Genomic DNA, 56,780 nt, shown 5'->3' with positions numbered 1-56,780 from the left:
CGAGGCGACCGGCGGCGCGGCCGAAACGGCGATCGCCTGCGGTCCGGGCCGCTCCGCGCTGCCGGTCCCGGCTTCGGCGGCCAGGGTCTGGCGGCGCGCCGTGATCTCTGCGATTGCGCTCTGGAGGAGGTCGAGCCGGGTCGACAGAAGCGTTCCGGTCTCGGCCGGAGGGGCCACGGGGGAGCGGACGGACGCTTCCGTCCGGGCGGTCGCTGCAGGCCGGGCGGTCGGCTCCGGCGCGGCGGCCGGGATCCGGATTTCGGGGCCTCCGGCAGGGGGCGCCGCTGCCGCCGAAAGCGCGACCGTCGTCTCGCCGCTGCGGTGTGCGGCCGTCTCCGGGGATGACGCTGCGGCACGGAGAGTGCGCAGGCGTGCGTCGAGGTTCTCGAGGGTCTTCAACAGCCCGGTCGTGCGGTCGCCGCCATCCAGGCTGCCGCGTCCGCCGGACGGCGCGAGTTCGGCGCGCGCGGGCGGATCGGCGGTGACGACCGGCACCTCGGCGGGGCGGTTGACGGCCGGCCGCATCGGCTCCTCGGGTTTCGGGGCGCCGATCAGCCTGGCGAGGGCGCGGGCGAGCGCTTCGGGATCGTCCATCGGCCGGCCCGCTGCGGCGGCCGGCGTCGCGGCCTGCGCGGCGACCGGCATCGGGCTCGGGGCGGCCTGGGCGGGGAGTGCGGGGAGTGCGGGCGAGGCGCTTGTTGCGGTCGGGGCCGACATGCGGGGGGGCGCAGACGGCGTGGCGCTCAGCCGCTGCAGTCGCTCGGTCAGTTCGGCGAGTTTGCGTTCGACTTCCACCGCCATCGGATTGGCGGGGGCCGCCGGTCCGATCCCTCCGGCGGGCGCCGCCGTGGACGGATCCTGGCGCCGGTCCAGAATGACCGAGTTCAGCCATTCGCCGACCGACAGCCCCGCGCGCCGGGCTTCACCCAGCGCACGTTCCCTGGCCTCGTCGTCGATCCCGCGGACACTCCACGTCATGTGCGACCTCATCGAGGGCGGGGCGCCGAAATTCCGATCGGGCGATTCGGCGCCCGCCGCCGTCACCGGAGGCAGAGTCAGGCGGTCATGGTAAATAACGGGTTAACCGCTGCGGGACGCATGAAGAGTCGGGAAACCTCCGTTAACGAATCCCCACAGTGATCGGCCCCGGAATTGCGTGCCGTGCGGGCGCGGATGTCCTGACCGAGGGCGGAAACGGTTGCGGCTCCCCCGGTGCGGTCCTGTCAGCAATGCCCTGATGGGATGGCGGCGATGCAGCAAACCCGGCATCGATCGGTCCCGCCGCTATTGACCTGACGTGAGGTAGAGAATATCACGTCACCTGATATAAAAAATAATGATGATCCGGGGTGGGGGAACTTCTCTCGATTCTCTTTCGAGATAGGAGCTGTTCCCATGGGTACGAATGCACGGACGGCTGAAAAGCCGGGGTCCGACGACGTGGAGCGCCTGTCGGGCGGTCCCGTCGAAGCGCGGCAGGCTTGGTTTACGATAGGGGATCTGGCGCGTGAATTCGATGTGACCTTGCGCACCTTGCGCTTCTATGAAGACAAGGGGCTGCTGAACCCACGGCGCGAGGGTCTCAATCGCATCTACAATCGGCGGGATCGGGCTAGGCTGAAACTTGTCCTCATGGGCAAGCGGGTCGGCTTTTCGCTGACCGAGATCAAGGAAGTCCTCGATCTCTATGACCTGAAAGACAATCAGCTCACGCAATTGCGTGTCGCCCTGAAGAAGTTCAACGAACAGATCGGCGTGCTTGAGGCCCAGAAGCGGGATTGCGAGCTGGCGCTTGACGAACTGAAGACGACGGTCGGCCAGGTCGCCGACATGATCAAGATGCGCGAGAAGACCAGGAACTGACCGATCCGGCCGGGGCGGCCTGTCGGGTCGACCCCACAGTCTATCGGAAGGCCCTGGCAGAGGCGGATCGGTACGATCCGTACGGCTGTGGCGACGACGGAACGGCATCGAAACGGGGCGATGCGGTCCGCTCGCCGCGGCGCTGCGGGTGGCATGCCCGCCGCCGCGGGTGGCATGCCCGGCGCCGCGCTTGGCAGCCTTGCCGGGCAGACACGGACCGGGTCGGGCGCGCCGGCGGGATCGGCGCGGCTCGCGCATGTCCGAGCAGGTCCGTTGGCCCCCGCATGGCGAACCGGCGACGCCATCCAAGGCGATCCTTCCGTGCGGACCTGATCAAACCAGGCTCGGTTCGCCCCAATTGCCGCGGACGAGGAGGCTGCGCCGCGGGCGATCAGGCGCGCCGGCTCCCAGGCGACCAGGCCCGACGGCCCCGAGGAGCCCCCACCGGCGAGGCAGCCTCACGCGAGGCGGACGGGCCATCGGGCGCGCGGTCTCCACCTCCGAAAGGCAATCGGTGCCGAAGCGATCCGGCCCGGTGTTTCTCGTCCCAGACGAAGGCGGCTCGGAAACGCAAACGGGCCCCTGGAGGGGCCCGCCGGATCGGCGCCAAGAGCGGTCGAACTGCACCCGGACCGGGCGCACCGGCCTACTGCTGTTGCTGCGCCTTGCGCTGGGCGGCGCGCAGCTGATCCTCGATCGACTGGCGCTTGGCGTTCACTTCCGCCGCGATCGCTTCTTGGCGCTTCTTGAAGGTTTCCTGGTCGATCGGCTTGCCCTCGTTGGCCGCCTTGTAGGTCGCCAGCGGGAAGTTGAAGGCAACCGCGTTGGCGGCCTGACCCTGAGCGTTGACCACGATGGCCTTGCCCTTCTTGAGGGCCGCCACGAAGGGATCGCTCGCCACCAGCTGGACCACGCAGCCGTCGGGCGCGCACCAGCCGAACTTGCCTTCTTCGGCCTTGCCGTCGTCGACCTGGACCTTGAGGCCCGGCTGCAGCAGAAGACCGGTCGGAACGATCAGGCGAACGATCTTGCGCGCCTCTCCGGTCATTTCCATCAGCGAGAAGGACGCCAGGAACTGGCCGCTGGTGGTGCGCAGATCGTATCCGGTCTGACACAGCTCCTTCTTGGCCTTCTCGTCCGTCCGGCAGATCTTGATCCAGCCGTCGGTCGCGATCCCGTCGCCGCTCTTGGCACCCTGTGCCACGGCGGAGCCGACGGCCATACCGAGGAGCGTCATGACCGCAGTCATCGTCGTGACGACCACCTGCTTCACGACGCTTTTCAGGACATTCATCATGGTTCTCATCGACCCCCGGGGCTGATCGGTGCCCGTCATAGCCCATCCGGACGGATTGGTTCAATGGGGTACGGCATTCGTATCCCACCGCTTCCTGACCATCCATTGCGGCGAGAAAGCGGCCGGGCCGTTCCGCCATGCGGCTTTGTCTCCCGGCGATGCCGACGCGCCACGCTCACCGGCTGCATTCCGCCAGGAAACGGTCCATCCGCGCCAGGCTCGCCTCGGTCTGGGCGGACGGAAAGGCCTGGAAGACGTGGCAGCCGCCCGGAAAGACGGCCAATTCGGCCGCGTTTCCGGCCGCGCTCCAGCGCGCCGCCATGAACAGGCTGTCGTCGAGCAGCGCATCGCGGGTGCCGACCGAGAACAGCGCCGGCGGCAGGCCGGCCAGGTCGGCCTGCAGGGGCGAGATGTCCGGGTCGGCCGGATCGCCGCCGCGCAGCAGGAAATGGCGCACGAACATGGTGATGTCGCGGGTCGACAGGACCAGCTTCTCGAGCCCGAACCGGCGCGCGCTCGGCGTCAGCGCCAGATCGAAGCAGCCCGCGACCAGGTTGGCGGCATGGAACGGGGTCAGGCCGTGCCGGTCGCGCAGGCGCAGGAGGGTTACGACGGCGAGATGCGCGCCGGCCGATTCGCCGCCGATCGCCAGCCGCCCGGTCTCGAACCGTGTCCGGCCGGGGCCGAGCAGCCAGAGTGCGGCAGCCTCGCAATCGTCGGGGCCGGCCGGATAGGGATGCTCGGGCGCGAGCCGGTATTCGACCGACACCGCGGTCAGCCCGGTCGTGTCGGCGATCCGTTCGAGCCGTGGGTCCTGCTGGTCGGCGGCGCCGAGTGTCCAGCCGCCGCCATGGATGTGCAGGTAGACGCCGCGGGCCGGACCCTCCGCGGGCGCGATCGTCCGCAGCGTGATCGGGCCGCGCGGGCCGTCGATATCGAGCGCCTCGGCGCGCGCCGACTTCGGCGCCGGCGGAAACGGGCCGAGGCCGCGGGCGCGCCGGTCGCGCACCACATGGGCCGGCACGCTCCAGACATCCGGCAGGGCCTCAATCTTCGCCGTGATCTCGGCATTGAGCCGGCGGGTCTCCTCCGGGATGGCGTCGGGACGGAAGAGAGCGGGATCGGGCAGTCCGGTCATCGGCGCGTCGCGGCTCCGGGGGATCGTTCGGGAGCGCCGACACTATCCGCCCCGCCGGCCGGCCGGAAGGGCGCCCTTCGTTGACCCTGCGCCGCACCCATGGAAGGTTCGCGCCCAGCGAGGCTTCGATGCACCACACGACCGCGTCCATTCTGCTGCTCCAGGCGACCGTCGTGCTGGTCGTGCCCTTCCTGTTCTGGTGGGTGCTCGGGTTGCGCCGGTTCCTGCCGCTGGTCGTCGTCCAGATCCTGACCGGGGTCCTGCTCGGACCTTCGGTTCTCGGCATGGCGGCGCCGGATGTCTTCGCCTTCCTGTTCTCCAAGGACCTGCTCGGCGGGGTCAACGCCATCGCCACGCTCGCCGTCACCCTGTTCGCCTTCAAGGCCGGCACCGAGGCCGATCACGACCTCGTCGGCCCGGCCGCCCGGACGATCTTCGCCGTCGGGGCCGGCGGCCTCATCGCCACCTGGGCGATCGGTGCGGCGGCCGGGTGGGCGCTGGCCGGCCGCTTTCCGTCGATGGCGGGCGGCCAGGGGGCGGCCCTGTTCGCGATCGCCTTCGGGCTGTGCAACGCGGTCCCGGCCCTGCCGGTGCTGGCCGTCCTGCTGCGCGAACTCGACATCCTGCAGGTGCGGGTCGGCGCGGTGGCGCTGGCGGCGGCCGGGGTCGGCGACGCCATTCTGTGGGCCGGCATGGCCGTGCTGCTGCCGTTTGCGGCCGGCGAGGGCGGTCTCCTGCGCGAAGGCGCCATGGCGCTCGGCAGCGGGCTGGTCGCCTGCCTCGGCGTGCGCTTCGTCGCGGGGCCGCTGATCCTGGCCATGATGGCGCGCCGGGCGCCGGAACGGGTGGTGATGAGTGCCGTCGCCATCGTGATCTTCGCCGCGTCCTCGCTGACGCTGCTGTTCGGCCTGCACAACGTGGTCGGCGCCTTCGTGGCCGGCCTGTTCCTGCCCGAGCGCATACGCCAGTTGGCCGCCGACAGGCTCGACGTGCCGACCGCCCTGATCCTGATGCCGTTCTTCTTCCTGGCGACCGGCCTGAAGACCTCGTTCAGCCTCGCCGATCCGGCGATCTGGACCATCTTCGTGGTCGCACTGGCCGTCTGCGTCCTGGCCAAGCTCGCCGCCACCATGCTGACCGCCCGGCTCGCCGGCGAGACCTGGGCGATGGGTGCCGGGCTCGGCGTGCTGCTGCAGACCAAGGGGCTGATGGAACTCGTCATCGTGACGGTGTTCTTCGAGCGCGGTCTGGTCGGGCCGGCGACCTATTCGGCGCTGGTGATCGTGGCGCTGGTCTCCACCACGCTGACCATGCCGCTGTTCGATCTTCTGGAGCGGCTTTACGGCGCGCGCCTGCTCGGCGGGCGTCGGGCCGGTACCACCGTCGTCACACGGCCTCGAGCCTGAGCAGCGTCGAGCCGAGTTCGATCACGTCGCCGATCGACAGTTCGCGCTCGCCGGTGACCAGCACGCTGTTGACATGGACCGGGTTCAGCTTGCCGCCGTCATAGATGCGGAAGTTGAGGCTGCGATCGTCGCAGACGATGATGGCATGGTCGATGCGCGAAATGGTGTCGTCGCCGAAATCGAGCGCGACCCGGTTCTTGCGGTCGCGGCCGATCGAATTGGTGCCCGGATAGATCGGCTTGGCATTGCCGAGGCCGTGGCCATCGATCACGACGAGGCGGGCCATCGGGTTGTTGGAGCGCCGCATCACCAGTTGCGTCTCGACCGCATCGAGATCGCCCTCAAGCCGTAGCGCCTCCTCCTCGCCCGGGCGCGTGCCGACGACGCGGGTGCGGTCCTCTTCGGGGTCGTTGAACCTGGACATGGCAAAGTCCTCGAATGAACGATGCGGCCGATCGGGCCGCCGGAATGGATGAGGCCGCACGGTCCGGCCGGAGGCTCGATCAGGCCGCCGTGCGGGCCCCCTCGCGCCGGAACCGGAAGGTGACGCCGCCGATGGTGACCAGGTCGCCGTCGGCCAGTTCGGCATGCTCGCGATAGACGCCGTTGACCAGCAGCGGGTTGGGCTCCGAGCGTCCGGCGGTCTGGTTGTGGATCTCGAACAGGCCCTGCGCGTTCATCTGCAGGACGGCGTGATGGCGCGAGACGGTCACGTCCTTGACGCGGATGTCGTCGTCGGAATGCCGGCCGATCGTCACGCGCGGCTGGTCGATCGCGACCACGCCCGGGTCGTCCTCGAATTCCAGCACCGCGAGCGCGACCTTCGGGGGCGCCTGCTTGGTGATGATCGGCTGCGGGGCCGAGGGTACGGCGCCGGCCGCGGCGCGCGCCAGGGCGGCCGCCTCGCGCTCCCGCTTAACCGTCGCGGCGATGCCGATGCCGACCGCGACGACGATGAGCACGAGGACCGCCAGTTGCACGCCGGCCGTCGCGATCCAATCGAGCATGGGGCCAGAACTCCTGGGCTTCGCAGTCGTCCGTATCTTGTCGGAGCGCGCGGCACTATTCAATGGCGACGGACGCCTCATCGATGACGGCGCGCCGGCTGGGGTGGCCGGTGCCGGCGTCGAGGCCCCAAAACGGAGGAGAAGGGCAGGATGCGGGCAGCATCATGGCAGAACGGCATCGCTCGGAGCGATCTTGCCGGTCCTGAGGCGGTCGGGAGACAGGCGCTCGCCCGCCTCGCCGTGCCGACCCGCGGGCGCGATGCCGTCGACCTGACGGCGGCGGTCTCGGAGTGGCTGGCCTCGATCGGGGCGGCCGACGGTCTCGTCACGCTGTTCCTTCGCCACACCTCCGCGTCGCTGACCGTCCAGGAGAACACCGATCCGGACGTGCTGGCCGATCTTGCCGGCCTGCTCGACCGTTTCGCGCCGGCGGACCGCGACTATCGGCACGCCATGGAGGGCGCGGACGACATGCCGGCTCATGCCAAGGCGGTGCTGACCGGGGTGTCGCTGGCCGTGCCGGTGATCGGCGGCCGCGCCGATCTGGGCACCTGGCAGGCGATCTATCTTCTCGAGCACCGAACCCGGCCGCACCGGCGCGAGGTGACGATGCACTATCTCGGCCGGTGACGGGGCATGGCCGGACGGCGCGGGGCCGCGATTGAACCGACCGGTACGCCGGCGCGTAGACGGGCGGAGGAGACAGTTCCGATGCCGCTGCCCGCGACCCTGATCCGCCTTGCCGCCCTCGCTGCCGCCGCGGTCTTTGCCGGCGTGATCGTGTGGGCGAGCCGCCGCGCCGATCTCTTCGCCTCCTTCGCGACGGTGGCGGCCGATCCCTGGGGGCTGGTCGCGCTGATCGACCTCTATCTCGGCTTCGTCGTCACGACCGGTCTGGTCGCCGCCTTCGAGCGGCGCGTCGGCGTGGTGCTGGCTTTCGTGGTGGCGCTGTTTGTGCTCGGCAATCTCGCCACGCTGGGTTGGGTCGCCTGGCGGGCGCCGTCGATCGCCCGGCGGCTGGCGGCGTCCGCCGCGCCGCCCACCCGATAGACCCTTCCGGCTGGCGGCGCCCGCCGCGCTGCCCACCGTGCGATGGCGTCGCCCCGTTGGACGGCTCCCCGTCAGGCCGGCCGGGTCTTGAACCGTTCCGTCGCCGCGATCAGTTCATGCGTGATGCCCGGCTCGGTGACGGCGTGCCCTCCGTCCGGCACGATGCGGAAATCCGCTTCCGGCCAGGCCCGGGCGAGATCGTGGGCGATGAACACCGGCGTGCACATGTCGTAGCGCCCGTGCACAATGACGCCGGGGATGTGACGGATGCGCCCGACATTGTCGATCAGCTGCGAGTCGCTGTCGAAGAAGCCGCGGTTGACGAAGTAGTGGCATTCGATGCGGGCGAAGGCCTCGGCATAATGGTCCTCGCCGAAGGCCGCCTCGCGGGCGGGATCGAGCAGCAGCGACAGGGCGGAGCCCTCCCAGCGCGCCCAGGTCCTGGCCGCCGCGACCCGAACGGCGGGGTCCTCCGAGGTCAGCCGCCGATGGTAGGCGGCGATCATGTCGCCACGCTCGGCCTCGGGGATGTGGTCGCGATAGGGCTCGAACGTCTCCGGAAAGATGGCATTGGCGCCCTGCTGGTAGAACCAGAGCAGTTCCTTGCGGCGCAGGGTGAAGATGCCGCGCAGGATCAGTTCGCTGACCCGGTCTGGATGGGTCTCGGCATAGGCGAGCGCCAGCGTCGAGCCCCAGGAGCCGCCGAAGACCTGCCAGCGCTCGATGCCGAGCAATGCGCGCAGGCGCTCCATGTCGGCGACGAGATCCCAGGTCGTGTTCTCGCGCAATTCGGCATGCGGCGTGGACCGGCCGCAGCCGCGCTGGTCGAACAGGACGATCCGATAGGCGGCCGGATCGTGCAGCCGCCGCATCGCCGGGTTGATGCCGCCGCCCGGGCCGCCGTGGAGCATGATCACCGGCTTGCCGGCCGGGTTGCCGCATTCCTCGAAATGGATCTCGTGCAGGTCGGAGACCTTCAGGCGCCCGGTGCGGTAGGGTTCTGTCGGCGGGAGGAGGGTATGGCGGGTGGCGGTCATGGCGGCTTCCGATGTGGCGTTGGGGAACGTGGCGATGGGATCAGAGCCCGCCGCCGGCCGCAAGCCCGGTCCGGTCGGAGGCCCGGCGGAGCTCCGTTGCGGGGCCGTCATGCCGGGCGGGAGGCACGGCCATGGGCGCCGCACCCGGCCCGCGCGATCCCGCGGCGCACGGTTCGACCGTGACGTGATCGCCCTGCGACTTACGCCTTGCATGACGGCGGGCGCGAACCGATAATTCCCAACGACATGCATGTGTCTGCGAGGAGGGCGCAGGCGCGTGACTGAATACCGCGGCAAGACGGTGCCGGATACGGCAAAGCAAAACGCAGGGGGGAACACGCGTTGGCCAGCAGCCCGGTCTACAGGTTCGTGATAGCGGACGACCATCCGTTGTTTCGCGGCGCTTTGCGCCAGACACTCGAAGCCATGTTCGCAGGCGTCACCATCGCCGAAGCCGGCTCCCTCGATGCGGTCTCCAAGCTTCTGGACGAGGCCGGCGATGTCGATCTGGTCCTGCTCGACCTGAACATGCCGGGCGTGCGCGGCTTTTCGGGACTGATGTATCTTCGAGCGCAGCATCCGGAAGTGCCGGTCGTGGTGGTTTCGGCCAACGAGGATCCGTTGGCCATCCGCCGCTGCATGGAATTCGGGGCCGCCGGCTTCGTGCCCAAGTCGCTCGGCACGGATTCGATCCGCGAGGCGATCGCTACCGTGATGAACGGCGGCATCTGGACCCCGCCCGACGTCAACATCGCGGCGATGCCCGGCGACGAGACCGGCAAGCTGGTGCAGCGCCTGTCGACTTTGACGCCGCAGCAGGTGCGCGTCCTGATGATGCTGAGCGAGGGCCTGCTCAACAAGCAGATCGCCTACGAACTGTCGGTCTCGGAAGCGACCGTGAAGGCGCATGTCTCCGCCATCCTGCAGAAACTCGGTGTCGAAAGCCGGACCCAGGCGGTCATCGCGGCGTCTAAGATCGAGGCGGGGCAGTGGCAATCGCTGGAAGTGTGACACGGATGCGGATGCGGCCCGCCGGCGCCGGCCGGCGGGTGGGCGCTACGGGATCGTGACTGTCTAGGGGGTCGTGACCGTATGGGCCGGGCGGGACAGGCGGCGTGCCGGGACGCCTGCGTAGATGCCGTCCGGTTCCGTATCCGCCACCACGACCGCGCCGGCCCCGATCACGCAGCCGGGCGCGATCGCGATCCCGTCGCGGACGGTGGCGTTCAGCCCCACGAAACTGCCGCGTCCGATCCGGCACCCGCCGCCCAGGACCGCGCCGGTGGCGACGAAGCAATCCGCCTCGACGGCGACGTGGTGGGAAACCTGCACGCCGTGGCGCAGGATCGCATTGGCGCCGAGGGTGGCAAAGGGCTGCACCGACACCCCGTCGAAAAGAATGCGGTTGTCTCCCGGCGGATCGTCCGCGCCCGCCGGCAAGGCGATTCGCGCCCCGGAGGCCCGGAAGCCCGGCAGGCGGAACCCGCGTGCCGCCGCTTCGGCGACGAGCCTGCGGCGGACCGCGTTGGGTCCGCTGCCGTCGCCATGGGGGCCGATCGGGATGATCAGGTCGGTCTCGGCGGGCAGGAACCGTTCGCCGGCATCCGAAAAGTCGACCAGGGGCAATCCGTCGAACCGCTCCGACTGACGGTACCCGGCCTCGACCGTGAAGGCCGCGACCGCCCGTCCCTCCGCGGCGAGGCACGCCCGCATGACGGCGGCGAGCGCGCCGCAGCCGTAGATCACGATCGTCGGCGCCATGCCAGCCACCACGGTTTTCTTGGAGTCCTGCGCTTCCGGCGCCGCAGCGCCTGGATGTCCTCGGGCGTCCCGGCCCCGACCTCGCCGGCCACAACCGTCAGCAGGCTGCGGATCTCTTCGTTCGAGATCGCGGCCATGCCCGGATGGCACGGCAGGTTGAGCATGCGCCGGTAGATCGAGGCGGCGACCGGCGCATCCGGCGACAGCGGCCGGTAGTAGCGGCCGCAATCGAAGCGGGCCGGCGGCAGATCCTCGGACCGGTACGCGGCCGGCATCAGGACCGGCAGGCTGGCCAGAACCGACCGGGCGGGCGGGCGCCCGAGCGGCCGCAGACCCAGATGGCCGACGATCAGCTCCATCCTTTCGCGTTGGGATACATAGAGCGGCCGCCAGGACGGCAACCTCTCCAGCCGCTCCAGCGCCGCCGCCGCGGCGATCTCGGACATCTTTCCGTTCGCCGCATAGGACCTTGCGACCGGGTCGAGCCCGACGCCGAAATTCAACAGCGCGCGCAGGCGCGGCGCGTCCTCTTCGGACACGATGGCGAAGCCGCCTTCGCCGGTTCCGATCGGCTTGGTGGCGTGCAGGCTGACGATCTCGTCGGCCTGGTGTTCGGGCGCGTCGCGCTCGATCCCCAGAAAGCCCTGCGCGGAATCGACGATCAGCCGCTTGCCGCGCGCCCTGCAAAAGGCGATGACCGGCGCCATGGTCTCCTGAAGTCCGAACGCATTGGTGGCGATCAGCCCGTCCCAGTCCGCCTCCGGCAGGGCCGCCACGGCGGCCAGGTCGATCATGCCGGATGCGTCGCAATCCACGAAGATCGTGTCCGAGAGTGGGCCGATCCCGCTCGACAGGAACCCATAGGCCGAGGCCACCCAGCGCGGATTGCGTCCGAGGGCGACGGCCGACAGGCCCGCCAGCGCGTAGGTCGCCGCAGTCCCGGAGGCTGCCGCCACGACCGTGCGGCCCCGACCGATCTTCAGCAGGCGCGCCAACTCGCGCTCCAGGGCCGCCACCACAGGACCGGCATTGGCCCACATGCCGGCCGTCTCGGAGAGTGCGGCGAAGGCGGCGATGCGGCCCCAGTCCGGCCGCTTCGCCTCGACGAAGCGCACATGCCTGGCGCCCAGGTCGGGCCGGTCGAGCAGGCTCGACCGGGTGTCCGGGCGGCCGATGCCGACCCGCCGCCACAGCCCGGCGAGCCGGCCGGTCGTGAATTCCTCCCAGAGCTCCGCCGCCGCCTCGGGCGCCAGACCGGGGGCGGCGCGCGGATCCGCCGGCCAATCGGGATTGATCGACAGGATCGTGTCGGCGACCTCCATGCGGCGGTGCTGCGCCCAGCGCCAGCGCGTGGCCTTGGGGATATGGCAGAGATCGAGCGAGGCGCCGAGATCGACGACGGTCGAGCCGGCGAGGGTTTGGGCGATGCGCGGGCCGAGCCAGGCGGAGACGTACCCGGCCTGGATCAGATAGACCGGCGCCTCCTCGGCACGATGCGCGGCGGCGATCCGCTCCAGGATCGCATGACGTTCGGACAGGGCGGCTGTTGCCGGGATGGGCTCGAACCGGCAGTCGGGAAGACGCGCGAAGGCGCCGAAATGCGCGAGCCATGGCGGGCCGACGACCACCACCTTGCGGCTTCTGAGCGCGTCGACGAAGGCCGCCAGGGTCCCGTCGAAGACGGCGCGGCGCCAGACCTGCGCATCCGCCGTCAATGCCCGCGCGGGGACGAATTCGGCGACGATCGGCGCGAGGATCTCGGCCGGAAAATGCGGCGTCGGCGCCTCGCGGCCGGAGCCGGGCCAGTTGTCCAGGCTCACGCCGAAGTCGATCGGCGGATCGGCCGCCGGCAGGGCTTGGAGCTGCGCCTTGAACTCCGCCAGGAAGGCCGCGTCGTCGGCCTTTTCGCTCGCGCTCAGCGCATCGAAGCGGTCCAGGCCGCGCAAGGCCCGATGGTCGCGGGCGAGGGCATAGCGCTCCCAGAAGCCGTGATTGATCTTGACGAAATGGAACGGTTCCCCGCGCCGGATCATCCCGGCATAGTCGAGCGCAGTCCGGCAGCGCGTGTTCACGGCGAGCCCATCCGGTTGCGCAATCGTCACTCGGCCGCCTGCCTCTGCTGGCGCCACTGTCCGATCAGGGCCCTGAGGGCGGCTGGCTTGAGCGGCTTGTTGAGGACGTGGATCGACTTCTCGCGCGCCGCCTCGCGCACCTGCGGCGTGCGGTCGGCGGTGATCAGGACGGCCGGAATATCGGCACCGAAGCGCCAGCGCAATTGGACGACCGCGTCGATGCCGGTGCCGTCATCGAGATGATAGTCGACCAGAAGGACCTCCGGGCTCCGGCCGAGCTCGGCGATCTTGGCCGCGGCCTCGCGCTGGTCACGCGCGGTGATGACGGTGGCGCCCCAACCTTCCAGCAGGCGTCCCATCCCGTCCAGGATCGCGTCGTCATTGTCGAGACAGAGCGCGATCATGCCGTCGAGACGGCCGGGAACGAGGCGGAGCTGCCCGCCCTCCGGTTCGGCGACCGGAATCGCCGCCGCGATCGGCAGTTCGACCCAGAAGCGCGAGCCGCGCCCCGGCGTCGAATCGAGGCCGATCGGGTGGGCCAGAACGCGACCGATGCGTTCGACGATCGACAGCCCGAGGCCGAGCCCGCGGGCCACGCGCGCGCCCTGTTCCAGACGCTGGAATTCCTGGAAGATCACCTTGCGCTTCGACGTCGGGATGCCGAGCCCGGTGTCGAACACCTCGATCACCACCTTGCCGCGCCGGCGCCGGCAACCGACCAGGATTCGGCCGGACGGGGTGTATTTGATCGCGTTGGAGATCAGGTTCTGCACCAGCCGCCTGAGCAGCCGGCGATCCGAACGCACCGTTAGGCTGGACGGCAGGATGCGGAATTCGAGCCCCTTCTCGCGCGCGATCGGCTCGAAATCGACCTTCAGCGGCTTCAGGATCTCGTCGAGCCGGAAGACGCCGAATTCCGGCTTCAGGGCGCCGGTATCGAGCCGGGAGATGTCCAGAAGCGCGCCGATGATCTCCTCGACCGCATCGAGCGAAAGCCCGACATTGGCGGCGAGGTCGTTGAAGGTCGTGCCTTCGGATTTTTCGACCAGGCTGGTGACGTAGAGGCGCGCCGCGTTGAGCGGCTGCAGGATGTCGTGGCCGGCGGCGGCGAGAAACTTGGTCTTGCCGAGATTGGCCTCGTCGGCGGCGCTCTTGGCGATCTGCAGCGCCTCGTTGAGCCGGGTCAGTTCCTCGGTCCGCTCGCGCACGCGCCGTTCCAGGCTCTCGTTGGCGCGGGCCAGTTCCTCGGCGGCGGCGACCCGTTCGGTGATGTCGGTCCAGGTGGTGACGATGCCGCCGTCGGGCATCGGGCTGGTGCGAACTTCGAGCACCCGGCCGGACGAGACCATCTTCTCCTGATAGGTTTCCATCCGGACGACCAGCTTGTCGATCCGGTCCTTGACGATCCGGTCCGGATTGCCGGCGCCGAACTCGCCCCGCTCGGCGCGGTCGCGCACCAGGGCGGCCAGCGAGGTGCCGACCTGGGTCAGGTCGGGCGAGAGGTCGAGCACCTGCCGGAACTGCCGGTTCCAGCAGATCAGGCGCAATTCGCGGTCGAACACCGAGATGCCCTGGCGCACCTGATCGAGGGCGGTCTGCAGCAGGTCGCGGTTGTACTGGATCGCCGCCGAGGCGTCGTCGAGCAGCTTCATCGCCGCCTTGGCGCTCGGGTCGCGCCGCTTGACCAGGAGCGACAGGACGAGGCGCGACGAGGCCGCGCCGATCGCTGAGGCGAGCAGCTGTTCGGACAGGCGCAGGAGATACATGTCGGCCTGCGCGGCCGGGTTCAGCACCATGTTGCGCGAGCGGCCGTAGTCGTCGAAGGCGGCATGCGTGCGCTCCTCGCCGAGATAGCGCGACACGGTCTTGCGCAGATCGTCGACCGTGACGGCGGTGCGCCAGAGCCGCAGCGCGGGAGCGGGCGGCCGGTCGGAGGGGACGAAGATGTTGGCCTGCAGCCGCTCGATCGCCTCCGGCGCGCGGGTCAGCGAAACCGCCACATAGGCGGCGACATTGACCACCAGCGACCAGAAGACGCCGTGCGACAGCGGGTCGAACGAGAAGGCGAACAGCGCCTGCGGCCGCAAGAGCCAGATGCCGAAGGGGCCGTCGGTCAGAAGCGAATGTGGGCCGATGCCGGCATCGACGAAGGCCGGCAGAAGCAGGGTGTAGAACCAGATGCCGAAGCCGGCGAGCATGCCGGCGATGGCGCCGCGCGCCGTCGCCCGCCGCCACAACAGGCCGCCGAAGAAGGCCGGCGCGAACTGGGCGATGGCTGCGAAGGCGAGCAGGCCGATCTCGGCCAGCGCGGCGCTGTCGGCGACGGTGCGGTAGTAGGCATAGGCGAGCAGCAGGATGCAGAAGATGGCGATGCGGCGCACGACCAGCAGTTGGAGGCCCATGTCCTCCTTCTCGTCGCCGAGGCTGCCGTGCCGGATCAGCACCGGAACCACGAGCTCGTTGCAGACCATGATGCCGAGCGCCACGGAGGCGACGATCACCATGGCGGTGGCGGCCGACAGGCCGGCGATGAAGGCCAGGATGGTGAACACCGTCGAACCGGCGTCGAGCGGCACGCGCAGCACGAAGCTGTCGACATCGACATGCGGGCCGAGCAGGGCGTGGCCGGCCATGGCCAGCGGAATGACGAAGACGTTGATGGCGATCAGATAGACCGGGAACAGCCAGCGCGCGGTCTTCAGTTCGTCAACGGAATTGTTCTCTACCACCGTGACGTGGAACATCCGCGGCAGAAGCAGGATGGCGAAGAAGCTCAAGAGCGACATCACGATCCAGCTGCCGCCGGACAGGTCGCGCTCGAACATGGCATGCACGCCCGGCAGGTCCGCGGTGCGGGCGAGGAAATCGGACGGGCCGCCGAACAGGCCCCAGACGACATAGATGCCGACGGCCGAGAAGGCGAGCAGCTTGACGATGGATTCGGCTGCGACCGCCAGCATCAGGCCTTCCTGATGCTCGGTCGCGTCGATGTGGCGGGTGCCGAACAGGCAGGCGAAGGCCGCCATGGTGAGCGCGACCAGGAGGGAGACGTCCGGCATCCGCGGGATCGCGCCGCCGGCGACCGAGCCCATGTCGAAATGCGCCACCACGGTTTCGACCGAGAGCGAAACCGCCTTCAATTGCAGTGCGATATAGGGGACGATGCCGATGAAGGCGATCAGCGTCACCACGACCGCGACGGTCTGGTTCTTGCCGTAGCGGGCGGCGATGAAGTCGGCGATCGAGGTGATCCGCTCCGACTTGGCCAACCGCACGACCCGCCTGAGCAGCGGATAGGCGCCGAGGAACATGATCATCGGCCCGACATAGATGGTCAGGAAGTCGAGCCCGCGCGAGGCGGCGAGGCCGACCGAGCCGAAGACGGTCCAGGAGGTGCAGTAGACGCCGAGCGACAGTGCGTAGATGTAGGGGCGGCCGCCGGTCGGGCGCGAACGCTGGCCGGCGAGATCGCCGTAATGTGCGACGCCGAACAGCAGCCCGATATAGGCGAGGGCGATGCCGAGGACGATCCAACCCTGCTGCATCTCCGCTCCGGCTTCTTGTCGATCGCTCGGGGGCGGCGATCTGCTCTTGGCTGATTTCGATCATATTGCAACCGACCTGTCCATCGGGCCGGCAAGACTCTCGTCTGGAGCCCGTCGCGGGGGTACGATCATGCCGGTCCCGGCCGCAGCCGGCCGGGCGGATCCGGGGAGACGGGATCATGTGGAAGGAATTTCGCGCCTTTGCGATGAAGGGCAACGTGGTCGAACTGGCCGTGGCGGTGATCATCGGCACCGCCTTCGGCAAGATCGTCGACAGCCTGGTCAACGACATCTTCATGCCGATCGTCGGCGCGGTGACCGGCGGGCTCGATTTCACCAACTACTTCATCCTGCTGCGCAGCCTGACCGAGGGCGTTGCGGCGCCGGCGACCTACGACAAGGCGCGCGAACTTGGCGCGACCATCGGCTACGGCAAGTTCCTGACCGTCTCGATCAACTTCATCATCATCGCCTGGATCCTGTTCATCGTAGTCAAGGCCGTGAACCGGGTCTCGGCTCGGGATTCCGCAGAATCCGCCGCCAAGCCGCCGCCGGCGCCGAGCCGCCAGGAAGTGCTCCTGGAAGAGATCCGGGATCTGCTGAAGTCGAAGTGAGCCTGCCGACCGCCGGGGCGGCCGCCGGCCGCTGCCCCGGCGGTCGATGTTGGGGAAGAACGGTCCGCCCGGGCGACCCGAGCCTGCGCGGGTCGCTCGGGCGGTCGCACCAGCGGACCTGATCGGTCCGATCACCGGAATTCATCGCCGGGCGCCGGGCTGCCATGCTAAGAGGCGGCCTCGTTTCGCAGCGCCGGATCCCGCCATGCCTCTCGACTTCCGTTCTGCCATCCGCTCCGAGGCGCGTCAGGCGCCGGAAAGCGGCATCGTCGGCGTCTTCAACTACGGCCGCCATCGCGAGGGGCTTATCCCTCTGTGGGTCGGCGAGGGCGACCTGCCGACGCCGGACTTCATCTGCGCGGCCGCCGACCGGTCGCTGAAGGTGGGCGAGACCTTCTATACCTATCAGCGCGGCATTCCGGACCTGCGCGCTGCGCTTGCGCGCTACCATGCGCGCCACTACGGCATCGCCGATGATCCTGAGCGCTTCTTCGTGGTCGGCTCCGGCATGCAGGCGATCCAGATCGCCGTCGCGATGGTGGCCGGTCACGGCGACGAGGTGATCGTGCCGACGCCGGCATGGCCGAACTCGGCGGCGGCCGTCGAGGTGCACGGCGCCAAGGCGGTCGATGTCGTGATGACGCTCGGCAACGACGGCTGGACGCTGGACCTCGACCGGCTCGAGGCCGCCGTGACGCCGCGGACGCGGGCGTTGTTCGTCAACAGCCCGTCCAATCCGACCGGCTGGACGGCGAGCCTGGCCGATCTGACGGCGATTCTGGCGTTGGCGCGCCGGCACGGCCTGTGGATCGTGTCCGACGAGGTCTACGGGCGCTTCGTTTATGACGGCGCCGTGCGCGCGCCGTCCTTCCACGATGTCGCCGCACCGGAAGACCGCATCCTCTACGTCAACACCTTCTCCAAGAACTGGGCCATGACCGGGTGGCGCATCGGCTGGATCGAGGCCGATCCCAGCCTCGGGCAGGTGATCGAGAACCTGGTCCAGTATTCGACCTCGGGCGTGCCGACCTTCGTCCAGCGGGCTGCCGTGGTGGCGCTCGACGAGGGCGAGGATTTCGTGGCCCGACAGATCGCGCGTGCCGATCTCGGCCGGCGGACGGTGGTCGACGGGCTTGGCGGCACGGGACGGGTCCGTTTCGCCCGCCCGACCGGCGCCTTCTATCTCTACCTCGCGGTCGACGGCGAGCCGGACGACCAGGCGCTCGCCTATCGGCTGGTCGACGAGGTCGCCGTCGGCCTCGCGCCCGGTCGAGCCTTCGGGGCCGGCGGCGAGGGTTATCTGCGCCTCTGCTTTGCACGCAGCCCGGATGCCATAGCGGAAGCCACCGAAAGGCTAATGCGCTGGCTGCGAAAGGGCGGCTGAACGGGCTTTCCCCCGTAAAAATCCGTAGCTATGGTGATGGTCACGCCGGGGACGTGGCCGGCGCTGGCGCGTGCCGCCGTCCGGTCGGGGACGGCTTGGGCGATCGTCGCGCGAACAATGGCTGGCTCCGGCCGGTCGGGCAGAAATGCTCGCCGCGGCCGATCCCGCCTACAGATTTGATCCAGGACAAGGTGCGTCGATGACCGGATGCGCCATGGTCTGGCGCCGCCACCGCATGATTGCGGATGTTTTCGAGGACGGTGCATTGGAAGCCGCCTATGCAAGATGTGCCCGCCAATCCCCCATGCGATGCCCGAACGGTTTCGGAGGCACGCCTGCTCAGTGTGCTCGACACGGCGGTCGACGGCATCATCGTGATCGATTCCCGGGCGCGCATCCTGGTCTTCAACAAGGCCTGCGAGGCTCTGTTCGGCTATGAGGCGCGCGAGATCATCGGGCAGAACATCAAGGCGCTGATGCCGCCGGAATTCTCCGATCATCACGACCAGTATCTCAGTCACTATCACGAGACCGGCGAGAGGCGGATCATCGGCATCGGCCGCGAGGTGCGCGGCATGCACCGCGACGGCACGATCTTCCCGCTCGAACTTTCGGTCGGCGAGGCACAGACCCCGGACGGGCGCCAGTTCATCGGCGTCCTGCGCGATCTTCGCGCCCGCAAGGCGGTCGAGCACCGGCTCAACCAGCTGCAGGCACAACTCGTCAATCTCGCCCGAATCAGCGCCATGGACGAGATGGGGGCGGCCATCGCCCACGAACTCAACCAGCCGCTGACCGCGGTCATGCTCTATCTGCAGGCCATCCTGCGCAAGAAGAAGGATGCGCCGGACAGCGAACGGCCGATCCTCGAAATTCTCGGCAAGGCGCTGCGCGAGGCCGAGCGGGCCGGCAGCATCATCCAGCGCATGCGGCAATTCGTCGAGAAGCGGGAGCCGGAGCGCCAGGCCATCGATCTGGAACAACTGATCGACGAGGCGCTCGAGCTGACGCTACTCGGTCACGATGTCCACGGCATCGAACTGCACCGGGAGAAGGCGCCGGACATGCCGCGCGTCGAGGCGGATCCGGTCCAGATTCAGCAGATCGTCTGCAATCTGGTCCGCAACGGGCTCGAAGCGATGAAGGGACGTCCGTCGCGCGTGCTCAGGGTCTCCACCCGCACCGACGGCAATGTGGCCAGCGTTGAAATCCAGGATTCCGGGCCGGGCATTCCGGGTGATGTTGCGCAGAACCTGTTCCGCGCCTTTTCCACCTCGAAGCGCACGGGTCTCGGGCTTGGCCTTGCGATCTCGCGGACCATCGCCCAGAACCATGGCGGCGATCTGGTCGTGGATCCCGGAGGCGAGGGGCGCGGAGCGCGCTTCATACTTTCGTTGCCTCTGACCGGTCACGCGTCGGCACCTGATAGGATCTTGCCGCGCCCGTGATTCGAAAGTGCCTTCGATATTGGGACGGTTGGCGATAGTGGGAAGAACGGGGGGGTCGCAGATGGCAAAAGGCGAAAACACGATCTATATCGTCGACGACGATCCTGCGGTCCGCGACGCGCTGGCGGTTGTGTTCGAGCTGGAGGGCTTCGCGGTCGAGGCCTACGAATCCGGCGACGCATTCCTGGAAGCGGCCCTGGCGCGGCAGCCGGCCTGCGTGATCCTGGACGTTCACATGCCCGGCCGGTCCGGCCTCGATGTGCTGAAGGCCCTCAACGCCGAGCACTATCCGGCGCCGATCTTCATCATCTCGGGCCAGGGCGACATCCCGATGGCCGTCTCGGCCGTGAAGCAGGGCGCGTTCGATTTCATCGAGAAACCGTTCGATGCCGACACGGTCGTGGAGCGCGTGCGCGAGGCCCTCGAAGCCGTCGCCCGCCGCAACAGCGACAACGGTCGCAGCCATGCCGACCCGGCCTTCGTCGGCCGCGAACTGCTGACGCCGCGCGAACTGGAGGTTCTCGGCCAGATCACCGCCGGCGCGTCCAACAAGGAAGCCGGACGCCAACTCGGCATCAGCCCGCGGACGATCGAGGTTCATCGCGCCCGCATCATGGAAAAGCTCGGCGCCCGCAATGCCGCTGACCTGGTCCGGATCGTCCTTACCGGGAACGATCACGCCGGCTAAGTCGCCCGCGCCGATCTCGGGGCCGGCCTTTTCAAAGCCCTGCTTGCGACGCGGGGCTGGCGGGCCGATCGACGCCCCCCCGCCCTTGACCCGCGCGCCGATCGTCCGCGGTCCGGGTCATCGGTCCGCGTCATCGGTCCGCATCCTCAGTCCGCGTCCGCAGCCTTCTCGGGCGACCGCCCCCGACGGCTTTGACCCGCCGGCGGAATCCGCGCCGGCGCGGTGGCCTGCCCGACAGCACCCCATGTCATCAACGACTTGTGTTGCCGGCGATCGGCGCCCGTAAGAAAGAGTACGAATGGCAGAGCACGCGGTTTGCCCCGATAGTCCGGCAAAACCGCTCCGCCTGCCCTCCAACTCCCGGCGCCAGACCGGGAGGGTTTGCCATGGTCATCTACATCATCGAAGACGATCCCGGCGTATCCGACTCCCTGCGCTTCCTGCTGCAGGCGATGGGGCATGCCGTCTCGGCCTATGACGATGCGGAGACCTTTCTGGTCGAAGCCGAGCCGCAACCGCAGGACGTGCTGATCATCGATCTCGGTCTGCCGGGCATGAGCGGCGCCGAGGCGATTCGCGAAGTGACCGGACGCGGCTGGTCGCCGCGCATCATCTGCATCACCGGGCAGGCCCAGAAGACGATCGACGAGAGCCTGCGCGACATGCCCAGCACCCAGGTGCTGCGCAAGCCGCTGTCCGGGGAAACCATCGTGGCGCTGTTGTAGGGCCACCGACTGGCAACGCAGCGTAAGGCGGGCGTCTGACAGGCGCCTGACATCGGATCCTCTCTGAGGATTTTCTAATATGAAGTACAATTCTTCGGACGACTTCGCTTCTATTTTGACGGGCGGAAGTCTACTCGTTTGTCTGCGTATTGGTGCCCGATGAAGGCATGGATTGCCACATAGGTACAAAGTCGTAAGTACGGCAACGGGATTGTGAAGACTCGGATTGATGCCTAGCCTTTCAGCATCGGATGGCGGATCGAACGACTGGCATCGGTGGCGGGGGTAAGGGCCTGCGACCGCAACGCTTCGATCGAACCCCGCCCCGATAGGCGGAACAGCCCGACGCGGACGGACGCAGATTTCGATTTGCGCGCGGTAGGACTGGTCCTTTTCGAGGAGGGACTACCATGGCTTATTCGGATCGCGGTCTTGCGGCCGGCGGCAGCGCACGGCTCGGCGGCAACACTCATGGCGATGAGGCCTGGGCGGAATTTGCCCGCTCGCCCCGCGTCAAGACGAACCGCTATGAAGCGCACGATGTCGTCTTCTTCGAAGGCGACCCGGCCGAGCGGATCTACGAGCTGATCGAAGGTGCGGTCATGCTCTACAAGCTGCTGCCGGACGGTCGCCGCCAGGTTGTCGAGATCCTGGGTCCGAACGACATGTTCGGTCTGCTTTCCAGCCGCCAGTACGACTGCAATGCCGAGACGCTGACCCCGGCGGTCATCCGGGTCGTCGATCGTCGCGATGCTGAGCAGACGCTGGCCGCGCAGAGCCACATCACCCGCTGCCTGCTCGCCCAGATGGAGGCGCTGCACGAGCACGCTGTGCTGCTCGGCCGCAAGTCGGCCTATGAGCGCGTGTCCTCCTTCCTGATGCGCTTCGTCGCCGGGCGCGGTACCGCGGATTGCCCCGGTCCGACGGCGGCCGGTCGCGACGAGCATGTCATCGCGCTCAACATGACCCGGCAGGAAATCGCCGATTATCTCGGCCTGACCATCGAGACGGTCAGCCGCGTGATATCCGACCTGAAGCGGCGCGGCCTGATCGCGATCGAGAAGCAGGACCGGATTCGGATCACCAATGTCTGCACCATGTGTCACCAGACTGGGACACAATGACCGATACCGGTACCCGGGCGCTTCGGGCATCCTGGGTCCGATCGGTGCTGGAACGGACGTGACGTTTCGGCACCGGAGTCGGTCGGCTCTGCCTGACGGAGTGGGGCGGGACCGGCTGCCGAAGCAAGAGTGAGACATCCAGCGCGTTTCGATCGCTGCGTCCGATCCGCCGAACAGGCGATGTCGACGGCGGCCGATCGGTTCAGCCATTTCCTCTCGAGCGTTCTCCTCCTCTTGCCACCTTGCGCCGTGCCTCGAGCACGGCGCATCTTTTTCAGGCCCGCCGAATCCCCGGCGGCAGACCGATCTGAGAGTTGCTGTCTTGGCGGCCACCCCGGCGACGACCTTCCTCAAGGCGCGCGCGATCGAATTTTCGATCCTGGAATACGATCACGATCCGCGCGCGGAGGCCTATGGGGTCGAGGCGGCGGAGAAGCTCGGGCTCGATCCGGCGGCGGTCTTCAAGACCCTGGTCGTCTCCGACGAGGCCAAGGCCCATGCGCTGGCGCTCGTTCCGGCCGCCATGCGCCTGAGCCTGGCGGAAGCGGCCCGGGCGCTCGGCTGGAAGCGCGCCGTCATGGCGGATCCGGCCGCGGCGCAGCGCCTGACCGGCTATGTCCTCGGCGGAATCAGTCCATTCGGCACCAAGAAGAGCCTTCCGGTCGTGGTCGACGGGTCGATGACCGGACTTGCCCGGGTCCATGTCAGCGGCGGGCGGCGCGGACTGGAAGTTGCCTTGGCGCCGGCGGCCCTGATCGCGGCCTTGAATGCACGGACCGCAGCGATCGCGGTCTGAAGCCCTCCTTGCCATCCGTCATTGCCACCCGTCAGCACGCCCGGTCGTCGGCCGGTCCGCCGTCGAAGGGCGGACGCCTCGCCGATCCGCGCCTCCGGTCGCCGAGATGCGGGAGATCGCGACCGGAACCCGGCCGGCCAAATCCGCTTCGAGCAATCGCATCCCGGCGAAACGTACCGGGGCGAAACCTGCCTGAGCGAAATGAGACCGGCCGCCCTCCGCCCGGAGCGGCTTGCTGAATGGTTAGCTTGGCGTTAAGTTGTAAGCTGTCTTAGGTTCACGTGGACGGACGTGACGATGAGCGGCTTGGCATTCGACCCGGTTTTCGCCGGGTCGGACAACGGTTTATTGCGCCGTCTCGCCTTTGTGTCTCGTGCGGCTTGGTCGATGCTGAATGCATCGCCCAAGGCCCGTCAGGCAGGGCGGGCGGTGGCGTCTGCGTTGCGGATGCCCTTTGGTGGGCTTTGTTTTCTGCGCGAGAAGACCTGCTTCGTCTTCGTCGATGCGACCATGCACATCTATCGGGTTCCGGCGACGCGGCGCATGATCGCCGAGTTCGAATCCGAATATCGGATCATCGATCTGGTCCGACCCAATCTCCGTGTCCCGATCCCGCAGGCCGAACTGTTCGGATCGGATCCGCCGATTGCGCGCTATCGCGCCATCCCGGGTCAGCCGCTGTCGCGGATGATCGATAGGCTGCGGTCGCGCCGTCAGACCGGATGGATCGACGATCTGGCGCAAGCGATCCTCGCCTTGCACGACACGCCGGTGCCGGACTATGCACGGCCGGCTGCGTTCGTGGGCGACCGGATACGGCTGCGGCGGCTTCTTGCCGGCAAGGGCGCGACCGATATGGCCGCGGAATTGGAGGCATCGAGCCAGATTGCGCGCGCCGCCCTGGAGGGGGCCGACACGGCCGCGCTCTGCCATGGCGATCTGAAGGGTGGCAACGTGCTGATCGATCCCGCGACCGGCCGCCTGGCCGGCTTGATCGACTTCGGCAATGCCGGCTTCGGCGCGCGGGAGAGCGATATCGCCCATACCCGACTGCCGGAACCGGAGCATGACGCCCTGGTTCAGCGCTACGAGGCCCTGAGCGGGCGGCGCCTCGACCGGGACCGGCTCGCGGCCTTCGTCCGGTTCGAACGGGCCTGCCATGCCGCCACCCGGTTCTGCGGCCGCGGCGACGGATAGCGCGCCGCGCCGCGTCCTGACGCTCAAACCGCCGTCAGACCGCCATCGAATGCCGGGCGGCGGCCTGTGCCAGATAGGCGTCGAAGGCCGCGGCGGCGAGGCGGACGAACGGGCGCCCCGCCTCGGTGATCACGATGGTATCGCCGGCGATGGCCACCAGGCCGTCGCGGGTCAGCTCGGCGAGCCGCTCGATCCCGTCGGCGATCGCCGCAATCCCGACGCCATGGGCGGCGGTGACGGCGGCGAGGTCGACCCGGTAGTCGCACATCAGCCGCTCGATGATCGCGCCGCGCAGGCGGTCGTCGGCGTCGAGCGCCTTGCCCTTGACCACCGGCAGCCGGCGCGCCTCGATGGCCCGGCTCCAGCGGCCGATATCGGGATCGTTCTGGACGAAGCCCTGCGGCATCCGGCCGATCGAGGAGGCGCCGAAGCCGATTAGCGTGTCGGCCTGGTCGGTGGTATAGCCCTGGAAATTGCGCCGGAGGGTGCCGTCCGCCTCGGCGCGCGCCATCTCGTCGTCGGGCCGGGCGAAATGATCGAGACCGATCGGCAGGAAGCCGCAGACGGCCAGCGCCTCGCGGGCGGTCGCTTCGAGCGCCAGCCGTTCGCTCGCGCCGGGCAGGGCCATCTCGTCGATCAGCCGCTGGTGCTTCTTGAACCACGGCACATGCGCATAGCCGAACAGCGCGATGCGCGTCGGCCCGAGGCGCATGGCGAGGTCCACGGTGGAACGGATCGTTTCCGCGGTCTGATGCGGCAGGCCATACATCAGGTCGAAATTGATCGCCTCGATGCCGACCGCCCGCAAGGCCGCCACCGCCTGCTCGACGACCGGGAAGGGTTGCACCCGCCCCATCGCCTTCTGGACCGCGGGATCGAAATCCTGCACGCCGAGGCTCGTCCGGGTGATGCCGGCCTCCGCCAGCATGGCGGCGAGTTCCGGCGTCACGGTGCGCGGATCGAGTTCGATGGCGTGCTCGGCACCGTCGAGGAAGCGGAAGCGCGTCTTCAGGGCGGCGACCACGGCGCGGAAGGACGGCGCCGGCAGCAGGCTCGGCGTGCCGCCGCCCCAATGCACATGCGCGACATCCAGGCGACGCCCGATCGTGTCGGCGACCAGGCCGATCTCGTCGACCAGCCGCTCCGCATAATGGATCACGGGATCGTCGCGCAGCGCCGCCTTGGTGTGGCAGCCGCAATAGTGGCAGATCGCCCGGCAATAGGGGACGTGCAGGTAGAGCGAGACCGGCGCCTCCGGCGGCAGCGCGGCGAGCCAGCCCGCATAGAGGTCGGCACCGACCGCGCCGGTGAAATGCGGCGCCGTCGGATAGCTGGTGTAGCGCGGCACGGTGCGCGCGGCATAGCGGGCGTGGAGCGACGTGTTCATGGCCGGCATGATGCGGGCGGCCCGCAAGGTCGGCGTTGATTCTCGTCAAGCGCCGGGGGTCCCGCATCAAGAATGTTCGCAAGCCTTGCGATCCGACGGCATCCGGCGCGTGTCGGGCCGGCCCCGGCTGCATGGCGCAATCCCGCAACGGCCCCTGCCACGGCGGCGAGAATTCGCTATGACGGGGCTGTGCCGTCCGGAGCCGCCATCCGCATGATCACCTGGAACCGCCCGCCCGATGCCCTGCGCACGACCTGGATCGTGTTGCGCGGCTTCCTGATCGCCTTTCTGGGCGGCGGGCTGTTCACGCTTCTCGACTTTCCCGCCGCCTGGGTGGCCGGTTCGACGGTGGCGGTGACGTTCGCGGTGCTGGCGCGGCTCGAAGTCGCCATGCCGGTCAGGCTGCGCAATGTGCTGTTCGTCCTTCTCGGCATCTCGATGGGCGGCGGCGTCACGCCCGACACCGCGCATCGCCTGCCGCAATGGCCGGTCAGCCTGACCATCCTGACCGTCACCATGGCGCTGGTCACGGCCGGCAGCTACTGGTGGTTCCGCAAGGTCGGCGGCTGGGATCGGATGACCGCGCTGACCGCCTCGGTGCCGGGCGCACTCTCCTATGTGATGGTGATCGCGCTCGATCGCGGCGCCGACCTGCGCAAGGTCGCGATCGCCCAGACGCTCAGGATCATGGTGCTAGTCGTGATCGTGCCCCTGGCCGTGACCGGCTTCGGTCACGCTTCTGCGGCGGCGGCGCCGGCCGCTCCGGACGGAAGCTGGCTCGATCTGGCCCTCCTGATCGGAGCGGGCTGCGCCGCCGGCCTGCTCGCCGAATGGATCAAGGTTCCGGCCGGCCTGCTGACCGGCGCCTTCCTGGCGAGCGCGCTCCTGCACGGCGCGGGCTTCGTCGCCGCGAGCCTGCCGCCGGTCCTGCTGGTGCCGTGCTTCCTCGGCGTGGGCGTGATGATCGGCGGGCGATTCGCCGGGACCGACCGCGCGACGCTGCGGGCGAGCTTCGCACTCGCCGCCGGCGGCTTCGTGGTCGGCGGGGTGCTGGCGGCGGTCGGGGCGTTCCTGACCGTGTTGGCGATCGGGGTCGGCTGGGGGCAGTCGGTGCTCGCTTTCGCGCCGGGCGGACTGGAGGCGATGTCGGCCCTGTCCTTCGCGCTCGCCGTCGACCCGGCCTTCGTCGCCGCCCACCAACTGTTCCGCTTCATCGGCATCGCCATCGTCATGCCGGCCGTGATCGGCCTGATCGACCGGGCCGACGGAGCGCCGCCGGCGCGGTGAGCGGACCGGACCGGGTCTCCGGTCGCCGCAGCGCCGGGCGCCGGAACGGCTCTGTGCGGCGCAGCATCGGGTGCCGCAACGACGACCGATGCTGCGCTGCGACACTGCCGTCTCGTCCTTAAGATCCAGGCGCTAATCGGCATCCCGTTGACCTGAATCAAAGCCCTTCGCGCCGATCTGCCTAGGGTCGTCCCGCTACCCTCGGATGGTCGCGCGGCGGTGCCTGACGCCAGTCGTTCGCCTCATCGGTCAAAGAACCGGCGACCCCTCCCGTTCGATCCATCGGACGGGGCGGCGTCGTCCGAGGTGTTTCGGGTACTCGAGATACGGGGCGAACCATGGCTCGCACAGTCGAGGCAAAAAGGATCACCGCCGAGGAGATAGGTTACGTCCTGTTCCTCGGTGCTCTTCTCGTCGCCTGTCTCCTGATCGCATCGCGCGCTTGGGATCAGGTGATGGCGATACATGCCGGCGTGGGGGCCTTGTTCTCCGCGCTCGGTATCTTCCTTGTCTTCAAGGGCTTCTCCGACCGGCCGAGCCAGCCGGACCAGCTCGTCGACGGCAAGCCCAACTATAACTTCGGACCGATCAAGTTCGCGTCCGTCGCGGCGATGTTCTGGGGCATCGCCGGCTTCCTCGTCGGCTTCATCATCGCGATGCAGCTCGCCTTCCCGGCACTGAACTTCGACTTTCCGCTGTCGAATTTCGGCCGGCTCCGGCCGCTGCACACCTCCGCGGTGATCTTCGCCTTCGGCGGCAACGTCCTGCTCGCGACGTCCTTCTACGTCGTGCAGCGGACCTGCCAGGCCCGCATGCCGGGCATCGTGACGCCCTGGTTCATCGTCCTCGGCTACAATGCCTTCATCGTCATCGCCGGCACGGGCTACCTGCTCGGCGTCACGCAGGGCAAGGAATACGCCGAACCCGAATGGTACGCCGACCTGTGGCTGACCATCGTTTGGGTCGTCTACCTGCTCGCCTTCCTGGGCACGATCTGGAAGCGCAAGGAACCCCACATCTACGTGGCCAACTGGTTCTATCTCGCCTTCATCGTGACCATCGCGATGCTGCACCTCGGCAACAACATGTCGGTGCCGGTCTCGATCTACACCTCCAAGTCGGTGCAGGTCTTCTCGGGCGTGCAGGACGCGATGGTGCAGTGGTGGTACGGCCACAACGCGGTCGGCTTCTTCCTGACCGCCGGCTTCCTGGCCATCATGTACTACTTCGTGCCGAAGCGCGCCGAGCGTCCGGTCTACAGCTACCGCCTGTCGATCGTGCACTTCTGGGCCCTGATCTTCCTCTACATCTGGGCCGGCCCGCACCATCTGCACTATACGGCGCTGCCGGAATGGGCCTCCACCCTCGGCGCGACCTTCTCGATCATGCTGTGGATGCCCTCCTGGGGCGGCATGATCAACGGCCTGATGACGCTCTCGGGCGCCTGGGACAAGCTCCGCACCGATCCGGTCCTGCGCATGCTGGTCGTGTCGGTCGCCTTCTACGGCATGTCGACCTTCGAAGGTCCGCTGATGTCGGTGAAGGCGGTGAACTCGCTGTCGCACTATACCGACTGGACCATCGGCCACGTGCATTCCGGTGCGCTCGGCTGGGTCGGCTTCGTGTCCTTCGGTGCGCTCTACTGCCTGTATCCCTGGTTGTGGAACCGCAAGCAGCTGTATTCGCTGAAGCTGGTCAGCTGGCACTTCTGGCTCGCGACCCTGGGCATCGTCCTCTACATCTGCGCGATGTGGGTGTCGGGCATCATGCAGGGCCTGATGTGGCGCGCCTACGACAAGCTCGGCTTCCTCGAATACTCGTTCATCGAGACCGTCGAGTCGATGCATCCCTTCTACGTGATCCGGGCTCTGGGCGGCCTCCTGTTCGTCCTCGGTTCGCTGATCATGGCCTACAACCTGTACATGACCGTGCAGAAAGGCGAGCGCGAAGAGCCCGCCGGCCAGCCGGTCCTGGCCCCCGCAGAATGATGGAGGGCTGATCCATGTCTCTCTTCGACAAGCACGCAGTCCTCGAGAAGAACTCCATTCTTCTTCTCGTCGGGATCCTGATCATGGTCGCCATCGGCGGCATGGTGGAGATCCTGCCGCTCTTCTACCTGAAGAGCACCATCGAAGATGCGAAGGGGATCCGTCCCTATTCGCCGCTCGAACTGGCCGGCCGGAACATCTACCTGCGCGAAGGCTGCTACAACTGCCATAGCCAGATGGTCCGTCCGATGCGCGACGAGATCGAACGCTACGGCCACTTCAGCCTCGCCGCGGAGTCGAAATACGACCATCCGTTCCAGTGGGGTTCGAAGCGCACCGGGCCGGACCTGGCCCGCGTCGGCGCCAAGTATTCCGACCAGTGGCACCGCGAGCATCTGAGCAATCCGCGCTCGATCGTGCCGGGTTCGATCATGCCGGGCTATCCCTTCCTGGCGAAGAACGAACTCGACTACAGCCACATCGCCGATGTGATGCGCACCAACCAGCTTGTCGGCGTCCCCTACACCGACGAGCAGATCACCAACGCGGTCGCCGATCTGCGCGCCCAGGCCAATCCCGACGACAAGGCTGTCGACGCGATGCTGAAGCGCTACCCGAAGGCCGTGGCTCGCGATTTCGACGGCGATGTCGCCAAGGTCTCGGAGATGGACGCGCTCGTCGCCTATCTCCAGATGCTCGGCACGCTGGTCGACTTCAAGCTCTATGACGACAAGGCCAACCTGCGCTGAAGGAGGCGATCATGAGCAGTCCGTATATCGCGGCCGCCGAGTTCGCTCAGACCTACGGCCTCGTCTACTTCTTCGTCATCTTTCTCGGCGTGCTCGTCTATGCACTGTGGCCGTCCAACGGCAAGCGCTTCGATGACGCCGCCCGCGTCCCCCTGCGGGAGGATTGACCCATGGCAGATAAAGAAATCGACCGTCTGTCCGGGATATCGACCACCGGACACGAGTGGGACGGTCTGAAGGAACTCAACAATCCGCTGCCGAAGTGGTGGCTCTGGACGTGGTACGCCTCGATCCTCTGGGCTCTCGTCTACTACGTGCTCTATCCCTCCTGGCCGCTGGCCACGAGCTACACCAAGGGCCTCCTGGGCTATTCCCAGCGCCAGGATGCTCTCGACAAGGTCGCGGAAGGTCAGGCAGCCCGTGCCGTCGTCGGCAAGGGCCTCGCCACGGCGGAACTTTCCGCCATCGCGGCGGATCCGAAGATGCGCGAATTCGCCATGGCCAACGGCAAGGCGGCGTTCGGCGACAACTGCGCACCGTGCCACGGTTCGGCCGGCGTCGGCGGCCCGGGTTTCCCGAGCCTGCAGGACGACGACTGGCTGTGGGGCGGCAAGCTCTCCGACATCCACCAGACCCTGAAGGTCGGCATCCGCTCGACCCATGACGAGACCCGCCAGACGCAGATGCCCGCCTTCGGCAAGGACGGCGTCCTGAAGAAGGAGGAAATCTCGACGGTGGCCGACTATGTCCTGTCCCTCTCGGGCAAGGCCACGGCGTCCGATGCCGGCAAGCAGCTCTTCGCCGACAACTGCGCGAGCTGCCACGGCGAGGACGGCAAGGGCAATCTGGAAATGGGCGCGCCCAACCTGACCGATGCCATCTGGCTCTATGGCGGCACCAAGGAGAAGATCGTCGAGACCGTCACCAATTCCCGCGCCGGCGTCATGCCGACCTGGGAAGGCCGTCTCGATCCGGTCACCATCAAGTCGCTGGCCGTCTATGTGCACAGCCTCGGCGGCGGCAAGCCCGACTGATCGGCCAGCCCGATCGGTTCGCCTGATCGGTTCGGGGGAGCCCAAGGACGACGCAAGGCGGCGGGGAGTGATCCCCGCCGCTTTCATTTTTGCGCCCAGCTTAAGCGCACGACGAGGCTGGCGTTCGCGACGTTCAGAACCGAGTCGTGAGCGCAGTCAGCCAGGCCGGCGAGATCGCCACCAGTTCGGCCTCGATCCGCTTGTCCCAGCCGGTCGCGACCAGGATGGCGAGGCTGACCAGGACGCCGCCGAGCAGCATCTTGCCGCCGCGTCCCGTCGCGGCCAGACGTCGACGCAGCGCCGACAGCCTTTCGCCCGACAGCCGGCCGAGCAGGGCCAGCGGCAGGGCGGCGCCGACGCCGAAGGCCAGCATGGTCAGCGCCACGGCGCCGAGATCCTTGCCCTCCGCGGCGAGTACCGAGGCCGCCCCCAGCGTCGGGCCGACGCACGGGCTCCAGACGGCGCCGAGCAGCAGGCCGACGCAGAACTGACCGAAGGGGCCGTCGGTCGAGAAGCCGCCGAAGCGCTGCTCGACCCAGGCCCCGGCGCGCCGGCCGCCGCCAGCCGGGTCTGCATGGCCGGAACCATCAGCACCAGCCCGACCGCGCCGATGGTCAGGGCCCCGACCATCCGGAACACGCTGCCGTCGAGCCCGATCGCGAAGCCGATCGTGGCCACGAACAGCCCGATTGCGGTGAAGGACAGAGCCAGGCCCGAAGCCAGAGCCAGCGGGCCGTGGCGGTGTTCGGACGCCGCGGCGCCGAGAACGATCGGGACCAGCGGCAGCACGCACGGGGATAGGATCGACAGCAATCCGGCCAGACCGGCGAGCAGGATCGAGGCGATCATGGCTCAGAGGCTCTTGGCCAACAGCGCCTCGATGGCCCCGCGTTCGGTCACGCCGACCGAGCGACCGACCTCGCGATCGCCCTTGAAGACGATCAGCGTGCTCTGCGTGCGCGCGTCGAGCGCGCGCAGGGCGTCCTTCTGGCTGTCGAAATCAACCGTCAGCACGGTCATGTCCTTGAATTTCGGCATGGCGCGGAGTTCGGACAGGATCGGCTTCTGGGCCCGGCAGGTCGGGCACCAGGGCGCGGTGACCTCGACCAGGATCGGTCCGCCCTTGGCCTTCGCGGCCGTAAAGGCCGCGGCCGAAAAGGGGGCCGGCTCGGCGGCCCGGGCCGATGGTGCGATCGCCAGTGCGCTGGCGGCGAGCGCGGCGGAGACCGAAAGGGCGAGGAGAGATCGGCGATGCAGCATGGTTCCCATCCTAATCTTGCAACCACTCTTGATCGGGTGGTTCAGGATGGAGTTCGGCGATCGCGCCGGCTGGGTTACCGCATCACGGCGAAGTGTCCGGCTGCGGGCTCCGCCCTCAGGCCAGCTTCAGGGTGACGATGCCGGCCATGATGACTCCGGCTGCTGCGATACGCGACCAGCCGGAATGTTCCTTCAGGACGAAGGTCGAGATTGCGACGGCGAAGATGATGCTGGTTTCGCGCAGGGCCGAGACGAGGGCGATCGGCGCCTCGGTCATGGCCCAGAGCGTGATCACATAGGCGCCGATGCTGCAGGCACCGCCACCAAAGGCGATCGGCAGGCGGGACCGGACCCGCAGGGCGATGCCGGGCGTGCGACCGTAGACGGCGCCGCCATAGACCATCATCGGCAGCGCCATCAGCAGGAATCCCCACAACGTATAGGCGGCCGGGCTGCCCGAGGCGCGTGCGCCGAGGCCGTCGACGAAGGTGTAGCCGGCGATTACCAGCGCATTGGCCAGCGCCAGCAGGTTCGGCCGCAGGGCAGGCGCGCCGCCGCGATGGCCGACGAAGGCCATCGCGAGAATGCCGCCGCAAATGAACAGGATGCCGCACCATCCGGCCGGCTTGAGGGTCTCGCCGATCAGCGGGCCGCTGGCGAGCGCGACCAGCAGCGGCGGCGTGCCCCGCATCAAGGGATAGACGTGGCCCATGTCGCCGGCCCGGTAGGCCGCGCCGACGAGGACGAAATAGACGAGGTGGATCAGCGCCGACACGCCGAGGAAGGGCCAGCTCGCCGATGCCGGCGGCGTCAGGAAGGGCAGCACGGCCGCCGCAATCACGGCCGATCCGGTCGCCACCAGGACGATGTCCAGTCCCTTTTCCTTGCCCGATTTGACCACCGCATTCCAACTGGCATGCAGCAGGGCCGAGACCAGGACGGCGAACATCACGGTGGTGGACATGGCGGGCGGCCTCGCATCGGGCGGATCGCCCGGCGTCGGGGCGTCCCGCCCTGATTGGCAGCCTTGCCGCCGATTTGCAAAGCCGTCTCAGGAAATGGCAGCCGTGCGGAGGCTGCTGTCATCACGCCTCGAGCAGTTCAAGCGGCCGCCCAACTCGCATTCAAGCCCGTCTCGATACAGGCTATGATTGCAAAATGCCGATTCGATATCCTGTCGGACCCGGAACCATCCTGCTCTGCGACTACTCCTTGGGCGGTTTTCGCGAGCCGGAGTTGGTCAAGCGACGCCCGGCCGTCGTGGTCTCGCCGCGTCTTCCCTTTCGGGACGAACTCTGCACCGTCGTCCCATTGTCGGGGACCGAGCCAGCAAGGTCGCTTCCCTATGTGGTCCGCGTTGCGTTCGAAACTGAATTGCCGGCGCCGTTCAGCCAGACCGTTTGGTGGGCGAAATGCGACATGATCGCGACGGTCGGCTTCGGCCGACCTGATCTTTTTCGGACCGACCGCGACCAGACCGGACGCCGCAAGTACCTGCATCCAAAATTGCTGGAATTTGATCTTGTCCGGGTCCGCCAGGGCATACTGAATGCGCTGGGTATGGGGCCTTGACTTCCTCGTAGCAATGAACACATTGGTGGCGATTGCTTGCGGTACAAGCCGTTGAGCCTCAAGACCCTTCGGGGCGGCCCCGCCATCGCGATAACAAGCATGGCGGGGTTTCTTTTTCTGCACCTTCTTTGAAAACCACGACGTAGCGAGAAGTCCGGGTCCGCCCGCCGAACCGCTCGTGCCCTCCGTGACTCCGTCACCGACAGCGGTTTGCTGCAGTGCGATGGTTCGTCGCGCGCGCGTAACGGACGGGTGCCCCGGTGCTTTGACGTCGATCAAGGCGGGACGGCGGCGCCGGGCGCATGGATCGGGTTCGGTTGCCGGGTCCGGACGACAAGGGATCCCGCGCGGCTGCAGAGGAGTGGAATCCATGAAGGCCGAAACGGTCGCCGGCGGGGGCGCGGTCCACGAGGACTCGCTCTATGCGGAACACAAGAAGATCTATCCGGCTGCGGTGCAGGGCCTCTTCCGGCGGATCAAATGGGGTCTGCTGATCGCCTGCCTGGGCGTCTACTACCTGCTGCCCTTCGTGCGCTGGAACCGCGGTCCCGATGCGCCGTCGCAGGCCGTGCTGATCGACTTCCCGAACCGTCGTTTCTACTTCTTCTTCATCGAGATCTGGCCGCAGGAAGTCTACTACATCACCGGCCTTCTGATCCTGGCAGCGTTGACGCTGTTCCTGATGAATGCCGTCGCCGGCCGCGTCTGGTGCGGCTATCTCTGCCCGCAGACGGTCTGGACCGACCTCTTTCTCGCCGTCGAACGGCTCGTCGAGGGTGATCGTCGCGACCGGATGAAGCTCGACCAGGCGCCGTGGAGTGCCGTCAAGTTCGGCCGCAAGGTGCTGAAGCATGCCCTTTGGCTCGGAATCGCCTGGTGGACCGGCGGCGCCTGGGTGCTCTACTTTTCCGATGCGCCGACCCTGGTGCGCGACCTTCTGTTCTTCGACGCCCCGCTGGTCGCCTATATCTGGATCGGCATCCTGACCTTCACGACCTATATCCTCGCCGGCTTCGCGCGTGAGCAGGTCTGCATCTACATGTGCCCCTGGCCGCGCATCCAGGCGGCGCTGACCGACGAATGGGCGCTGAACGTCTCCTACCGGGTCGATCGCGGCGAGCCGCGCACGTCGGTCAAGGCGGCCGAGCGGCTGCGGGCCGCGGGCCAGGACGCCGGCGACTGCATCGACTGTCAGCAATGCGTCGTGGTCTGCCCGACCGGCACCGACATCCGCCTCGGACCGCAGCTGTCCTGCATCCAGTGCGGCCTGTGCATCGACGCCTGCAACAACATCATGGACAAGATCAACCGCCCGCACGGTCTGATCGCCTATGACACCGACATCAACATCGACCGGCGCGAGCACGGCAAGCCGGAGATCTACAAGTTCGTCCGCCCGCGCACGATCCTCTACGTGGCGGTGATCTCGATCGTGATCGGCATCATGACCTTCGTCTTCACCACCCGCGCCACGCTCGGAGTCAACGTTCTGCACGATCGCAGCCCGGTCTATGTGGTCAATTCCGACGGCTCGATCCGCAACGGCTACACGATACGCATCCTGAACAAGCACCGCGAGGCGCGTGACTTCGTGCTGTCGGTGACCGGAGCGCCCGAGCGGACGCGCATCGAGGCCGTCGGCGCGACGCGCAAGCAGGACGGCAACCCGATCATCGAAGTCGGACCCGACCAGAGCCAGGAAGTCCGCGTCAACCTGATCGCCCCGCGCGACGCCAAGGTCGACACCACGGCGCCGATCCACGTGACGGTGACCGAAACCAGGGGCGGCGAGAAGGCTTCGGCGAAGGACTTCTTCAAGGGGCCGTGAGGTCCGATCCGGGGCGGCGATGCGCATCGCCGGCGCCGCCCGCATGATCTCCCTCAAAGACGCTGGCTCCGGGACGGCCTAGAAACGGGCCAGACCGGGGCCGGATCCTTCGAGGGGAGGGGATGGTCCGCTCGACCGTTGCGGAGGGGCAAATGTCGACCAAAGCCGAAACCCGTGAATTCCGCCTGACCGGCTGGCATGTGCTGGCCATCTGCGTCGCCTTCTTCCTCTCGATCTTCGCCGCCAACGGCGCGCTGGTCTATTTCGCGCTCGGCTCCTTCCCGGGCGTGGCGACGGACAGCCCCTACCGGGTCAGCCAGACCTACAATGCCGAGATCGCGGCTGCCACCGCGCAGACCGCGCGCGGCTGGCATGTCGACGCCTCGGCCAGACGGGATCCCGATGGGCACGCGCTGGTCACCGTCTCGGCGCGCGACGCCGAGGGACGGCCGGTCACCGGGGTCGCCTTCAAGGCCGAGCTGCAGCACCCGATGAACCGCGCCCAGGACCGCAGGCTCGTGCTCGGCGAGGTCGCCGGCGCCAGCGGCACCTTCTCGGGCAAGGTCGAGAACCTGCCGGCGGGCCAGTGGGAACTGGTCATCGAGGGCGACGGCAAGGGCGGTCGCCTGTTCCTGTCGCAAAGCCGGCTGATCCTGCGCTGAGCCCGGATCCGGCCATGAACGCCCCCGTCGCCAGCCCGCTCGTCGCCGAGCCGCTCTCTCCCCATGTCCGCGACTGGAGCGCCTTCGCGGAACCGCGTGCCGACGGCACCGTGCATATGGACCTTGCCGTCGAGGGCATCACCTGCGCGGCCTGCATGTCGACCATCGAGCACGGCCTCGGCGTCGTGCCCGGTGTCGCCAAGGCGCGGCTGAACCTGACCACCCACCGGCTCGCCGTCGACTGGGATCCGGCCGCGACCGATGCCGGCACGGTGGTGCGGCGGCTGGAAAGCCTCGGCTACCGCGCCCATCCGTTCGATCCGGCGCGCCGCTCGGCCGAGGAGGAGGCGGAGGCCAAGGCGTTGCTGCGCGCCATGGCGGTCGCCGGCTTCGGCGCCATGAACATCATGCTGCTGTCGGTCTCGGTCTGGGCCGGCAATGCCAGCGACATCGAACCGGTGACGCGCGACTTCTTTCACTGGCTGTCAGCGCTGATCGCCCTGCCGATCGTCGCCTATGCGGGGCGCACCTTCTACCGTTCGGCCTGGCGGGCGCTGCGCGTCGGCCGGACCAACATGGACGTGCCGATCTCGATCGGCATCACGCTGACGGTCGGCCTGTCGCTGTGGCAGACCATGCGCTCGGCCGAGCACGCCTATTTCGATTCGGCCGTGATGCTGCTGTTCTTCCTGCTGCTCGGCCGCTTCCTCGACCACAACATGCGTCGGCGCACCCGGTCGGTCGCCGAGAACCTTGCCGCGCTGCGCGCCGACACGGCGCTGCGGATGGGCCCGGACGGCCGCCTCGGCGAGGTGCCCGTGTCCCGCATCGACCCCGGCGACCGCGTCCTGGTGCGCGCCGGCGAGCGCGTTCCCGTCGACGGCATCGTCGAGGCCGGCCTGTCGGAGATCGACCAGAGCCTGGTCACCGGCGAGACCATCGCCGCGCCGGCCGCCGCGGGCGACCGGGTCTATGCCGGCACCATGAACCTGACCGGCCCGCTCACAGTGCGGGTCACGGCGGCGGAAGCCGGCACGCTGCTCGACGAGGTCAACAAGCTCCTGGAAGCCGCCGCGCAGGCCAAGTCGCGCTACATGCAACTGGCCGACCGGGTCGCCCGGCGCTATGCGCCCGTCGTCCACCTGACCGCACTCGTCACGTTCCTCGGCTGGCTGTTGGCCGGCGCCGAGGTGTCGGAAGCGCTGGTCGTCGCCGTCTCGGTTCTGATCATCACCTGCCCCTGCGCGCTGGCGCTGGCCATCCCGGCGGTGCAGGTCGTCACCTCCGGCCTCCTGTTCCGGCGCGGCGTGCTGGTCCATGCCGGCGATGCGATCGAGCGGCTGGCCGCCGCCGATACCATCGTGTTCGACAAGACCGGCACCCTGACGCTGCCGGAACCGAGCCTGATCGATGCCGGCGGGATCGATCCCGCGATCCTGGAGCGTGCCGGCCGTCTCGCCTGCGCGAGCCGGCATCCGCTCGGCATCGCCCTGGCCGCCGCCGCCCGGGCCACCCACGCGCCCGAGACGGCGCGGGAAATCGCCGGATCGGGCGTCGAGGCGGAAATCGACGGCGTCCTGCACCGGCTCGGCTCGCCCGCCTTCTGCGGTGTCTCCGAGGCTGACGTTGCCGCCGTCACGGCCTTCCATCCGGACGCCTCGCTGGTCGCCTATCGGGCCGGTGCGGCGGAGCCGGTGCTGTTCGCCTTCCGTCAGGGGCTGCGCGCCGATGCCGCCGATGTGGTCGCGCGCCTGGTCCGGGCCGGCTATGGCATCGAGATCCTGTCCGGCGACCGGCCGGATGCGGTCGCCCGCGCCGCCGCCGCGCTCGGCATCGACCGTTGGCAGGCCGGCCTGACTCCGGCCGGCAAGATCGCCCGCCTCGAAGCCCTGAAGGCTGAGGGGCGCCGGGTGCTGATGGTCGGCGACGGGCTGAACGACGCGCCGGCGCTCGCCGCCGCCCATGTCTCGCTGTCGCTGGTCACCGCCGTGCATCTCTCCCAGGCGGCCGCCGATGCGGTCTTCCTCGGCGAGCGGCTGGCGCCGGTCGCCGATGCGCTCGCCATCGCGCGCGCCGCCAAAGCGGCGATGGTGCAGAATCTCTGGATCTCGATCGTCTACAATCTGATCGCCGTGCCGGTCGCGATTGCCGGCTGGGTGACGCCGCTGATCGCTGCGCTGGCCATGTCGGGCTCGTCGATCGTCGTGACCGTCAACGCATTGCGGCTGCGCTGGGGCGGGACGGCGCCGGGGCCGGCGCCTGCGGAAACCCCGGCTGGCGGTGCGGCCGTCGCCGAGGCCGCGACCGGCGCAGGGAGGTTCTGATGGATGTCCTGATCTACCTGATCCCGATCGCGCTTGGCCTCGGTTTCCTCGGCCTCGGCGCCTTTCTGTGGAGCCTGAAGACGGGACAATATGAGGATCTCGACGGCGCCGGCTGGCGCATCCTGTCCGACGAGGACCTGCCGGATCGGGACCGGCGGTAGCATGGCTTGCCGGCGGCGGGTATGACGGGGCGTCGAAATCACCGAAAGGATCCGCCCATGCACCGTCGCGCATTCCTGCTCCTGGCCTCGGCCTCCCTGGTTGCCGCCCCCGCTCTCGCCGCCGCCAAGAAACCGGTCCCGGCCCCGGCGCCGGCTTCGGCAAAGCCCGAGGACGTCGTGCGCAATCTCTATGCGCGGCTCGATGCGGAAGCCTATGACTACATGACCAATCGGAAGCTGGCGCAGCGCTACTTCACCGCGTCGACCGTCAAGCTGATCGACAAGGTCGATGCCAAGTCGAAGAAGCTCCAGGAGCCGGGTATCGACTACGATCCGCTGATCGACGGACAGGATGGCGAGGTCAAGGGCCTGGCGGTCACGGTCGAGAGTGCGACCGCGGATCGGGCGACGGTGGTCGCCGCCTTCACGTCCTTTGACGAGAAGCTGCGCGTCACCTTCGACATGCAGCTCGAGAAGGGCGCCTGGCGGGTCGAAGACATTCGCGGCCGCGAAGGATCGAGCCTAAAGGCCGTGGCGGCGGACTATCTGAAGGACTGATCCGCGCGACCCCCGGATTGCCGCTCTCCGCCTTTCGCGGTCGGGGAGGCATGGGAGCCGGGGCGGTGCGGCCGATCGGGCGTGTCCGGTCAGGTCGGAGCGCGAGGCGATCTGGCCCGATCCGCGCGAGCGTCCAGCCGCTTTTCCATGAACAGGCTCAACGGGTCAGGTCGGTAGCCGGCGAAGGGCGGGCATTCGACGAAGCCTGCGGCGCGGTAGAGGCCGAGCGCCTCCAGGCTGGCGATCCCGGTTTCGAGCCGCAGGAGCGCGATGCCGTGGTCGGCGGCCTCCGCTTCGAGCACCGCCAGAAGCCGGCGGGAAAGGCCGCGCCCGCGCGCCTCCGGCTCGACCCACATGCGCTTGATCTCCGCCCAGCCGTCGTGGAGCACGATGGCGGCGGTCGCAAGCGGCGTGCCCGACCGCCCCGGCTCGTTGCGGGCGGCCGCCTCCGGCTTCGAATTCGCGGCAACGTCACCGCGGGCCACGAAGAAGCGCACGTTCTCGGCGCGCAAGCCGTCGAGATCGAGATGATGGTTGCTTTCGGCCGGGTAGAGGCTGGCCGAATGGGCTTCGCCGGCCGCCAGCAGCGCGAGCACATCGGCGCCACCCGGGTCCTCCCGGGCGATGCGGATGCCGTCTGCGTGCCGAGCCGCCATCGGGCCGAAGCCGGGTTCAGCCACCGGAGCGGGCGAGCGCCATCCGGGTCACCGGAAGCGGTGCCTCGGTCTCGTCGGCGCTGGTCACCTCGGTCGGGCCGGACAGCGGCAGGCCGAGCTCGCGCCAGACCGACACCAGGGCCTCGGCCAGGCGCACGATCAGGGCGTCGTCGTGGAACGGCGTCGGCGTGACGCGCAGGCGCTCGGTGCCGCGCGGGACTGTGGGATAGTTGATCGGCTGAATGTAGATGCCGTGCCGCTCCAGCAGCAGATCGGAGGCCTGCTTGCACAGGTCCGGATCGGCGACCAACACGGGCACGATATGGGTCTCGCTCGGCATCACCGGCAGGCCGGCGGCCGACAGGACGGCCTTGGTCCGCGCGGCCTGGCGCTGGTGCGCCTCCCGTTCGGCCGCGGAGGCCTTCAGATGGCGGATCGAGGCGGTCGCGGCGGCGGCGACCGACGGGGGCAGGGCGGTGGTGAAGATGAAGCCGGGCGCATAGGAGCGCACCGCATCGACCAGTGCGGCCTTGCCGGTGATGTAGCCGCCGAGCGCCCCGAAGGCCTTGGCGAGCGTGCCCTCGATCACGTCGATCCGGTGCATCAGGCCGTCGCGGTCGCAGATGCCGCCGCCGCGCGGGCCATACATGCCGACCGCGTGGACCTCGTCGATATAGGTCAGCGCGCCGTAGCGCTCGGCCAGATCGGCGATGGCGGCGATCGGGGCGATGTCGCCGTCCATCGAATAGACCGACTCGAAGGCGATCAGCTTGGCCCGGTCGGGACCGGCCGCCTTCAGAAGTTCCTCCAGATGGGCGAGATCGTTGTGCCGGAACACCTTCTTCTCGCAGCCGGAGCGCCGGATGCCCTCGATCATCGAGGCATGGTTCAGTTCGTCGGACAGGATCAGGCAGTTCGGCAGGATGCGCGCCAGGGTCGAGATGGCCGCCTCGTTGGAGACGAAGCCGGACGTGAAGGTGAGGGCCGCCTCCTTGCCGTGCAGGTCGGCGAGTTCGGCCTCGAGTTCGACCAGCGGGTGGTTGGTGCCGGAAATATTGCGCGTGCCGCCGGCGCCGGCCCCCATCGTTTTGGCCGCCTTGATCATGGCGTCGACGACCGCCGGGTGCTGGCCCATGCCGAGATAGTCGTTGGAGCACCAGACCACGATTTCGCGCTCGACGCCGTCACGGCGCCAGACGGCATGCGGGAAGCGCCCGGCGATGCGTTCGAGGTCGGCGAAGACGCGGTAGCGCTTCTCGCTCTTGAGGGCAGCCACCGCCGTCTCGAAAATCGCGTCGTAGTTCATCATCCGTCCTCGCGTCGGAGGAAGCCTCGGCCCATCCTCGCCGTGCCTCCCCATTCCCAGCTTCCACTCGCCCATGCGGCATCGCGATGCGGTGTCCGGAGCGTATCCGTCCGGAGCGTAGTTAGACCATTCCCCGGGGCATTGACCATGATCAAGTCACGCGATCGTGGTCTGCGTTCCCGCCCCTGCGGTCGATGGTCGCCACCCTCCCTTACCACCGCATTCCTTGCGGCATCCTGAGGACGTCCGACGAAACCCCAACCCCGCCGTCGTCCGAAGCGGATACACGGCCGCGCCGTCCGCGGATGCAGCCGGCATCCGGTCCGTCCGGGATGCCGGTTCTAAACCAAACCTTCACGCCTTTCGGTCACCGTCGGGACCCGCGGAGGGCGGCGTGCCTTGAACCTCGATCTCTCGACCCTGACCTTCCTCGTCGTTGAGGACAGCGCCTATATGCGCACGATCCTGCGCACCATGCTGCAGGGGTTCGGCGCGCGCCGCATCGTCGAGGCGGAAGACGGCGCATCCGGCCTGGAGGCAATGGATCGCGCCAATCCGGACATCATCATCCTGGATTGGGTGATGCCGATCCTGGACGGCGCCGACATGGTGCGGATGATCCGCAATCCGCAGAATCCCTTCGCCTATGTGCCGGTGATCATGGTCACGGCCCATACCGAGCGCAGCCGCATCCTGGAGGCACGCAAGCTCGGCATCCACGAACTGCTGTGCAAGCCGATCTCCGCCAAGGCGCTCTACCAGCGTGTCGCCAGCGTGATTCTGCAGCCGCGCGAATTCGTCAAGACGCCGACCTATTTCGGCCCTGCGCCGCGCAAGATCCGCAACCGGCAGAAGATTTGGGAATCCAAGCCCGGCGCCGCAAAGCCGACCGATGTCGAGGCTGCCTGAGGCGGCCAAGACTGAAGGCCCGCCCGGAAATTTTCGCGCACTCGGCCGGACCGCTTGCATCGGCAGCGCTTTCGGCGTGCCATCGCGCTCCGTCCGGCCGGAGACCCCGATGCAGCGCGAGACCGCGATCCTTTCCACGAGCTTCCGCTATTTCCTTGCCGTAGCCGAGGTCGGCTCGATCCGGGCCGCCGCGAAGGTGCTGAACATCGCGCCCTCGGCGGTCAACCGTCAGGTGCTGCTGCTGGAGCGGGAGATCGGCATCGACCTGTTCGAGCGCCTCGGTCGCGGCCTGCGGCTGTCCGAACCCGGTGCGGTGCTGCTGCGCCAGATCCGGGTGATCCTCGAGACCTTCGGCGAGACCAAGGCCGACCTCGATGCCTTTCGCGGCCTGAAGCGCGGCCGCGTCCGGATCGCGACGGTGGAGAGCATCTCGGTCAATGTGTTGCCGGACATCCTGGCCGGCTTCTGGATGCAGTTCCCCGGCATCGAAACCGCCGTGACGGTGACCGGCTCGGAGGCGGTCGCGCAACTGGTCGAGGACGGCAAGGCCGATATCGGCTTCTCGTTCAATCCGCCGACCACCAGCCGCCTCGAACCGCTCTATCACCGCGACTACCGCATCGGCGCCCTGATGACGCCGGACCATCGCTGCGCTGGGCGCGCCTCGATCGAGCTTGCCGAACTGGCCGACGAGCCGCTCGCGTTGCCTGCACGCGGGCTCAGTCTGCGCTCGGCGCTCGATCCGGCGCTCGTCCGTCTCGCTCGCGATGTCCGGCCGCGCCTGGAATCCGACAGCCTGCGCCACATGGCCGGCCTCGTCCGCCGGCGCCAGCTGATCGCCTTCCAGACCACGGTCGGGATCGAGCGGGACCTGCTCGACGGCTCGCTGGTGCTGGTGCCGCTGGCCGATCCGGACGTGGAGGTGGACCGGCTTGTCGTGGTGGCGCAGACCGGCCGCGTGCCGAGCCTGGCGCTGACCGTCTTCTGCGAGCATGTGAAGGCGGCCCTCGAACCGTCCGTGCCCTGACGGGGTCTGCGCGCCGCGATGGCCCGGCACGGACCGATCGGACGGCGTTTCGCCGTTGCCGAATCGCTACCCGCACCGCGCGAACACTTCGCGTCATCCTGGCGCATTTCGCGGCAATCGGACGCCATGGCGGGCATGCCGACCGGATCGTGCGAATGCGGCGAGCGATCCGGTCGAAAATCTCTTCTTTTTCGTTCAGTCCTTATGCGCAAAGATCGCAGCTGGAATGCAGTCCCGCCGGAGCCGGGAAACCCTGCGACCGGTCGGCCCGCATCCTGCATGGCATGCGGAGGGTCCGGTCGGCTTGGCCAGAGGCATCCGCCGGACAGGACGATAGCAGGGGCGCGAGGCGCAGCATGGGGCGACTGACGACGCATGTGCTCGATACCGCGGCCGGCAGGCCGGCGCAGGGTCTGACCATCGAGCTCTGGGCGCTCGACGGCGAACCTGGTCTGATCAAGACCGTCCTGACCAATGCCGACGGCCGCGTCGACGGGCCGGTCCTCGAAGGCGACAGCCTGCGTCCGGGTGTCTACGAACTGCGCTTCCACGCCGGCGCCTATCTGCGTGCCGTCGGTCACACGCTGCCCGAGCCGGCCTTTCTGGACGTGATCCCGATCCGCTTCGGCATCGCCGATACCGGGGCGCACTATCATGTGCCGCTGCTGATCTCGCCCTATGCCTATTCGACCTATCGGGGGAGCTGAGGGCATGTCGGCACCGCGCACCACCGTCCGCTATCTCTCCGCCGGCCGCGTCATCGAGGTCGCGGACTTTCCGCCGATGACCACGCTGCTCGACCATATCCGCCTGGAACGGCGCCGGACCGGCACCAAGGAAGGCTGCGGCGAGGGGGATTGCGGCGCCTGCACGGTCGCGGTCGGCCGGCCGGTGGACGGGCGCATGGTCTATCAGCCCGTCAATGCCTGCATCGCGCTGCTCGGCCAGATCGACGGTTGCGAACTGGTCACCGTCGAGGACCTTGCCGCGCGCGAGGGGCGCCTGCATCCGATCCAGGCCGCCATGGTCGAGAAGCACGGCTCGCAATGCGGCTTCTGTACCCCCGGCATCGTGATGAGCCTGTTCGTGCTCTATCACGGCGACGGGCCGGTCGACCGCAAGGCGGTCACCGACCAGCTCGCCGGCAATCTGTGCCGCTGTACCGGCTACCGTCCGATCGTCGATGCGGCGCTGGAGGCCTGCGCCGGCCGCGGCGCGGGTCCGATCGACGCGATTGCGGCGGCGGAGGCCGAGACACTCGCGCTCATCGCGGCGATCGACGACGCGCGCGACCTGACGGTCGGCACGGACCAATCCTTCTTCGCCGCACCCGCCTCGATCGAATCCCTGGCCGCGCTCGTGGCCGCCCATCCGGATGCGACGCTGGTCGCCGGGGCGACCGATGTCGGCCTCTGGATCACCAAGCAGCTGCGCCATCTGCCCAAAATCATCGCACTCGGCCGCGTCGCCGGGCTCGATGCGATCGCCGACCACCCCGACCGGCTGGAGATCGGCGCCACGGCGACCTTCGCGGCCGCGGAAGCAGCGATCGGCGGCATCGATCCGGATCTGGCCGAGATCTGGCGGCGGATCGGCTCCAAGCAGGTGCGCGCCTCCGGCACGGTCGGCGGCAATATCGCCAACGGCTCGCCGATCGGCGACAGCCCGCCGGCGCTGATCGCGCTCGGCGCCGAACTGGAGCTGCAGTGCGGTACGGAACTCCGCCGCCTGCCGCTGGAGGCCTATTTCCTCGAATACGGCCGTCAGGACCGAAGGCCGGGCGAATTCGTCCGCCGGGTGATCGTGCCGAAGCTCGTCCCCGGCCAGGTCTTCCGCGCCTACAAGATCTCCAAGCGCTTCGACCAGGACATCTCGGCCGTGATGGGCGCCTTCCGGCTGACGCTGGACGCCGGCCGGATCGTCGCGGCCCGCATCGCCTTCGGCGGCATGGCCGGCACGCCGAAACGCGCCGCCGCGACCGAGGCCGCCCTCGTCGGGGTCGATCCGGCCGACCCGGCGACCTGGATGCCGGCACTGGCGGCGATCCGCTCCGACTACGCGCCGCTCTCGGACATGCGTGCCAGCGCCGCCTACCGGTCCGATGTCGCCGCAGGTCTCCTCGAAAAGGCCCTGATCGAGAGCGCCGGGACGGCGACCGACCTGACCCGCATCACCGGCCAGAGGGAGGCTCGCCTTGACCGTGTCGCCTGATCCCGCCGGCCTTGCCGACGCCGCCGCGCTGGCCGTGGTCGGCCGCCCGCTGGTGCATGATTCTGCCGTCAAACATGTCCAGGGCGCCGCCGCCTATATCGACGACATCGCCGAGCCGGCGCGCACGCTGCAAGTCGTGCCGGGCCATGCGCCTTCCGCCGCGCGCGGGCGCATCCTGTCGCTCGATCTCGGCCGGGTCCGCGCCGCGTCCGGCGTCGTCGCCGTGCTGACCGCCGCCGACGTGCCCGGCATCAACGACTGCTCGCCCTCGGTCGGCGGCGATCCGGTCTTCGCCGAGGGCCGCATCCTGTTCCACGGCCAGGTGGTCTTCGCGGTCGCCGCCGAGACCCGCGACCAGGCCCGCCGCGCCGCGCGGCTGGCAGTGATCGAGGTCGAGGTCGAGACCCCGGCGGTGACGGTCGATGACGCGCTCGACCGCAACACCGAGGTGCTGCCGCCCTACGAGTTCCGCAAGGGCGAGGTCGCCTCGGCGCTGGAGGCCAGTCCCGCCCGGACCGGCGGCACCTTCCGGATCGGCGGCCAGGAGCATTTCTATCTGGAGGGCCAGGCCGCCCTTGCCGTTCCGGGCGAGGACGGCGACATGCTGGTCCATACCTCGACCCAGCATCCGACCGAGGTGCAGCACATCACCGCCAAGGTGCTCGGCCTGCCCGATGCCGCGGTGGTGGCCGAATGCCGGCGCATGGGCGGCGGTTTCGGCGGCAAGGAAAGCCAGGCGACCCAGTGGGCGGTGATCGCCGCCCTGGTCGCGCGGGCGACCGGCCGGCCGGCCAAGGTCCGCCTCGACCGCGACGACGACATGATCATGACCGGCAAGCGCCACGACTTCCGGGTCGACTGGGAGGCCGGCCACGATGCCGACGGCCGGCTGACGGCGGTCGACGTGGCCTTCTACGGCCGCTGCGGCTATTCGGCCGACCTGTCGCTCGGCGTCAACGACCGGACCATGTTCCACGCCGACAACGCCTACAACTACCCGGCGGCGCGCATCCATTCGCGCAGGCTCTTGACCGACACCGTCTCCAACACCGCCTTCCGCGGGTTCGGCGGTCCGCAGGGCACCGTCTTCGCCGAGCGCGTCATGGACGAGATTGCGGTCCGGCTCGGCCTCGATCCGCTCATCGTGCGCAAGCGGAACTTCTATGCGCCGGCCGGCGACACGACGCCCTACGGCATGCCGGTCGAGGACAACATCATCCACGATCTGGTCGCCGAACTGGAGCGCACCTCGGACTATTGGGCGCGGCGCGAGGCCGTGAAGGCCTTCAACGCGTCGAGCCACATCCTGAAGAAGGGCCTCGCCCTGACGCCGGTGAAGTTCGGCATCTCCTTCACGCTGATCCACCTGAACCAGGCCGGCGCGCTGGTCCATGTCTATTCCGACGGTTCGATCATGGTGAACCATGGCGGCACCGAGATGGGGCAGGGGCTCTATCTCAAGGTCGCCCAGGTGGTCGCCGAGGAGTTCGGCGTCGGCATCGAGCGGGTCAAGATCACCGCCACCACCACCGCCAAGGTGCCCAACACCTCGCCGACCGCGGCCTCCTCCGGCTCGGACCTGAACGGCATGGCGGCCAAGATCGCTGCCGGCGCCATCCGCGCCCGCATGGCGGCGGTGGTGGCGGCCGAATTCGACGTGCCGGCCGGGGAGATCCGGTTCCGGGACGGTCGCGTCTTCGGCGGCAACGCCTCGATCGGATTTGCCGATCTGGCCAAGAAGGCCTATCTGGCGCGCGTGCAACTGTCCGAAGCCGGCTTCTACAAGACGCCGGAGATCCATTGGGATCGGCCGACCGCGACCGGACGGCCGTTCTTCTACTTCGCCTATGGCGCCTCCTGCACGGAGGTGACCGTCGACACGCTGACCGGCGAGATGCGGGTCGACCGGGCCGACCTGCTGCACGATGTCGGCCAGTCGCTCAATCCGGCGCTCGACATCGGCCAGATCGAGGGAGCCTTCGTCCAGGGCATGGGCTGGCTGACGACGGAGGAACTGGTCTTCGACCGGGCCGGCCGGCTGCGCACCCACGCGCCCTCGACCTACAAGATCCCGACCGCCTCCGACGTGCCGGCGGACTTCCGCACCGCCCTGTTCGAATCCGGCGGTTGCCGGGCCGATACCATCTACCGATCCAAGGCGGTCGGCGAGCCGCCGCTGATGCTGGCCAACTCGGTCCTCTCCGCGGTCTTCGACGCGCTCGCCGCGCTCCGCCCCGGCCGGGTGCCTCCGCTCCACGCCCCGGCGACCCCCGAGGCGATCCTGACCGCCGCCAAGGCCATGAGGAGCGACTGATGCTCGCCTGGCGCGCCCTCGACCAAGCCATCGTCCGGAGCGGCCGTGCCGCCCTGGTGACGGTGCTGGCGTCGAGAGGCTCGACCCCGCGCGAGGCCGGCGCCCGCATGGTCGTCGAACCCGGCGGCACCTTCACCGGCACCATCGGCGGCGGCGCCCTGGAACTCAAACTCATCGAAGCCGCCGTCACGGCGCTGGCCGAAGCCGATGCCGCCGAGTTGCCCCCCTCCCTTCTCCCCCTGAGGGGGGAGAAGGGGAAGGAGCCGGGGATTTCGGGCTTGAAGTCAGACGAAGCGAGCGTTTCGCCCCCTCCCTTCTCCCCCCAGGGGGGGAGAAGGTGGCCGAAGGCCGGATGAGGGGGAATGACCCGGCGCTTGAGGGAATTCCCGGTGTGAGCCCGGATGCAACGACCTCGACCCGCGGCTCCCGCTCCGCTGCCGCATCGTCCCCCTCATCCGCCCTTCGGGCACCTTCTCCCCCCTCAGGGGGAGAAGGGGAAGGAGCCGGGGATTTCGGGCTGGAAGTCAGACGGAGCGAGCGTTCTGCCCCCTCCCTTCTCCCCCCAGGTGGGGAGAAGGTGGCCGAAGGCCGGATGAGGGGGAATGAGCCACGTATCCGTTCGTATCGTCGGTCGGACGTGCCGACCGGGCGACCGGATCGAAGCCGGATACCGGACCGCCTTCTGGCGATGGCACGTCGCCTTCGGACAGGTCAGACCGATGCCGAAGGAATGCTGTGGTCGGCCCTGCGTGATCGGCGCTTCGTCGGCCTCAAGTTCCGCCGGCAGGCCCCGATCGGCCGCTACATCGCGGATTTTCTCTGTCCGGCCGCCCAACTGGTGATCGAGGCCGATGGCGGCGGACATGCGGAGAGTACGCGCGATCCGGATCGCGATGCTTGGCTGGCGCAGCAGGGCTACCGGGTGCTCCGCTTCTGGAACGACGAAATCCTTCGCCAGCCGGACATGGTGCTGGAGGCGATCTGGCACGCTTTGGATGAAGCCGGGGTGATCCCGCCGGAAGCCTGGGAAAAGAGCGTCCCGTCCCCGGACCGCAGCACCAGTTCCGCTGCCGCATCGTCCCCCTCATCCGCCCTTCGGGCACCTTCTCCCCCCCTGGGGGGAGAAGGGGAAGGGGCCGTATATTCTGCGGTTACAACAGGACAAAGCGAGCGCTTCGCCCCCTCCCTTCTCCCCCCAGGGGGGGAGAAGGGGAAGGAGCCGGGGACTTTGAGGATGAACCGACCAGCAGGCGGTTTCGGGTGTTGTCCTTTGCGCTCGGGCCGCAGCTCGGGCAGTGCTGCGGGGGGCATGTGCGGGTCTCGTTGGAGCTATTCGGCGTGGGCGATCTCGCGCGTATCCGGGATTTCGCCGCGCGCGAGGCGGCGGGGCCGTTCGCGACGGTCGGGCGGATCGGCCCGCGCGGCCTGGAGCGGACCGTGGTCGAGGGCGAGCATCCGGCGGCGGCGATCGAGGGCGATCGGGTCGCCGAGACCTTCGGCGAGGCGCGGCGCGACCTGGTCCTGTTCGGGGCCGGCCATGTCGGCCGGGCGCTTGTGCTGGCGCTGGCGCCGCTGCCGTTCCGGGTCGTCTGGGTCGACCCGCGCCCCGATGCCTTTCCGCGGGCGGTGCCCGGCAATGTCATGCTGGTGCGCCCGGCCGATCCGGTCGCGGTGCTGGATCAGGTCGCCGACGGCGCCTTCGTGCTGGTCATGACGCACGACCATGCGCTCGACCTCGCCATCGTGGATGCCGCCCTTCATGGGACTCGCTTCCCCCATGTCGGCGTGATCGGATCGGCCACCAAGCGGGCGCGATTCGAGAAAAGGCTGCGCGAGGGCGGACATGGACCGGCCGCCATCGCCCGGCTGATCTGCCCGATCGGCGCCACGGGGCCGAAATCGAAGCTGCCGGCGGTGATCGCCGCGGCGACGGCGGTTGAACTGATCGTGGCCGACGAGCGGCTGAAGGCGGTCGGGGAGCGGCGCTCGGAGCCGCTTCTGGCCAGCGTCGGGGGAGGAAGGGCGTCGTGACCATGGTGGAGGACCGCCCCGCAACGGCGGAAGGCGCGTCGGGACCCTATCTCCTGGAGGCCGTCGGCATCACCAAGCGCTTCTCGACGCTGGTCGCCAACGATCATGTCGATCTTGCGCTGAAGCCGCACGAGATCCACGCCCTCCTGGGCGAGAACGGCGCCGGCAAGTCGACGCTGGTCAAGATGATCTACGGCTCGCTGCAGCCCAACGAGGGCGAGTTCCGCTGGAAGGGCGAGCGCGTCGCGATCCCCAATCCGGCCGCCGCGCGCCGGCTCGGCATCGGCATGGTGTTCCAGCACTTCTCGCTGTTCGAGGCGCTGACCGTCGCCGAGAATATCGCGCTGGCCCTGCCGCCGACCGCCATGGCGGCGCTGGCGACGCGCATCGAGACCGTCTCGAAGGAATACGGACTGCCGCTCCGGGCCGACGCCGTGGTGGCCGATCTGTCGGTCGGCGAGCGCCAGCGAATCGAGATCGTGCGCTGCCTGCTGCAGGAGCCCAAGCTCCTGATCATGGACGAGCCGACCGCGGTCCTGACCCCGCAGGAGGCCGACCAGCTGTTTCTGACGCTGGAGCGGTTGGCGCGCGAGGGCTGTGCCATCCTCTACATCTCGCACCGGCTCGAGGAGGTGAAGCGTCTCTGCCACGCCGCCACCATCCTGCGCCACGGCAAGGTGGTCGAGCGGGTCGATCCGCGCAAGGAGACCGCCGCCAGCCTCGCCCGCCTGATGGTCGGCTCCGAGGTCCATGCCGTGCGGCCGTCGCGCCGGCGCATCGACGGGCCGGCCCGGCTGAAGCTCGACCGGCTCGACCTGCCGCCGAGCGGCCCCTTCGCGGTGCCGCTGGTCGGTGTCTCGCTGGAAGTGCGCGCCGGCGAGGTGGTTTCGATCGCCGGCGTGGCCGGCAACGGCCAGTCCGAGCTGTTCGACGCCATCTCGGGCGAACGGCCGGCGGCACGAGACGCGGCGGTGCTGATCGACGGCAAGCCCTGCGGCGACCAGGGCGTGACCGCCCGGCGCGGGCTCGGTGCCGGCTTCGTGCCGGAGGAGCGGCTCGGCCATGGCGCGGTGCCGGGCTTCCGGCTGTCCGAGAATGTCGTGCTGACGCGCCATTCGACCGGCCCGGGCGGCGGCCGGTCGGGCTCGGGCCTGCTCGACTATGCGCAGGCCGGCGGCACCGCCAAGCGCGTCTCGGAAGCCTTCGACGTGCGCAAGGGCAAGCCGGACCCGGAGGCGCGCGCGCTGTCCGGCGGCAACCTGCAGAAATTCGTCGTCGGTCGCGAGCTCGATCGCAAGCCGGTGCTGATCGTCATCAACCAGCCGACCTGGGGCGTCGATGCCGGCGCCGCGGCGCTGATCCGGCAGGCGCTGCTCGATCTCGCCGCCGACGGCGCCGGCGTGCTGGTGATCAGCCAGGATCTCGACGAGATCTTCGAGATTTCCGACCGCATCGCGGTCATCTCGCGCGGCCACCTGTCGCCGGCCTATGACGCGCATCTGGTCACCATGGAGCGGCTCGGGCTCCTGATGGGCGGCGCCCATGGCGACAGTGCGGCGGTCGAGACGGCGGAGCGGCTGAGGGAGGCGGACGGCCATGCGCATTGAACTGGAGAAGCGGCCGGAACGCGCCGAGATCTTCGCCTGGGCCTCGCCGCTGATCGCCGTGGCGCTCACCGTCGTCACCGGCGGGCTGATCTTCGCGCTGGCCGGCATCAACCCGCTGAAGGGCCTCTACGTCTTCTTCATCGAGCCGTTCACGTCGCTCTGGTCGATCGAGGAACTGATCGTCAAGGCGACGCCGCTGGTGCTGATCGGCGTCGGCCTGTCGATCTCCTACCGCGCCAATGTCTGGAATATCGGCGCCGAGGGGCAGTTCACCATGGGGGCGATCTTCGGCGCCGCGGTGCCGATCCTCCTCAACGGCTGGAACGATCCTTCGACGCTGGTCGCCATGCTGGTGCTGGGCACGATCGGCGGCATGGTCTGGGGCGCGATCCCGGCCCTGCTCAAGGTCCGCTTCGGCGCCAACGAGATCCTGACCAGCCTGATGCTGGTCTATGTCTCGCAACTGCTGCTCGACTGGCTGGTGCGCGGCATCTGGCGCGATCCGAAGGGGTTCAACTTCCCCAAATCGGTCGGCTTCGACGGCTGGCAGACCATGCCGGTCATCGGCGACGGCCGCGTCAATCTCGGTACCGCCATCGCGCTCGCCATCGCGGTCCTGCTCGCCATCCTGATGAGCCGCACCCTGAAGGGCTTCGAGGTCCGCGTGCTCGGTCAGGCGCCGCGCGCCGGGCGGTTCGCCGGCTTCTCGTCGGAGCGGATGGTGGTGTTCGCCTTCCTGCTATCCGGCGGCCTGGCTGGTCTCGCCGGCATCATGGAGGTCGCCTCGACGATCGGCCAGCTGCAGCCGAACATCTCGCCCGGCTACGGCTTCACGGCGATCATCGTCGCCTTCCTGGGCCGGCTCAATCCGATCGGCGTCATCTTCGCCGGCATCGTGCTGGCGGTGAGCTATCTGGGCGGCGAGGCCGCGCAAGTCGGGCTCGGCATCTCCGACAAGACCGCCCGGGTCTTCCAGGGCATCCTGCTCTTCTACATCCTCGCCTGCGACACGCTGATCCTCTACCGGATCAGGCTGGTCGGCCGGGCTCCGGCGGAGGCGCGCGCGCATGCTTGAGGCCACCATCCTGACCATCATCACGGCCGCGACGCCGCTTCTGCTGGCGGCGATCGGCGAACTGGTCACCGAACGCTCCGGGGTGCTCAATCTCGGCGTCGAGGGCATGATGGTGATGGGCGCGGTCGCCGGCTTCGGCGTCGCGCTGACGACCGGCTCGGCACTCGCCGGCGTCGTCGCGGCGGCGCTCGCCGGCATGGCGCTGGCGCTGCTGTTCGCCTTTCTGACCCAGACGCTGGTCACCAACCAGGTCGCCACCGGCCTTGCCCTGACGCTGTTCGGCATCGGCCTGTCGGGGCTGGCCGGCGAGCGCTTCGTCGGCCAGCCGGGTGTGCGTCTGCAGAAGCTCGACATCCCGGGCCTGACCGACCTGCCCTATGTCGGCAAGATCCTGTTCGGGCAGGACATTCTGGTCTATTTCTCGGTCGTGCTGGTGCTGGTCGTCGGGCATGTGCTGTTCCGCACCCGGATCGGGCTGGTGCTGCGCGCGGTCGGCGACAATCACGGCTCGGCCCATGCGCTCGGCTACCGGGTGATCGCGGTCCGCTACGGCGCGATCCTGTTCGGCGGCGCGGCCTCAGGGCTCGGCGGCGGCTACCTGTCGCTCGCCTACACGCCGCAATGGGTCGAGAACATGACCGCCGGGCGCGGCTGGATCGCGCTGGCGCTGGTCGTGTTCGCCTCCTGGCTGCCCTGGCGCGCGATGGTCGGTGCCTATCTGTTCGCCACCGTGACCATTCTGGGCTTCGCCGCGCAGGGCATGGGGCTCGGCATTCCGGCGCAGTTCCTGTCGTCGTTGCCCTATCTGGTCACCATCCTGGCGCTTGTGATCATCTCGAAGAACCGGCTGGTCATGCGCGCCAACACGCCCGCCTGCCTCGGTCAGAGCTTCGTGCCCGACCGCTAGTGGTTCGATCGAGACGGATGGTTCCCATCCGTCTCGTGAATCTGAACCACTAAGTCTTTGATTGCGTGGTCAATTCAATCTAAAATTTGCGGAACGCAAATTTCAGATTTTGACCACCGGCCGGGTTACGGTCGGAAGGTTCCGCGCCAGCGGCCCGGCGCGGGGGCTTGAAGCGAAAGAGAGCGGCCGCGAGGGTTACGGAGGTATTCGGATGAAGAGGTTTGTGGCGATCGCCGCGGCGCTCGGGCTCGGCCTGGCGGGCGGACTGGCGGCCGGTGCCGCGAAGGCGGCCGAGAAGCTGAAGGCGGCCTGGGTCTATGTCGGCCCGGTCGGCGACTTCGGCTATTCCTATCAGCACGACCTCGGCCGCAAGGCGGTCGAGAAGGCGCTCGGCGACAAGGTCCAGACGACCTATGTCGAGAACGTCCAGGAAGGCCCCGACGCCGAGCGCGCCATCGAGCGCCTCGCCCGCGACGGCAACAAGATCATCTTCACCACCTCGTTCGGATTCATGGATCCGACCATCAAGGTGGCGAAGAAGTATCCGAACATCTATTTCGAGCATGCCACCGGCTTCAAGCGCGAGAAGAACGTCGCGACGTTCTCGGCCCGCTTCTACGAAGGCCGCTACGTGATCGGCCAGATTGCCGGCAAGATGAGCAAGACCAACACGGTCGGCTACATCGTGTCCTTCCCGATCCCGGAGGTCGTCTCCGGCATCAACGCCTTCATGCTCGGCGCGCAGTCGGTCAACCCGAACATCAAGGTCAAGATCGTCTGGGTGAACAGCTGGTACGATCCGGGCAAGGAAGCCGATGCGGCGAAGGTTCTGGTCAGCCAGGGCGCCGACATCCTGGTCCAGCACACCGATTCGACCGCGCCGCTGCAGGTCGCCCAGGAAAAGGGCATCCTCGGCTTCGGCCAGTCCTCCGACATGGCCAAGTTCGCCCCGAAGGCGCAGATCACCGCGATCACCGACGACTGGGATCCCTACTATATCTCGCGCGTCAAGGCGGCGCTCGACGGCACCTGGAAGTCGATCGATACCTGGGACGGCATGAAGGAAGGCATGGTCGTGCTGCCGCCGATCCAGAACGTTCCGGCCGACGTGAAGGCGCTCGCCGAGGACACCATGGCCAAGATCAAGGCCGGCACTCTGAAGCCCTTCGCCGGTCCGATCTTCAAGCAGGACGGCAGCCAGGTCATCCCGGCCGGCAAGGAACTCGACGATCCGGCCATCCTGAGCATGAACTGGTACGTCAAGGGCATCGACGACAAGCTGCCCCAGTAAACCCGAGAGTATCGGCGGGCTTTCCGGAGCCCGCCGGTCGTCGCGGGCGGCATCGCGCGCGGTCCACGGCGACCGCCGCATCAGCCGGCCGAATTCCGCACCGCCGGCGTCGGTCTTTGACCGGTGGCGCGAGGCTCCGGCGCGCGCCACGGCTCCGAAACCGAAAGCCACCCTCTTCGGGGTGCCGTGTTCCTGGCCTGTCGCTTCGGCGGGCCGCCGGTCCCGGCGATTGTCCTATGGCCCCGCCGATCGGTCGACCGTCTTCCGCGCCGACCGTTGGCCCGGCCGGCCTTCCGGCACCGGTCGCGACCGGCACGATCGCCGCCCGCATCTCCTGCCGCCGCGCCATGCACGAAACTTGCTAGGCCCCGCGCGCGCCGGCATCCGCCGGACCGCGATCCTCCCGGACGGACCCGCCCATGGAAGCCTTTGCCGCCGACTGGCTCAATCTCCTGATCCGCTGGTTTCACCTCGTCGTCGGCATCGGCTGGATCGGCGCCTCCTTCTACTATATCGGCCTCGACGTCTCGCTGCGGAAGCGCGAGCGCATGAACGAGGGCGTTTCCGGCACGGTCTGGCAGGTCCATGGTGGCGGCTTCTATCATGTCGAGAAGTATCTGGTCGCTCCGAAGGCACTGCCGGACGATCTCGTCTGGTTCAAATGGGAGGCCTATCTCACCTTCCTGTCCGGCTTCGCGCTGCTGATCGTCCAATACTATTGGAATGCCAAGGCATTCCTGATCGACCCGAAGGTGATGGCGCTCGCCTCCTGGCAGGCGATCGCGATCTCGGTCGCGGGGCTCGCCGCCGGTTGGGCGGTCTATGACGCGGTCTGCCGCTCCCCGATCGGCCGCAACACCGCGCTTCTGGCCGTGACCGTGTTCCTGATGATCGTCGCGGCCTCCTGGGCCTTCAGCCATGTCTTCTCGGGCCGCGGCGCGCTGATCCATGTCGGCGCCTTCGTCGGCACCATCATGGCCGCCAACGTGTTCATGATCATCGTGCCGAACCAGCGCAAGATCGTCGCCGCGCTGATCAAGGGCGAGGCGCCCGATCCGAAATACGGCGCCATCGGCAAGCAGCGCTCGGTGCACAACACCTACCTGACCCTGCCGGTCCTGCTGATGATGGTGTCGAACCACTATTCGATGCTGACCGGCCATCCGCAGGCCTGGGCGGTGGTGGCGCTGATCCTGATCGTCGGCGGCATGGTCCGGCATTTCATGGTCCGCCACGAGGCCGGCGATCCGGTCGCCAAGATCGCCTGGGCGCTCGGCCTCGCCGCGCTCGGTCTGGTCGGGGCGCTCTGGCTGACCGCGCCGAAGACCGATCCGCGCTTGGCGGGGCTTGCGGCGAGCGATCAGGACGTGATCAGGATCGCCGCCAAGCACTGCACCATGTGCCATGCCGCCAAGCCGCGCCACGAGGGTTTCGGCGAGCCGCCGAAGGGGGTCATGCTGGAGACGATCGAGGACATCCGCCGCTATGCGGTGCTGATCGACCAGCAGGCCGTGAAGTCCGATGTGATGCCGCTGGGCAACGAGACCGGGATGACCGACGACGAGCGCCGCACGCTCGGCGCCTGGGTCGCCCGCCAGTGAGGGCAGCGATCCGGTGATCAGCCTTTCCGACGTGAACATCCTGCCGATCGAGCGCTTCGTCGATCGCTTCGGAGACGTGGCCGAACATTCGCCCTGGGTGGCGGAGGCGGCCGGTGCGCTGCGCCCGTTCGCCTCGCGCGAGGCGATGGTGCTGGCCTTCGCGCAGGCCGTACGCACGGCGCCGCGCAACCTGCAACTGAAGCTGGTCAACGCCCATCCGGATCTGGCCGGCCGGGCTGCGCGCGCCGGCAGTATGGCGGCGGATTCGGTGAGGGAGCAGGCCGGCGCCGGCCTCGACACGCTGACGGACGAGGAATATGCACGGTTCACCGATCTGAACGACCGCTACCGCGCCCGCTTCGGTTTCCCCTTCATCCTGGCCGTCAAGGGCGCCACCAAGCACCGCATCCTCGAATCCTTCACCGAGCGCGTCGGCAACGCGCCGGCGGTGGAGTTCGAAAATGCGCTCGGTCAGATCAGCCGAATCTTCCGCTTCCGCATTGAGGATCGGGTCACGCCCGATTGAGCCCTTCGAAGAGCCCGCCATGGCCGACATGATGATGATCCACGATCTCGGAACCCGGACGCTCGACCTGCTCGACCGCCTGGCCGCGATCACCGACGAGCCCGGCCGCATCACGCGGCTCTATCTCTCGCCCGCCCACCGGCGTGCGGCCGATCAGGTCGCCGACTGGATGCGCGACCGCGGCCTCGACGTGGCCGAAGACGCGATCGGCACGGTGCGCGGCTTCCTGGCACCGTCGGCCCCGGGTCCGCAGGCCAATCGGCGCCTTCTGATCGGTTCTCACATCGATACGGTCATCGACGCCGGCAAGTATGACGGCAATCTCGGCGTCGTCGCCGGCCTGATGGTGGTCGAGGA

52 protein-coding genes and 2 pseudogenes (2 of these 54 cut by a window edge) are annotated in these 56,780 nt (G+C 68.4%); 39 read left to right on the top strand and 15 right to left on the bottom strand.

Going from position 1 to position 56,780, the window contains the following annotated elements:
- A protein-coding gene (locus KL771_RS21410; protein WP_261970541.1) for a peptidoglycan-binding protein crosses the window boundary here: on the bottom strand, positions 1-978 show its start. Its footprint begins 3,480 nt before the window's first position; only the first 978 of its 4,458 coding nucleotides appear in the window; its start codon is at positions 976-978; its stop codon lies off the left edge, out of view.
- Between the two features lie 417 nt (positions 979-1,395).
- Here KL771_RS21410 and KL771_RS21405 point away from each other — a divergent pair, with 417 nt between their 5' ends.
- Complete coding sequence (locus KL771_RS21405) at positions 1,396-1,863, top strand: MerR family transcriptional regulator (protein WP_261970540.1); 468 nt, start codon at positions 1,396-1,398, stop codon at positions 1,861-1,863.
- 646 nt (positions 1,864-2,509) lie between these two features.
- Here KL771_RS21405 and KL771_RS21400 read toward each other — a convergent pair.
- Positions 2,510-3,157: an invasion associated locus B family protein gene (locus KL771_RS21400; RefSeq protein WP_261970539.1), complete on the bottom strand. Its 648-nt coding sequence runs from the start codon at positions 3,155-3,157 to the stop codon at positions 2,510-2,512.
- A gap of 178 nt (positions 3,158-3,335) precedes the next feature.
- Complete coding sequence (locus tag KL771_RS21395) at positions 3,336-4,298, bottom strand: alpha/beta hydrolase (protein WP_261970538.1); 963 nt, start codon at positions 4,296-4,298, stop codon at positions 3,336-3,338.
- A 128-nt stretch (positions 4,299-4,426) separates the two neighbouring features.
- On the opposite strand from KL771_RS21395, the gene KL771_RS21390 reads away from it, so the two are divergent.
- Complete coding sequence (locus KL771_RS21390) at positions 4,427-5,704, top strand: cation:proton antiporter (RefSeq protein WP_261970537.1); 1,278 nt, start codon at positions 4,427-4,429, stop codon at positions 5,702-5,704.
- On the opposite strand, the gene KL771_RS21385 is transcribed toward KL771_RS21390, so the two are convergent.
- Positions 5,685-6,128, bottom strand: coding sequence for an FHA domain-containing protein (locus tag KL771_RS21385; RefSeq protein WP_261970536.1), 444 nt, complete (start codon positions 6,126-6,128; stop codon positions 5,685-5,687). The two genes, KL771_RS21390 and KL771_RS21385, sit on opposite strands and share 20 nt — an antisense overlap.
- Positions 6,129-6,207: 79 nt before the next feature.
- A complete protein-coding gene (locus tag KL771_RS21380; protein ID WP_261970535.1) occupies positions 6,208-6,711 on the bottom strand; it encodes an FHA domain-containing protein in 504 nt (167 codons plus the stop codon).
- A gap of 150 nt (positions 6,712-6,861) precedes the next feature.
- On the opposite strand from KL771_RS21380, the gene KL771_RS21375 reads away from it, so the two are divergent.
- On the top strand, positions 6,862-7,341 hold the full coding sequence (locus tag KL771_RS21375; RefSeq protein ID WP_261970534.1) for a secondary thiamine-phosphate synthase enzyme YjbQ: 480 nt from the start codon (positions 6,862-6,864) through the stop codon (positions 7,339-7,341).
- An 81-nt stretch (positions 7,342-7,422) separates the two neighbouring features.
- Positions 7,423-7,761, top strand: coding sequence for a hypothetical protein (locus KL771_RS21370; protein ID WP_261970533.1), 339 nt, complete (start codon positions 7,423-7,425; stop codon positions 7,759-7,761).
- A gap of 71 nt (positions 7,762-7,832) precedes the next feature.
- On the opposite strand, the gene pip is transcribed toward KL771_RS21370, so the two are convergent.
- Positions 7,833-8,798 carry a prolyl aminopeptidase gene (gene pip / locus KL771_RS21365; protein ID WP_261970532.1) on the bottom strand — a complete coding sequence of 322 codons (966 nt, stop codon included), beginning with the start codon at positions 8,796-8,798 and terminating at the stop codon, positions 7,833-7,835.
- Positions 8,799-9,140: 342 nt separating this feature from the next.
- On the opposite strand from pip, the gene KL771_RS21360 reads away from it, so the two are divergent.
- Entirely contained in the window at positions 9,141-9,809 is a 669-nt protein-coding gene (locus tag KL771_RS21360; RefSeq protein ID WP_261970531.1) for a response regulator transcription factor, read from the top strand.
- A 63-nt stretch (positions 9,810-9,872) separates the two neighbouring features.
- On the opposite strand, the gene KL771_RS21355 is transcribed toward KL771_RS21360, so the two are convergent.
- From KL771_RS21355 to KL771_RS21345, 3 genes are read right to left on the bottom strand one after another with little or no spacing between them, the layout of a single operon-like run.
- Entirely contained in the window at positions 9,873-10,559 is a 687-nt protein-coding gene (locus KL771_RS21355) for a DapH/DapD/GlmU-related protein (RefSeq protein WP_261970530.1), read from the bottom strand.
- The gene (locus KL771_RS21350; RefSeq protein WP_261970529.1) at positions 10,541-12,631 is read right to left on the bottom strand and encodes a DegT/DnrJ/EryC1/StrS family aminotransferase; all 2,091 of its coding nucleotides are present in this window, start codon (positions 12,629-12,631) and stop codon (positions 10,541-10,543) included. The genes KL771_RS21355 and KL771_RS21350 overlap by 19 nt, the downstream gene beginning before the upstream one ends.
- 26 nt (positions 12,632-12,657) lie before the next feature.
- Positions 12,658-16,176, bottom strand: coding sequence for a hybrid sensor histidine kinase/response regulator (locus tag KL771_RS21345; RefSeq protein WP_261970528.1), 3,519 nt, complete (start codon positions 16,174-16,176; stop codon positions 12,658-12,660).
- Between the two features lie 179 nt (positions 16,177-16,355).
- On the opposite strand from KL771_RS21345, the gene mscL reads away from it, so the two are divergent.
- The 8 genes from mscL to KL771_RS21305 all read left to right on the top strand — a co-directional run bounded on the left by mscL (position 16,356) and on the right by KL771_RS21305 (position 24,152).
- On the top strand, positions 16,356-16,790 hold the full coding sequence (gene mscL / locus KL771_RS21340) for a large conductance mechanosensitive channel protein MscL (protein WP_261970527.1): 435 nt from the start codon (positions 16,356-16,358) through the stop codon (positions 16,788-16,790).
- A gap of 205 nt (positions 16,791-16,995) precedes the next feature.
- Entirely contained in the window at positions 16,996-18,174 is a 1,179-nt protein-coding gene (locus KL771_RS21335; protein WP_261970526.1) for a pyridoxal phosphate-dependent aminotransferase, read from the top strand.
- A 278-nt stretch (positions 18,175-18,452) separates the two neighbouring features.
- Positions 18,453-19,622, top strand: coding sequence for a two-component system sensor histidine kinase NtrB (locus KL771_RS21330; RefSeq protein ID WP_261970525.1), 1,170 nt, complete (start codon positions 18,453-18,455; stop codon positions 19,620-19,622).
- Between the two features lie 61 nt (positions 19,623-19,683).
- A complete protein-coding gene (locus tag KL771_RS21325) occupies positions 19,684-20,310 on the top strand; it encodes a response regulator transcription factor (RefSeq protein ID WP_261970524.1) in 627 nt (208 codons plus the stop codon).
- Between the two features lie 386 nt (positions 20,311-20,696).
- Positions 20,697-21,035: a response regulator gene (locus KL771_RS21320; protein WP_261970523.1), complete on the top strand. Its 339-nt coding sequence runs from the start codon at positions 20,697-20,699 to the stop codon at positions 21,033-21,035.
- A 410-nt stretch (positions 21,036-21,445) separates the two neighbouring features.
- Positions 21,446-22,159, top strand: coding sequence for a Crp/Fnr family transcriptional regulator (locus tag KL771_RS21315; RefSeq protein WP_083463494.1), 714 nt, complete (start codon positions 21,446-21,448; stop codon positions 22,157-22,159).
- 322 nt (positions 22,160-22,481) lie between these two features.
- Complete coding sequence (ybaK, locus tag KL771_RS21310; RefSeq protein WP_261970522.1) at positions 22,482-22,955, top strand: Cys-tRNA(Pro) deacylase; 474 nt, start codon at positions 22,482-22,484, stop codon at positions 22,953-22,955.
- 447 nt (positions 22,956-23,402) lie between these two features.
- Complete coding sequence (locus KL771_RS21305; RefSeq protein ID WP_261970624.1) at positions 23,403-24,152, top strand: phosphotransferase family protein; 750 nt, start codon at positions 23,403-23,405, stop codon at positions 24,150-24,152.
- 34 nt (positions 24,153-24,186) lie between these two features.
- Here the strand turns inward: KL771_RS21305 and hemN are convergent, their stop codons facing one another.
- Positions 24,187-25,539, bottom strand: coding sequence for an oxygen-independent coproporphyrinogen III oxidase (gene hemN / locus KL771_RS21300; RefSeq protein WP_261970521.1), 1,353 nt, complete (start codon positions 25,537-25,539; stop codon positions 24,187-24,189).
- A gap of 213 nt (positions 25,540-25,752) precedes the next feature.
- Between hemN and KL771_RS21295 the strand changes: the two genes are divergently transcribed.
- The 5 genes from KL771_RS21295 (at position 25,753) to ccoP (ending at position 30,597) form a co-directional block, all read left to right on the top strand.
- A complete protein-coding gene (locus KL771_RS21295) occupies positions 25,753-26,826 on the top strand; it encodes an AbrB family transcriptional regulator (protein ID WP_261970520.1) in 1,074 nt (357 codons plus the stop codon).
- Between the two features lie 338 nt (positions 26,827-27,164).
- Positions 27,165-28,814: a cytochrome-c oxidase, cbb3-type subunit I gene (ccoN, locus tag KL771_RS21290; protein ID WP_261970519.1), complete on the top strand. Its 1,650-nt coding sequence runs from the start codon at positions 27,165-27,167 to the stop codon at positions 28,812-28,814.
- 14 nt (positions 28,815-28,828) lie between these two features.
- A complete protein-coding gene (gene ccoO, locus KL771_RS21285; RefSeq protein ID WP_261970518.1) occupies positions 28,829-29,563 on the top strand; it encodes a cytochrome-c oxidase, cbb3-type subunit II in 735 nt (244 codons plus the stop codon).
- 11 nt (positions 29,564-29,574) lie between these two features.
- Positions 29,575-29,730 carry a cbb3-type cytochrome c oxidase subunit 3 gene (locus tag KL771_RS21280; RefSeq protein WP_054358603.1) on the top strand — a complete coding sequence of 52 codons (156 nt, stop codon included), beginning with the start codon at positions 29,575-29,577 and terminating at the stop codon, positions 29,728-29,730.
- A gap of 3 nt (positions 29,731-29,733) precedes the next feature.
- Positions 29,734-30,597, top strand: coding sequence for a cytochrome-c oxidase, cbb3-type subunit III (gene ccoP, locus KL771_RS21275; RefSeq protein WP_261970517.1), 864 nt, complete (start codon positions 29,734-29,736; stop codon positions 30,595-30,597).
- 133 nt (positions 30,598-30,730) lie between these two features.
- Here ccoP and KL771_RS21270 read toward each other — a convergent pair.
- From KL771_RS21270 to KL771_RS21260, 3 genes and pseudogenes are all read right to left on the bottom strand, one after another.
- Positions 30,731-31,446: pseudogene (locus tag KL771_RS21270) on the bottom strand (cytochrome c biogenesis CcdA family protein).
- Between the two features lie 3 nt (positions 31,447-31,449).
- Positions 31,450-31,857: a thioredoxin family protein gene (locus KL771_RS21265; RefSeq protein ID WP_261970516.1), complete on the bottom strand. Its 408-nt coding sequence runs from the start codon at positions 31,855-31,857 to the stop codon at positions 31,450-31,452.
- Positions 31,858-31,972: 115 nt separating this feature from the next.
- Entirely contained in the window at positions 31,973-32,821 is an 849-nt protein-coding gene (locus KL771_RS21260) for a DMT family transporter (protein WP_261970515.1), read from the bottom strand.
- A 194-nt stretch (positions 32,822-33,015) separates the two neighbouring features.
- On the opposite strand from KL771_RS21260, the gene KL771_RS21255 reads away from it, so the two are divergent.
- The 6 genes from KL771_RS21255 (at position 33,016) to KL771_RS21230 (ending at position 38,962) form a co-directional block, all read left to right on the top strand.
- Positions 33,016-33,429: a type II toxin-antitoxin system PemK/MazF family toxin gene (locus tag KL771_RS21255; RefSeq protein WP_261970514.1), complete on the top strand. Its 414-nt coding sequence runs from the start codon at positions 33,016-33,018 to the stop codon at positions 33,427-33,429.
- Between the two features lie 370 nt (positions 33,430-33,799).
- On the top strand, positions 33,800-35,257 hold the full coding sequence (ccoG, locus tag KL771_RS21250) for a cytochrome c oxidase accessory protein CcoG (protein ID WP_261970513.1): 1,458 nt from the start codon (positions 33,800-33,802) through the stop codon (positions 35,255-35,257).
- Positions 35,258-35,409: 152 nt separating this feature from the next.
- Entirely contained in the window at positions 35,410-35,919 is a 510-nt protein-coding gene (locus KL771_RS21245) for a FixH family protein (protein ID WP_261970512.1), read from the top strand.
- A 14-nt stretch (positions 35,920-35,933) separates the two neighbouring features.
- On the top strand, positions 35,934-38,243 hold the full coding sequence (locus KL771_RS21240) for a heavy metal translocating P-type ATPase (RefSeq protein WP_261970511.1): 2,310 nt from the start codon (positions 35,934-35,936) through the stop codon (positions 38,241-38,243).
- Positions 38,243-38,404 (top strand): cbb3-type cytochrome oxidase assembly protein CcoS, encoded by a 162-nt coding sequence (ccoS, locus tag KL771_RS21235; RefSeq protein WP_261970510.1) that lies wholly within the window; start codon positions 38,243-38,245, stop codon positions 38,402-38,404. Before KL771_RS21240 ends, ccoS begins: the two co-directional genes overlap by 1 nt.
- A 57-nt stretch (positions 38,405-38,461) precedes the next feature.
- Positions 38,462-38,962: a YbjP/YqhG family protein gene (locus KL771_RS21230; protein ID WP_261970509.1), complete on the top strand. Its 501-nt coding sequence runs from the start codon at positions 38,462-38,464 to the stop codon at positions 38,960-38,962.
- A gap of 89 nt (positions 38,963-39,051) precedes the next feature.
- Here KL771_RS21230 and KL771_RS21225 read toward each other — a convergent pair whose 3' ends face one another.
- Both KL771_RS21225 and hemA read right to left on the bottom strand, forming a co-directional pair.
- Positions 39,052-39,618, bottom strand: coding sequence for a GNAT family N-acetyltransferase (locus tag KL771_RS21225; protein ID WP_261970508.1), 567 nt, complete (start codon positions 39,616-39,618; stop codon positions 39,052-39,054).
- 16 nt (positions 39,619-39,634) lie between these two features.
- Entirely contained in the window at positions 39,635-40,924 is a 1,290-nt protein-coding gene (gene hemA / locus KL771_RS21220) for a 5-aminolevulinate synthase (protein WP_261970507.1), read from the bottom strand.
- A gap of 399 nt (positions 40,925-41,323) precedes the next feature.
- Here hemA and KL771_RS21215 point away from each other — a divergent pair, with 399 nt between their 5' ends.
- The 15 genes and pseudogenes from KL771_RS21215 to KL771_RS21145 all read left to right on the top strand — a co-directional run.
- Entirely contained in the window at positions 41,324-41,833 is a 510-nt protein-coding gene (locus KL771_RS21215; RefSeq protein ID WP_261970506.1) for a response regulator, read from the top strand.
- 109 nt (positions 41,834-41,942) lie between these two features.
- Positions 41,943-42,860, top strand: a complete 918-nt coding sequence (locus KL771_RS21210) for a LysR family transcriptional regulator (protein WP_261970505.1) — start codon at positions 41,943-41,945, stop codon at positions 42,858-42,860.
- 356 nt (positions 42,861-43,216) lie between these two features.
- Complete coding sequence (gene uraH / locus KL771_RS21205) at positions 43,217-43,567, top strand: hydroxyisourate hydrolase (protein WP_261970504.1); 351 nt, start codon at positions 43,217-43,219, stop codon at positions 43,565-43,567.
- 4 nt (positions 43,568-43,571) lie between these two features.
- Positions 43,572-45,071 (top strand): xanthine dehydrogenase small subunit, encoded by a 1,500-nt coding sequence (gene xdhA, locus KL771_RS21200; protein ID WP_261970503.1) that lies wholly within the window; start codon positions 43,572-43,574, stop codon positions 45,069-45,071.
- A complete protein-coding gene (xdhB, locus tag KL771_RS21195) occupies positions 45,055-47,385 on the top strand; it encodes a xanthine dehydrogenase molybdopterin binding subunit (protein ID WP_390867377.1) in 2,331 nt (776 codons plus the stop codon). The genes xdhA and xdhB overlap by 17 nt, the downstream gene beginning before the upstream one ends.
- The gene (locus KL771_RS21190) at positions 47,385-47,741 is read left to right on the top strand and encodes an XdhC family protein (protein WP_261970502.1); all 357 of its coding nucleotides are present in this window, start codon (positions 47,385-47,387) and stop codon (positions 47,739-47,741) included. Before xdhB ends, KL771_RS21190 begins: the two co-directional genes overlap by 1 nt.
- Positions 47,738-48,319: pseudogene (locus tag KL771_RS28305) on the top strand (endonuclease domain-containing protein); the annotation flags it as partial. The gene KL771_RS21190 and the pseudogene KL771_RS28305, both read left to right, overlap by 4 nt.
- Before the next feature lie 326 nt (positions 48,320-48,645).
- Complete coding sequence (xdhC, locus tag KL771_RS21180; RefSeq protein ID WP_261970501.1) at positions 48,646-49,416, top strand: xanthine dehydrogenase accessory protein XdhC; 771 nt, start codon at positions 48,646-48,648, stop codon at positions 49,414-49,416.
- 2 nt (positions 49,417-49,418) lie between these two features.
- Positions 49,419-51,023 (top strand): ABC transporter ATP-binding protein, encoded by a 1,605-nt coding sequence (locus KL771_RS21175; RefSeq protein WP_261970622.1) that lies wholly within the window; start codon positions 49,419-49,421, stop codon positions 51,021-51,023.
- Positions 51,013-52,098, top strand: coding sequence for an ABC transporter permease (locus tag KL771_RS21170; RefSeq protein ID WP_261970500.1), 1,086 nt, complete (start codon positions 51,013-51,015; stop codon positions 52,096-52,098). Before KL771_RS21175 ends, KL771_RS21170 begins: the two co-directional genes overlap by 11 nt.
- Positions 52,091-53,005, top strand: coding sequence for an ABC transporter permease (locus KL771_RS21165; protein ID WP_261970499.1), 915 nt, complete (start codon positions 52,091-52,093; stop codon positions 53,003-53,005). The genes KL771_RS21170 and KL771_RS21165 overlap by 8 nt, the downstream gene beginning before the upstream one ends.
- 211 nt (positions 53,006-53,216) lie before the next feature.
- Entirely contained in the window at positions 53,217-54,296 is a 1,080-nt protein-coding gene (locus tag KL771_RS21160; RefSeq protein WP_261970498.1) for a BMP family ABC transporter substrate-binding protein, read from the top strand.
- 419 nt (positions 54,297-54,715) lie between these two features.
- A complete protein-coding gene (locus KL771_RS21155) occupies positions 54,716-55,897 on the top strand; it encodes a urate hydroxylase PuuD (RefSeq protein WP_261970497.1) in 1,182 nt (393 codons plus the stop codon).
- A 13-nt stretch (positions 55,898-55,910) separates the two neighbouring features.
- Positions 55,911-56,423, top strand: coding sequence for a 2-oxo-4-hydroxy-4-carboxy-5-ureidoimidazoline decarboxylase (gene uraD, locus KL771_RS21150; protein WP_261970496.1), 513 nt, complete (start codon positions 55,911-55,913; stop codon positions 56,421-56,423).
- Between the two features lie 19 nt (positions 56,424-56,442).
- Positions 56,443-56,780, top strand: the beginning of a protein-coding gene (locus KL771_RS21145; RefSeq protein WP_261970495.1) for an allantoate amidohydrolase. It continues 928 nt past the right edge of the window; only the first 338 of its 1,266 coding nucleotides appear in the window; the start codon lies at positions 56,443-56,445; its stop codon lies beyond the right edge, outside the window.

It is taken from the genome of Prosthecodimorpha staleyi (assembly GCF_018729455.1).
Taxonomy (GTDB): domain Bacteria; phylum Pseudomonadota; class Alphaproteobacteria; order Rhizobiales; family Ancalomicrobiaceae; genus Prosthecodimorpha; species Prosthecodimorpha staleyi.
Note: the sequence above shows the minus strand (reverse complement) of the source record. Positions and strands in the feature narration are given on the sequence as shown.

Bases quoted from the DNA above. Each gene is read 5' to 3' on its own strand.
- KL771_RS21400 (WP_261970539.1), bottom strand. From the start codon at position 3,157: ATGAATGTCCTGAAAAGCGTCGTGAAGCAGGTGGTCGTCACGACGATG.
- ccoN (WP_261970519.1), top strand. From the start codon at position 27,165: ATGGCTCGCACAGTCGAGGCAAAAAGGATCACCGCCGAGGAGATAGGT.
- pip (WP_261970532.1), bottom strand. From the start codon at position 8,798: ATGACCGCCACCCGCCATACCCTCCTCCCGCCGACAGAACCCTACCGC.
- KL771_RS21345 (WP_261970528.1), bottom strand. From the start codon at position 16,176: ATGCAGCAGGGTTGGATCGTCCTCGGCATCGCCCTCGCCTATATCGGG.
- ccoS (WP_261970510.1), top strand. From the start codon at position 38,243: ATGGATGTCCTGATCTACCTGATCCCGATCGCGCTTGGCCTCGGTTTC.
- KL771_RS21280 (WP_054358603.1), top strand. From the start codon at position 29,575: ATGAGCAGTCCGTATATCGCGGCCGCCGAGTTCGCTCAGACCTACGGC.
- KL771_RS21245 (WP_261970512.1), top strand. From the start codon at position 35,410: ATGTCGACCAAAGCCGAAACCCGTGAATTCCGCCTGACCGGCTGGCAT.
- KL771_RS21405 (WP_261970540.1), top strand. From the start codon at position 1,396: ATGGGTACGAATGCACGGACGGCTGAAAAGCCGGGGTCCGACGACGTG.
- KL771_RS21315 (WP_083463494.1), top strand. From the start codon at position 21,446: ATGGCTTATTCGGATCGCGGTCTTGCGGCCGGCGGCAGCGCACGGCTC.
- KL771_RS21330 (WP_261970525.1), top strand. From the start codon at position 18,453: ATGCAAGATGTGCCCGCCAATCCCCCATGCGATGCCCGAACGGTTTCG.
- KL771_RS21335 (WP_261970526.1), top strand. From the start codon at position 16,996: ATGCCTCTCGACTTCCGTTCTGCCATCCGCTCCGAGGCGCGTCAGGCG.
- ccoO (WP_261970518.1), top strand. From the start codon at position 28,829: ATGTCTCTCTTCGACAAGCACGCAGTCCTCGAGAAGAACTCCATTCTT.
- KL771_RS21395 (WP_261970538.1), bottom strand. From the start codon at position 4,298: ATGACCGGACTGCCCGATCCCGCTCTCTTCCGTCCCGACGCCATCCCG.
- hemN (WP_261970521.1), bottom strand. From the start codon at position 25,539: ATGAACACGTCGCTCCACGCCCGCTATGCCGCGCGCACCGTGCCGCGC.
- KL771_RS21385 (WP_261970536.1), bottom strand. From the start codon at position 6,128: ATGTCCAGGTTCAACGACCCCGAAGAGGACCGCACCCGCGTCGTCGGC.
- KL771_RS21240 (WP_261970511.1), top strand. From the start codon at position 35,934: ATGAACGCCCCCGTCGCCAGCCCGCTCGTCGCCGAGCCGCTCTCTCCC.
- KL771_RS21255 (WP_261970514.1), top strand. From the start codon at position 33,016: ATGCCGATTCGATATCCTGTCGGACCCGGAACCATCCTGCTCTGCGAC.
- KL771_RS21190 (WP_261970502.1), top strand. From the start codon at position 47,385: ATGCTCGCCTGGCGCGCCCTCGACCAAGCCATCGTCCGGAGCGGCCGT.
- KL771_RS21295 (WP_261970520.1), top strand. From the start codon at position 25,753: ATGATCACCTGGAACCGCCCGCCCGATGCCCTGCGCACGACCTGGATC.
- KL771_RS21225 (WP_261970508.1), bottom strand. From the start codon at position 39,618: ATGGCGGCTCGGCACGCAGACGGCATCCGCATCGCCCGGGAGGACCCG.
- KL771_RS21370 (WP_261970533.1), top strand. From the start codon at position 7,423: ATGCCGCTGCCCGCGACCCTGATCCGCCTTGCCGCCCTCGCTGCCGCC.
- KL771_RS21160 (WP_261970498.1), top strand. From the start codon at position 53,217: ATGAAGAGGTTTGTGGCGATCGCCGCGGCGCTCGGGCTCGGCCTGGCG.
- KL771_RS21170 (WP_261970500.1), top strand. From the start codon at position 51,013: ATGCGCATTGAACTGGAGAAGCGGCCGGAACGCGCCGAGATCTTCGCC.
- ccoP (WP_261970517.1), top strand. From the start codon at position 29,734: ATGGCAGATAAAGAAATCGACCGTCTGTCCGGGATATCGACCACCGGA.
- mscL (WP_261970527.1), top strand. From the start codon at position 16,356: ATGTGGAAGGAATTTCGCGCCTTTGCGATGAAGGGCAACGTGGTCGAA.
- KL771_RS21355 (WP_261970530.1), bottom strand. From the start codon at position 10,559: ATGGCGCCGACGATCGTGATCTACGGCTGCGGCGCGCTCGCCGCCGTC.
- hemA (WP_261970507.1), bottom strand. From the start codon at position 40,924: ATGAACTACGACGCGATTTTCGAGACGGCGGTGGCTGCCCTCAAGAGC.
- KL771_RS21260 (WP_261970515.1), bottom strand. From the start codon at position 32,821: ATGTCCACCACCGTGATGTTCGCCGTCCTGGTCTCGGCCCTGCTGCAT.
- KL771_RS21380 (WP_261970535.1), bottom strand. From the start codon at position 6,711: ATGCTCGATTGGATCGCGACGGCCGGCGTGCAACTGGCGGTCCTCGTG.
- uraH (WP_261970504.1), top strand. From the start codon at position 43,217: ATGGGGCGACTGACGACGCATGTGCTCGATACCGCGGCCGGCAGGCCG.
- KL771_RS21155 (WP_261970497.1), top strand. From the start codon at position 54,716: ATGGAAGCCTTTGCCGCCGACTGGCTCAATCTCCTGATCCGCTGGTTT.
- KL771_RS21165 (WP_261970499.1), top strand. From the start codon at position 52,091: ATGCTTGAGGCCACCATCCTGACCATCATCACGGCCGCGACGCCGCTT.
- KL771_RS21210 (WP_261970505.1), top strand. From the start codon at position 41,943: ATGCAGCGCGAGACCGCGATCCTTTCCACGAGCTTCCGCTATTTCCTT.
- KL771_RS21230 (WP_261970509.1), top strand. From the start codon at position 38,462: ATGCACCGTCGCGCATTCCTGCTCCTGGCCTCGGCCTCCCTGGTTGCC.
- ccoG (WP_261970513.1), top strand. From the start codon at position 33,800: ATGAAGGCCGAAACGGTCGCCGGCGGGGGCGCGGTCCACGAGGACTCG.
- KL771_RS21305 (WP_261970624.1), top strand. From the start codon at position 23,403: ATGCCCTTTGGTGGGCTTTGTTTTCTGCGCGAGAAGACCTGCTTCGTC.
- KL771_RS21175 (WP_261970622.1), top strand. From the start codon at position 49,419: ATGGTGGAGGACCGCCCCGCAACGGCGGAAGGCGCGTCGGGACCCTAT.
- xdhA (WP_261970503.1), top strand. From the start codon at position 43,572: ATGTCGGCACCGCGCACCACCGTCCGCTATCTCTCCGCCGGCCGCGTC.
- KL771_RS21320 (WP_261970523.1), top strand. From the start codon at position 20,697: ATGGTCATCTACATCATCGAAGACGATCCCGGCGTATCCGACTCCCTG.
- KL771_RS21390 (WP_261970537.1), top strand. From the start codon at position 4,427: ATGCACCACACGACCGCGTCCATTCTGCTGCTCCAGGCGACCGTCGTG.
- KL771_RS21325 (WP_261970524.1), top strand. From the start codon at position 19,684: ATGGCAAAAGGCGAAAACACGATCTATATCGTCGACGACGATCCTGCG.
- KL771_RS21265 (WP_261970516.1), bottom strand. From the start codon at position 31,857: ATGCTGCATCGCCGATCTCTCCTCGCCCTTTCGGTCTCCGCCGCGCTC.
- KL771_RS21375 (WP_261970534.1), top strand. From the start codon at position 6,862: ATGCGGGCAGCATCATGGCAGAACGGCATCGCTCGGAGCGATCTTGCC.